At 71.4% G+C, this 57,671-nt stretch carries 49 protein-coding genes and 1 tRNA gene (2 of these 50 cut by a window edge); 30 read left to right on the top strand and 20 right to left on the bottom strand.

All coding sequences use genetic code 11. The features are described from left to right. The 4 genes from PT931_RS16230 to PT931_RS16215 form a co-directional block, all read left to right on the top strand. A protein-coding gene (locus tag PT931_RS16230) for a PKD domain-containing protein (protein WP_456246573.1) crosses the window boundary here: on the top strand, positions 1 to 492 show its final stretch. It extends 2,151 nt beyond the left edge of the window; only the last 492 of its 2,643 coding nucleotides appear in the window; its start codon lies off the left edge, out of view; its stop codon occupies positions 490 to 492. Positions 493 to 654: 162 nt separating this feature from the next. Continuing rightward, entirely contained in the window at positions 655 to 3,285 is a 2,631-nt protein-coding gene (locus tag PT931_RS16225) for a right-handed parallel beta-helix repeat-containing protein (RefSeq protein WP_456246572.1), read from the top strand. A gap of 253 nt (positions 3,286 to 3,538) precedes the next feature. Further along, on the top strand, positions 3,539 to 6,190 hold the full coding sequence (locus PT931_RS16220; RefSeq protein WP_456246571.1) for a right-handed parallel beta-helix repeat-containing protein: 2,652 nt from the start codon (positions 3,539 to 3,541) through the stop codon (positions 6,188 to 6,190). Between the two features lie 221 nt (positions 6,191 to 6,411). Beyond that, entirely contained in the window at positions 6,412 to 9,015 is a 2,604-nt protein-coding gene (locus PT931_RS16215) for a right-handed parallel beta-helix repeat-containing protein (RefSeq protein ID WP_456246570.1), read from the top strand. Positions 9,016 to 9,052: 37 nt separating this feature from the next. On the opposite strand, the gene PT931_RS16210 is transcribed toward PT931_RS16215, so the two are convergent. Continuing rightward, positions 9,053 to 9,703, bottom strand: a complete 651-nt coding sequence (locus tag PT931_RS16210) for a hypothetical protein (protein ID WP_456246569.1) — start codon at positions 9,701 to 9,703, stop codon at positions 9,053 to 9,055. Between the two features lie 90 nt (positions 9,704 to 9,793). Between PT931_RS16210 and metG the strand changes: the two genes are divergently transcribed. From metG to PT931_RS16180, 6 genes are all read left to right on the top strand, one after another. Continuing rightward, positions 9,794 to 11,560 carry a methionine--tRNA ligase gene (gene metG, locus PT931_RS16205; protein WP_456246568.1) on the top strand — a complete coding sequence of 589 codons (1,767 nt, stop codon included), beginning with the start codon at positions 9,794 to 9,796 and terminating at the stop codon, positions 11,558 to 11,560. Between the two features lie 161 nt (positions 11,561 to 11,721). Further along, the gene (locus tag PT931_RS16200) at positions 11,722 to 12,882 is read left to right on the top strand and encodes a hypothetical protein (protein WP_456246567.1); all 1,161 of its coding nucleotides are present in this window, start codon (positions 11,722 to 11,724) and stop codon (positions 12,880 to 12,882) included. Between the two features lie 2 nt (positions 12,883 to 12,884). Next, the gene (locus PT931_RS16195) at positions 12,885 to 13,745 is read left to right on the top strand and encodes a TatD family hydrolase (RefSeq protein WP_456246566.1); all 861 of its coding nucleotides are present in this window, start codon (positions 12,885 to 12,887) and stop codon (positions 13,743 to 13,745) included. Beyond that, positions 13,739 to 14,596: a 16S rRNA (adenine(1518)-N(6)/adenine(1519)-N(6))-dimethyltransferase RsmA gene (rsmA, locus tag PT931_RS16190; RefSeq protein WP_456246565.1), complete on the top strand. Its 858-nt coding sequence runs from the start codon at positions 13,739 to 13,741 to the stop codon at positions 14,594 to 14,596. Before PT931_RS16195 ends, rsmA begins: the two co-directional genes overlap by 7 nt. After that, positions 14,593 to 15,534 (top strand): 4-(cytidine 5'-diphospho)-2-C-methyl-D-erythritol kinase, encoded by a 942-nt coding sequence (locus PT931_RS16185; RefSeq protein ID WP_456246564.1) that lies wholly within the window; start codon positions 14,593 to 14,595, stop codon positions 15,532 to 15,534. Before rsmA ends, PT931_RS16185 begins: the two co-directional genes overlap by 4 nt. Before the next feature lie 76 nt (positions 15,535 to 15,610). Further along, positions 15,611 to 17,434: an ABC-F family ATP-binding cassette domain-containing protein gene (locus tag PT931_RS16180; protein ID WP_456246563.1), complete on the top strand. Its 1,824-nt coding sequence runs from the start codon at positions 15,611 to 15,613 to the stop codon at positions 17,432 to 17,434. 366 nt (positions 17,435 to 17,800) lie between these two features. Here the strand turns inward: PT931_RS16180 and PT931_RS16175 are convergent, their stop codons facing one another. From PT931_RS16175 to PT931_RS16165, 3 genes are read right to left on the bottom strand one after another with little or no spacing between them, the layout of a single operon-like run. Continuing rightward, positions 17,801 to 18,259 (bottom strand): DUF4383 domain-containing protein, encoded by a 459-nt coding sequence (locus tag PT931_RS16175; protein ID WP_456246562.1) that lies wholly within the window; start codon positions 18,257 to 18,259, stop codon positions 17,801 to 17,803. 45 nt (positions 18,260 to 18,304) lie between these two features. Beyond that, positions 18,305 to 18,904, bottom strand: a complete 600-nt coding sequence (locus PT931_RS16170) for a TetR/AcrR family transcriptional regulator (protein ID WP_363725790.1) — start codon at positions 18,902 to 18,904, stop codon at positions 18,305 to 18,307. A 52-nt stretch (positions 18,905 to 18,956) separates the two neighbouring features. Next, positions 18,957 to 19,907, bottom strand: coding sequence for an acyl-CoA desaturase (locus tag PT931_RS16165; protein ID WP_456246561.1), 951 nt, complete (start codon positions 19,905 to 19,907; stop codon positions 18,957 to 18,959). 115 nt (positions 19,908 to 20,022) lie between these two features. Between PT931_RS16165 and PT931_RS16160 the strand changes: the two genes are divergently transcribed. The 11 genes from PT931_RS16160 to PT931_RS16110 all read left to right on the top strand — a co-directional run bounded on the left by PT931_RS16160 (position 20,023) and on the right by PT931_RS16110 (position 30,533). Continuing rightward, positions 20,023 to 20,709, top strand: coding sequence for a resolvase (locus PT931_RS16160; protein ID WP_456246560.1), 687 nt, complete (start codon positions 20,023 to 20,025; stop codon positions 20,707 to 20,709). Positions 20,710 to 20,716: 7 nt separating this feature from the next. Beyond that, positions 20,717 to 20,788 (top strand) — tRNA-Gln (locus tag PT931_RS16155). 41 nt (positions 20,789 to 20,829) lie between these two features. After that, positions 20,830 to 22,263 (top strand): bifunctional UDP-N-acetylglucosamine diphosphorylase/glucosamine-1-phosphate N-acetyltransferase GlmU, encoded by a 1,434-nt coding sequence (glmU, locus tag PT931_RS16150; RefSeq protein WP_456246559.1) that lies wholly within the window; start codon positions 20,830 to 20,832, stop codon positions 22,261 to 22,263. Positions 22,264 to 22,482: 219 nt separating this feature from the next. Continuing rightward, positions 22,483 to 23,466, top strand: coding sequence for a ribose-phosphate diphosphokinase (locus PT931_RS16145; protein ID WP_456246558.1), 984 nt, complete (start codon positions 22,483 to 22,485; stop codon positions 23,464 to 23,466). 388 nt (positions 23,467 to 23,854) lie between these two features. After that, positions 23,855 to 24,442 carry a 50S ribosomal protein L25/general stress protein Ctc gene (locus PT931_RS16140; RefSeq protein ID WP_456246557.1) on the top strand — a complete coding sequence of 196 codons (588 nt, stop codon included), beginning with the start codon at positions 23,855 to 23,857 and terminating at the stop codon, positions 24,440 to 24,442. 66 nt (positions 24,443 to 24,508) lie between these two features. Continuing rightward, entirely contained in the window at positions 24,509 to 25,096 is a 588-nt protein-coding gene (gene pth / locus PT931_RS16135) for an aminoacyl-tRNA hydrolase (RefSeq protein WP_456246556.1), read from the top strand. A gap of 51 nt (positions 25,097 to 25,147) precedes the next feature. After that, on the top strand, positions 25,148 to 26,590 hold the full coding sequence (locus PT931_RS16130; protein ID WP_456246555.1) for a sugar transferase: 1,443 nt from the start codon (positions 25,148 to 25,150) through the stop codon (positions 26,588 to 26,590). Further along, on the top strand, positions 26,590 to 27,372 hold the full coding sequence (locus PT931_RS16125; RefSeq protein ID WP_456246554.1) for a 3'(2'),5'-bisphosphate nucleotidase CysQ: 783 nt from the start codon (positions 26,590 to 26,592) through the stop codon (positions 27,370 to 27,372). The genes PT931_RS16130 and PT931_RS16125 overlap by 1 nt, the downstream gene beginning before the upstream one ends. Positions 27,373 to 27,389: 17 nt before the next feature. Beyond that, positions 27,390 to 28,313, top strand: a complete 924-nt coding sequence (gene cysD / locus PT931_RS16120) for a sulfate adenylyltransferase subunit CysD (RefSeq protein WP_456246553.1) — start codon at positions 27,390 to 27,392, stop codon at positions 28,311 to 28,313. Between the two features lies 1 nt (position 28,314). Continuing rightward, entirely contained in the window at positions 28,315 to 29,559 is a 1,245-nt protein-coding gene (cysN, locus tag PT931_RS16115; RefSeq protein ID WP_456246552.1) for a sulfate adenylyltransferase subunit CysN, read from the top strand. A 113-nt stretch (positions 29,560 to 29,672) separates the two neighbouring features. Then, positions 29,673 to 30,533, top strand: a complete 861-nt coding sequence (locus tag PT931_RS16110) for an SCO6745 family protein (RefSeq protein WP_456246551.1) — start codon at positions 29,673 to 29,675, stop codon at positions 30,531 to 30,533. A gap of 15 nt (positions 30,534 to 30,548) precedes the next feature. Here PT931_RS16110 and PT931_RS16105 read toward each other — a convergent pair whose 3' ends face one another. Next, entirely contained in the window at positions 30,549 to 31,460 is a 912-nt protein-coding gene (locus PT931_RS16105) for a glycosyltransferase family 2 protein (protein WP_456246550.1), read from the bottom strand. A 2-nt stretch (positions 31,461 to 31,462) separates the two neighbouring features. Continuing rightward, positions 31,463 to 32,365, bottom strand: a complete 903-nt coding sequence (locus PT931_RS16100) for a sulfotransferase (RefSeq protein WP_456246549.1) — start codon at positions 32,363 to 32,365, stop codon at positions 31,463 to 31,465. An 81-nt stretch (positions 32,366 to 32,446) separates the two neighbouring features. Here PT931_RS16100 and PT931_RS16095 point away from each other — a divergent pair, with 81 nt between their 5' ends. Beyond that, positions 32,447 to 33,310, top strand: a complete 864-nt coding sequence (locus PT931_RS16095; RefSeq protein WP_456246548.1) for a WecB/TagA/CpsF family glycosyltransferase — start codon at positions 32,447 to 32,449, stop codon at positions 33,308 to 33,310. 1 nt (position 33,311) lies between these two features. After that, positions 33,312 to 34,028, top strand: a complete 717-nt coding sequence (locus tag PT931_RS16090) for a class I SAM-dependent methyltransferase (RefSeq protein ID WP_363725640.1) — start codon at positions 33,312 to 33,314, stop codon at positions 34,026 to 34,028. A 49-nt stretch (positions 34,029 to 34,077) separates the two neighbouring features. On the opposite strand, the gene PT931_RS16085 is transcribed toward PT931_RS16090, so the two are convergent. From PT931_RS16085 to PT931_RS16075, 3 genes are read right to left on the bottom strand one after another with little or no spacing between them, the layout of a single operon-like run. Beyond that, complete coding sequence (locus tag PT931_RS16085) at positions 34,078 to 34,914, bottom strand: helix-turn-helix domain-containing protein (protein WP_456246547.1); 837 nt, start codon at positions 34,912 to 34,914, stop codon at positions 34,078 to 34,080. After that, a complete protein-coding gene (locus PT931_RS16080; RefSeq protein ID WP_456246546.1) occupies positions 34,914 to 35,447 on the bottom strand; it encodes a DUF6879 family protein in 534 nt (177 codons plus the stop codon). The genes PT931_RS16085 and PT931_RS16080 overlap by 1 nt, the downstream gene beginning before the upstream one ends. Beyond that, the gene (locus PT931_RS16075) at positions 35,428 to 35,775 is read right to left on the bottom strand and encodes a hypothetical protein (RefSeq protein ID WP_456246545.1); all 348 of its coding nucleotides are present in this window, start codon (positions 35,773 to 35,775) and stop codon (positions 35,428 to 35,430) included. The genes PT931_RS16080 and PT931_RS16075 overlap by 20 nt, the downstream gene beginning before the upstream one ends. 237 nt (positions 35,776 to 36,012) lie before the next feature. Between PT931_RS16075 and PT931_RS16070 the strand changes: the two genes are divergently transcribed. After that, entirely contained in the window at positions 36,013 to 36,231 is a 219-nt protein-coding gene (locus tag PT931_RS16070) for a DUF397 domain-containing protein (protein WP_456246544.1), read from the top strand. Positions 36,232 to 36,680: 449 nt separating this feature from the next. On the opposite strand, the gene PT931_RS16065 is transcribed toward PT931_RS16070, so the two are convergent. Genes PT931_RS16065 through PT931_RS16040 form a run of 6 tightly spaced genes read right to left on the bottom strand, consistent with a single transcriptional unit; the run spans position 36,681 to position 44,220 of the window. After that, positions 36,681 to 37,847 (bottom strand): glycoside hydrolase family 26 protein, encoded by a 1,167-nt coding sequence (locus PT931_RS16065; RefSeq protein ID WP_456246543.1) that lies wholly within the window; start codon positions 37,845 to 37,847, stop codon positions 36,681 to 36,683. Positions 37,848 to 37,849: 2 nt separating this feature from the next. Beyond that, positions 37,850 to 39,322, bottom strand: a complete 1,473-nt coding sequence (locus tag PT931_RS16060) for a lipopolysaccharide biosynthesis protein (protein WP_456246542.1) — start codon at positions 39,320 to 39,322, stop codon at positions 37,850 to 37,852. After that, positions 39,319 to 40,188, bottom strand: a complete 870-nt coding sequence (locus tag PT931_RS16055; RefSeq protein ID WP_363725646.1) for a sulfotransferase — start codon at positions 40,186 to 40,188, stop codon at positions 39,319 to 39,321. Before PT931_RS16055 ends, PT931_RS16060 begins: the two co-directional genes overlap by 4 nt. Positions 40,189 to 40,197: 9 nt before the next feature. Further along, complete coding sequence (locus tag PT931_RS16050; RefSeq protein WP_456246541.1) at positions 40,198 to 41,397, bottom strand: hypothetical protein; 1,200 nt, start codon at positions 41,395 to 41,397, stop codon at positions 40,198 to 40,200. After that, on the bottom strand, positions 41,384 to 42,865 hold the full coding sequence (locus PT931_RS16045; protein ID WP_456246540.1) for an O-antigen ligase family protein: 1,482 nt from the start codon (positions 42,863 to 42,865) through the stop codon (positions 41,384 to 41,386). The genes PT931_RS16050 and PT931_RS16045 overlap by 14 nt, the downstream gene beginning before the upstream one ends. Continuing rightward, complete coding sequence (locus PT931_RS16040; RefSeq protein ID WP_456246539.1) at positions 42,862 to 44,220, bottom strand: Wzz/FepE/Etk N-terminal domain-containing protein; 1,359 nt, start codon at positions 44,218 to 44,220, stop codon at positions 42,862 to 42,864. Before PT931_RS16040 ends, PT931_RS16045 begins: the two co-directional genes overlap by 4 nt. A 211-nt stretch (positions 44,221 to 44,431) precedes the next feature. Between PT931_RS16040 and PT931_RS16035 the strand changes: the two genes are divergently transcribed. From PT931_RS16035 to PT931_RS16020, 4 genes are all read left to right on the top strand, one after another. Then, the gene (locus tag PT931_RS16035; RefSeq protein ID WP_456246538.1) at positions 44,432 to 46,312 is read left to right on the top strand and encodes a CBM96 family carbohydrate-binding protein; all 1,881 of its coding nucleotides are present in this window, start codon (positions 44,432 to 44,434) and stop codon (positions 46,310 to 46,312) included. A 119-nt stretch (positions 46,313 to 46,431) separates the two neighbouring features. Then, complete coding sequence (locus tag PT931_RS16030) at positions 46,432 to 46,947, top strand: DM13 domain-containing protein (protein ID WP_456246537.1); 516 nt, start codon at positions 46,432 to 46,434, stop codon at positions 46,945 to 46,947. A 94-nt stretch (positions 46,948 to 47,041) separates the two neighbouring features. Beyond that, positions 47,042 to 48,562, top strand: coding sequence for an adenylyl-sulfate kinase (cysC, locus tag PT931_RS16025; protein ID WP_456246536.1), 1,521 nt, complete (start codon positions 47,042 to 47,044; stop codon positions 48,560 to 48,562). A gap of 13 nt (positions 48,563 to 48,575) precedes the next feature. Next, the gene (locus PT931_RS16020) at positions 48,576 to 48,728 is read left to right on the top strand and encodes a hypothetical protein (protein ID WP_456246535.1); all 153 of its coding nucleotides are present in this window, start codon (positions 48,576 to 48,578) and stop codon (positions 48,726 to 48,728) included. Between the two features lie 58 nt (positions 48,729 to 48,786). Here PT931_RS16020 and PT931_RS16015 read toward each other — a convergent pair whose 3' ends face one another. The 5 genes from PT931_RS16015 to PT931_RS15995 all read right to left on the bottom strand — a co-directional run bounded on the left by PT931_RS16015 (position 48,787) and on the right by PT931_RS15995 (position 55,195). Beyond that, on the bottom strand, positions 48,787 to 49,290 hold the full coding sequence (locus PT931_RS16015; protein ID WP_456246534.1) for a GNAT family N-acetyltransferase: 504 nt from the start codon (positions 49,288 to 49,290) through the stop codon (positions 48,787 to 48,789). Beyond that, positions 49,280 to 49,891: a hypothetical protein gene (locus PT931_RS16010; RefSeq protein WP_456246533.1), complete on the bottom strand. Its 612-nt coding sequence runs from the start codon at positions 49,889 to 49,891 to the stop codon at positions 49,280 to 49,282. The genes PT931_RS16015 and PT931_RS16010 overlap by 11 nt, the downstream gene beginning before the upstream one ends. After that, positions 49,884 to 50,459, bottom strand: a complete 576-nt coding sequence (locus PT931_RS16005; protein WP_456246532.1) for a TetR/AcrR family transcriptional regulator — start codon at positions 50,457 to 50,459, stop codon at positions 49,884 to 49,886. The genes PT931_RS16010 and PT931_RS16005 overlap by 8 nt, the downstream gene beginning before the upstream one ends. Before the next feature lie 24 nt (positions 50,460 to 50,483). After that, positions 50,484 to 53,156: a phosphoenolpyruvate carboxylase gene (gene ppc, locus PT931_RS16000; RefSeq protein WP_456246531.1), complete on the bottom strand. Its 2,673-nt coding sequence runs from the start codon at positions 53,154 to 53,156 to the stop codon at positions 50,484 to 50,486. 149 nt (positions 53,157 to 53,305) lie between these two features. Beyond that, a complete protein-coding gene (locus PT931_RS15995) occupies positions 53,306 to 55,195 on the bottom strand; it encodes a hypothetical protein (protein WP_456246530.1) in 1,890 nt (629 codons plus the stop codon). A gap of 187 nt (positions 55,196 to 55,382) precedes the next feature. Here PT931_RS15995 and PT931_RS15990 point away from each other — a divergent pair, with 187 nt between their 5' ends. Then, positions 55,383 to 56,396 carry a S66 peptidase family protein gene (locus tag PT931_RS15990; protein ID WP_456246529.1) on the top strand — a complete coding sequence of 338 codons (1,014 nt, stop codon included), beginning with the start codon at positions 55,383 to 55,385 and terminating at the stop codon, positions 56,394 to 56,396. Between the two features lie 70 nt (positions 56,397 to 56,466). Continuing rightward, on the top strand, positions 56,467 to 57,671 hold the start of the coding sequence (mfd, locus tag PT931_RS15985) for a transcription-repair coupling factor (protein ID WP_456246528.1). Its footprint extends 2,269 nt past the window's final position; only the first 1,205 of its 3,474 coding nucleotides appear in the window; the start codon lies at positions 56,467 to 56,469; its stop codon lies off the right edge, out of view.

Here is a 57,671-nt window from a genome sequence, read left to right as displayed (position 1 = left end):
CCCAACCTGGTCGTGGTCCCCGTCGTCAACGGCAAGGTCGCGTTCCACAACACCAGCCCGGGCACCGTGCACGTGATCGCCGACATCGTCGGGTACCACAGCAGCGGGGTCGGCGCCGTCTTCCGCCCGCGCGGCCCGTACCGGATGCTCGACACCCGCAGCGGGACCGGCACCTGGCCGAGCGGAGCCGGACCGGTCGCGCCCGGCGGCTGGATCGACCTGAACCTCAGCTCGCTGACCTACGAGGGCGCCACGGCGGCCATCCTCAACGTCACGGTCACCGAGCCGACCCGCGACGGCTTCCTCACGGTGTACGGGGACTTCGGCCAGCCCCGACCGAACGCCTCCAACCTGAACTGGCGCGCCGGCCAGACGGTCCCGAACCTGGTGGTCGTCCAGCTGAACCCGGTGAACGGCACCGCCCGGTTCCACAACACGGGCGCGGGGACGGTACACGTCGTGGCCGATCTGGTCGGGTTCTACGGCAACTGAGCCACCCCTCCGGGGAGGTCCCGCCGGGCCTCCCCGGAGCCTTTTCCGGACAAGTCCCCCGAACGGCGCGTTACCTGCTCGGGGCCCTGCGGGTGCCCCCACGGCCCGGAAGTTCCTCTGTAGGGTGACCGTCTCGACCCCCACCTCTCAGGGATGCTTCACGTGCGTAGAACCCTTTCCGTAGCCACTGTCCTGGTCGCGCTCACCGCGGGGGTGGGCGTCACAGGTGGCTCCGCGAGCGCCGCGGTCACCGACCTGTTCGTGAACAACACGGTCGCCTGCTCCGACGCCGGTACCGGCAGCCAGGCCCAGCCCTACTGCACCCTGGCGGCCGCCGCCGGCGCCGTGACCGCGGGCCAGACGGTCCGGGTGACCGGCACCTACGCCGAGCACGTCACGATCGCGAAGTCCGGCACCGCCGGCAACCCGATCACCTTCCGCGGTGGTCCCCAGGACGACTCGTTCTGGCTCCTCACCGGCCCGGGTGTCGGGATCAAGATCGACGGTCAGCACGACGTCTCGATCCTCAACGTCCAGATCATGGGAGCTCTGCAGACGGCGGCGATCCACGTCGCCCACTCGACCGGCGTGACCGTCGACCAGGTGAAGTTGCGGAACGAGGGACCGCAGGCGGTGCCGGGAGTCCGACTGGAAGCCGTCACCGGGTCCGCGGTCAAGAGGGCCGCGGTCACCGGGAACATGTCGAACGCGATCAGCCTGGACGCCGCGACGAGCGGGGTCACCGTCACGAGCGCGCACATCTACGCCGTGACGACCGCGCCGCGTCCGGGCGGCATCCAGATCCTGGGCTCGAACAACACGGTCGTGCGCAGCGTGCTCATCGACACCGCCGGAACGGGGATCACCCTCGGCGCCGGAGCCGACGGCAACGTCGTGGCCGGCAACAACCTCATCACCGTCGGCGGCCGGGGCATCGACAACGCCGGGGCCACGGGCACGGCGATCACCAACAACACGACGGACTTCAGCTGCGCGACCGGCATCCGGGTGTCCGGCGCGTCCAACGGCGTCTCGGTGCAGAACAACGTCATCGACGGCCTCGGCACGAGGGACTGCGACCCCGCCTTCACCGACAAGGTCGGCATCGGGGTGTACGACGCGGCGTTGTCGGGCACGACCGTGGACTACAACGCGGTGCGCAGCCCGGACAGGCCGCCGTACGCCTGGAAGGCCACGATGGCCTCAGTCGAGGCGTTCCGGGCAGCCTCGGGTCAGGGCGCCCACGACGCGCCGTTCACCAACACCACCAGGTTGGCCGTGCTGACCGACTCGGCCAACTCGGCGGCCCCGGGCTGGCAGGCACGCGACTTCTACGGCCACAGCCCCGAGGACGATCCCGGTGTCCCCAACTCCGGCGCCGGACCGGTCACCTACGCGGACCGGGGCCACAGCGAAACCGTCCGTGGACCGGAGGCCGCGTTCACCATCACCCAGCGGCCGGGCGGCACCATCGTCCTCGACGCCTCCGGGACGAAGCCCGGCTGGGCGCCCATCGCGTCGTACACCTTCAGTTTCCGCGACGGCCCCGACGTCACCCAGACCTCGCCGATCGCCAGCCACACCTACCCGACCGTGGACTACCGCCCGGTCGCGGTGACCGTGACGGACACCAACGGACTCACGAGCCGCGTCCAGAAGGCGTACCTGCCGGGCGACTTCTACGTTCCCGTCAGCCCCGTCCGGGTGCTCGACACCCGGGAGGCGATCGGCACGGCCGGTCGGACCCCGGTGGCCCCGGGGGGCACCCTGACCCTGCCGGTGACCGGTCGCGCAGGGGTGCCCGCGGCCGGGGTGACCTCGGTGACCATGAACGTCACGGTGACCGGGCCGACCGCGAACGGCTTCCTCACCGTGTACCCGAACGGCCAGGACAAGCCCAACGCGTCCAACCTGAACTGGACCCCGGGCCTGACGGTCCCCAACCTGGTCGTCGTGCCGGTCGTCAACGGCAAGGTGGACTTCCACAACACCAGCCCGGGTACGGTGCACGTCGTCGCGGACCTGGTCGGCTACCACACCAAGGACACGGGCGGCAGCTTCGTCCCGCGCGGCCCGGTGCGCGTCCTCGACACCCGGGAGGTCGCAGGCAGGGCTCCGATCGCCCCCGGCGCCACGTTGACCCTGCCCGTGACCGGCCAGCACGGCATACCGCCTACCGGGGTCACCGCCGTCACCATGAACGTGACGGTCACCGGGCCGACGGCCGACGGCTTCCTCACCGTGTACCCGAACGGCCAGGCGAAGCCCAACGCCTCCAATCTGAACTGGACCCCGGGCCTGACGGTCCCCAACCTGGTCGTCGTCCCGGTCGTCAACGGCAAGGTGGACTTCCACAACACCAGCCCGGGCACCGTGCACGTCGTCGCGGACGTCGTCGGCTACCACACCCCCGACGTGGGCACCGTGTTCCGCCCCAACGCGCCGTACCGGGTGCTCGACACCCGGGCCGCCATCGGGGTCCCCAGCACGTACCCGGTGTATTCGGGCAACATGCTCAACCTGGACCTCGGCAACCTGGTCGCGCAGGGGGCGACCTCCGTGGTCCTCAACGTCACCGTGACCGAACCGACCAGCGAGGGCTTCCTCACTGCCTTCGGGGCCTTCCCCGAGGGGCCGCCCAACGCGTCGAACCTGAACTGGCGCCCCGGGCAGACCGTGCCGAACCTGGTGGTCGTCCCGCTGAACCCGGCCAACGGCCTCGCCCTGTTCTACAACAGGTCCGGCGGCAATGTGCACGTGATCGCCGACGTGGTGGGCTACTACGGCACCTGAGCCACGCCCTCGGGGCGGGGGTCCCCGCCCCGGGCGGCGACCCCCTGCGCGGTTGACGCCGATCACCGACGAGCGGCGCCGCCAGGGGGCGGGCTGAGGCGGCTCCTCGGGAGGGGACGCCTCTGGGGCTTGTGTCCGAGTAGGTGGTGATACCCCTGGTCAGGGGCCTGTGCACTGCCCCCACGGGGCGGGAAACCCCCTGTAGGGTGACGGCGCATTCGCCTTGATCCACCACCCCTCAGGGAAGCCTCACGTGCGTAGAACCACCGCTTTCGGCACCATTGTCGTCGCGCTCACCGCGGGGGTGAGCGTCGCAGCCGGTCCGGCCCATGCCGCGACGACCGAACTCTTCGTGAACAACACCGACGGCGCGAACTGCTCGGACGCGGGCGCCGGCAGCGCGGCCCAGCCGTTCTGCACCGTGTCGGCCGCCGCCGCCGTCGTGACCGCGGGTCAGACCGTCCACATCACGGGTACGTACCGCGAGCACGTCACGATCGCCCGCTCGGGTACCCCCGGCAATCCGATCACGTTCCACGGCACCGGCGTCCTGCCCGGCGCCGGGGCCTTCACCCTCAACGGCCCGGACGCCGGGATCACCATCGACGGGCAGCACGATGTGTCCATCAACGGGGCGCAGGTCAACGGCGACGTGACCGGCCCCGGGATCGCGGTGACCGCCTCGACCCGGATCGCCCTCGAACGCGTGGCCGTCTCCCCGAACGGGAAGACCGCGGTGCCCGGCGTGCGCCTCGTGGGTGTGACCGACTCAACCCTCCTCAGGGTCAGCGCCGGCGGGAGCGTGTCGCCCGCGATCGGCCTCGACGCCACGACGAGCCGGGTCACGGTGACCAGCTCCTCGGTGTCGGCGGGGACGGGCCACCGCGGTGGCATCGAGGTCCTCGGCCAGCGGAACTCCGTGCTCCGCACCGTTGTCCGGGGGGCGGCCGCTGCCGGGATCACGGTCGGTCCGGGGGCGACGGACACCGTCGTGGCCAGCAACTCCGTCTTCAACAACCGGGGCTTCGGCATCGTGAACGACGGAGCCACCGGGACGGCGATCGCCAACAATTCGGTGGTCGACAACTGCTGGACCGGCATCCGGGTGTCCGGCGCCTCCGCCGGTGTCTCGGTGCAGAACAACGACATCCGGGACAACGGGTACCCCAGCCTCCCGTGTGTGGCGGGGGCCTCCGACCGGTTCGGCATCGGGGTGCACGACGCCGCGGTGTCCGGCACGACGGTGGACTACAACACGGTGCCGCCCCGGGCGGGCGTCGCGCCGTACGCCTGGGGGACTTTCACGGGCGAGCTCGCGGAGTTCCGTACCGTCTCGGGCCAGGGCGCCCACGACCTGGCCCAGGGTGGCACCCTGGCGAACATCGACTCGGCCAACTCGGCCGCGCCGGGCTGGCAGGCCACCGACCGCTACGGCCGGCGCGCCGTGGACAGCCCCGACCGCGCGAACACCGGGGCGGGTCCGGTGCCGTTCGCGGACCGGGGCCCCATCGAATCGGTGCTCGGGCCCACCGCGAAGGTGGGGCTCACCCAGCGGCCGGGTTGCCAGGTCACCGCTGACGCCTCCGTGTCCACGCCGGGCTGGGGGGCGATCGTGTCGTACACCTTCACCTTCGGCGACGGTGCGACCGTCACCCAGGCCAGCCCGGTCGCGACCCACACCTACCCGGTGTGCGGCACCTACTTCGTCAAGGTCGTCGCGACGGACGCCAACGACATGACCAACGAAACCGGCCAGTACTTCCGGCCCGCCGACGCCTACGTCCCCGTGGGTCCGGTCCGGATCCTCGACACCCGGGAGGCGATCGGCAGCCCCGGCCGCACCCCGGTCGCGCCGGGTGGCACGTTGACGCTGCCGGTCACCGGACACAGTGGAGTTCCGGCCGTCGGCGTGACCTCGGTGACCATGAACGTCACCGCCACCGAGCCGACGAGTGACGGCTTCCTCACCGTCTACCCCAGCGGCCAGCCGAAGCCCACCTCGTCCAACCTGAACTGGACCCGGGGCCTGACCGTGCCGAACCTGGTCGTGATGCAGGTCGTCGACGGAAAGATCAACTTCCACAACTCGGGTCCGGGTACCGTGCACCTCGTCGCCGACCTGGTCGGCTACCACACCACGGGCACGGGCAGCTCCTTCGTGCCGCTGGGGCCGGTGCGGGCCCTCGACACCCGGGAGGCGATCGGCACCCCCGGCCGCACCCCGGTCGCGCCGGGCGGCACGCTGACCCTGCCGGTGGCCGGTCGCACCGGGGTACCCGCCACCGGGGTCACCGCCGTCACCATGAACGTCACGGTCACCGAGCCGACCAGCGCGGGCTTCCTCACGGTGTACCCGAACGGGCGTGCCCTGCCCAACGCGTCCAACCTGAACTGGACGGCGGGCCAGACGGTACCCAACCTGGTGGTCGTGCCCGTGATCGACGGCAAGGTCAACCTCCGCAACTCGGGCCCCGGCACCGTGCACGTCATCGCGGACGTCGTCGGCTACCACACCACCGACCAGGGCACCCTGTTCCAGCCCCGGACGCCGTACCGGGCGCTCGACACCCGGAACGGGACCGGCATGCCCAACGGCGCCAGCTACCCGGTGAGCGGTGGTTCGGCGGTCTCCCTGCGGCTCTCGGAACTGGTCGCCGAGGGCGCCACCTCGGTGGTTCTCAACGTCACTGTGACCGAACCGACCAGTGAGGGCTTCCTCACGGTGTACGGCGACTTCGGGCAGCCGCTGCCGAACGCCTCGAACCTCAACTGGCGCCGGGGCCAGACGGTACCCAACCTGGTGGTCGTCCCACTCAACACGGCGAACGGCATCGCCCTGCTCCACCACACGGGCGCGGGCTCCGTGCACGTCGTGGCCGACGTGGTCGGGTTCTACCGCAACTGACCCGGTCAGGGTGCCGCCCCCGAGGGGCGGCGGCACCCTGCCGACCACCCTCCGAGTGCCTCCGCTCACGGGTCGGGCGGTCGGCGTAATCGTCGAAATGCGGTGTTGATCTGGGCGTTTTGCCAGGTCGTGGGGTTGGTCGGCCCCGACGGGAGGCGATTTCTTCTGTAAGGTGACTGGCGCATTCGACTCCTCCCACCACTCCTCCAGGGAAGCCCCACGTGCGTAGACCCCTACTCCTCGGCACCCTGGTCGTCACGCTCACCGCGGGGGTGAGCGCGACGGCCATCCCCGCCAGCGCCGCGACGACCGACCTCTTCGTGAACAACGGCGTCGCCTGCTCCGACACCGGCCCCGGCAGCCAGGCCGTGCCCTTCTGCACCCTGGCCGCCGCAGCGGCCGCGGTGACCCCGGGCGGGACGGTCCGCGCCACCGGCATCTACAACGAGCGGCTCACCGTCGTCTCCTCCGGCACGGCGGGCAACCCGGTCACGTTCCGGGGCACGAACCCGGACGTCACCGACTTCTTCCTGACCGGCGCCAAAGCCGGCATCACCATCTCCGGTCAGCACGACGTCTCGATCGCCAACGTCCAGGTCACGGCCGGCGTGGGTGGACCCGCGGTGACGGTCGAGAACGCCAGCCGGGTGACCCTCGACAAGGTCGCCGTGCGGCGGAACGAAGTGGCTCCCGTTCCCGGGATCAGCCTGACCGGCGTGACGGACTCCACGCTCACGAAGGTCTCCGTCGCGGGCGCTCTGGTTCCCGCGGTCAGCCTCGACGCGGCGACCAGCGGCGTCGTGGTGACCGGCGCGCGACTGACGCGGTTCAACAACTACCGCCATGGCGGCATCGTCGTCCTCGGGTCCCGCAACTCCGTCCTGTACAGCCTGTTCTCCGCCGCCCGGGCCGACGCGATCACGATCGGGGCGGGTGCCACGGACAACGTCGTGGCCCGCAACACCGTGTCCGAGACCATGCGACGCGGCATCGTCAACGCGGGCGCGACCGGCACCGCGATCACCAACAACACCCTGGGCGGCGGCTACGAGACCAACATCCGGGTCGACGGCGCGTCCACCGGGGTGTCCGTGCAGAACAACGTCGTCCGCAACACGGCCTGCACGGGGGCGGGCTGCGACTGGCCGCCGGCCGACAAGGCGGCGATCGGGGTGTACGGCGACGCGGTGTCCGGCACCACCGTCGACTACAACACGGTGCAGCCCTCGGCCAACGGCCCGCACTACGTCTGGGGCACCACCCCGTACTCCTCGGTGGCCGCGTTCCGTGCCGCCTCCGGCCAGGGCGCCCACGACCGGGACGCGTCCGAGCCCTCCCCGAACTACGACTCCGCCAACTCCGCCGCGCCCGGCTGGCAGTCCACCGACGCCGGCGGTCGTTCACCGGTGGACAACCCCGACGTCCCCAACACCGGCGCCGGCCCGGTCAGCTACGCGGACCGGGGAGTGTTGGAGATCTCGCTCGGGCCCACCGCCGCCCTCGCCCTGACCAGCCGGCCCGACGCCGGGGTCGTCGCGGACGCCTCGGGGACGAGGCCCGGCTGGGTGCCGATCGTGTCGTACACCTTCGACTTCGGCGACGGGACCACCGTCACCCAGGCCAACCCGGTCGCGTCCCACACCTACGCCACCCGGGACCGCCGCGACATCCGGGTGACCGCGACGGACAACCAGGGGCAGACGAACTCCCTCACCAGGAGCTACGAGCCCGGCGGGTACTACGTCCCGCTGGGCCCCGTCCGGGTGCTCGACACCCGGGAGACGGCCGGCCGGATCCCGGTGGCCCCGGGCGGCACCCTGACGCTGCAGATCGCCGGCAGAGCCGGGGTGCCCGCCACCGGCGTCACCTCGGTGACGATGAACGTCACGGCCACCGAGCCCACCCGCGAGGGCTTCCTCACGGTCTACCCGAGTGGCCGGACCCTGCCGAACGCGTCGAACCTGAACTGGACCCCGGGCCTGACCGTGCCGAACCTGGTCGTGGCGCCGGTCGCCGACGGCAAGGTGGACTTCCACAACACCAGCGCGGGTACGGTGCACGTCGTCGCTGACCTGGTCGGCTACCACACCACGGGCGCGGGCAGCGCCTACGTCGTGGCCGCCGCGACCCGGGTCCTGGACACCCGGGACTCGGCCGGCCGGACCCCGGTGGCCCCGGGTGGCACTCTGACCCTGCCGGTGACGGACCGCAACGGCGTACCCGCCACCGGGGTCACCGCCGTCACGATGAACGTCACGGTCACCGAGCCGACGAACCACGGCTTCCTCACGGTGTACCCGAACGGCCAGCCGAAGCCGAACGCCTCCAACCTGAACTGGACCCCCGGCCTGACGGTTCCGAACATGGTCGTGGTCCCGGTGGTCAACGGCAAGGTGGACTTCCACAACACCGGCCCGGGTACGGTGCACGTCGTCGCGGACCTGGTCGGCTACCACACCACGGGTACGGGCGACGTCCTCCACCCGGCCGGGCCGTTCCGGGCGCTGGACACCCGCGACGCCGGTCGCGGCGCGATCGGCCCGACCAACTGGATCCCCCTGGACCTGCGCCACCTGCTCGCGGAGGGGGTCACCTCGGTGGTGCTCAACGTCACCGTGACGGAGGGGCGGGCCGACGGCTTCCTCACGGTCAGTGGCGAGAGCCCGTCGCGGGACACGTCGAACCTGAACTGGCGTCCGGGGCAGACCGTGGCGAACCTCGTGGTGGTCCCGCTCCGCGCGGACGGCGGGTACGTGGTGTTCTACAACAGCAGCCCGGGCACGGTGCACGTGGTCGCCGACGTGGTCGGGACCTACAGCCACTGAGAGTCGGGAGGGCGCCGGGACCCGGTGCCCTCCGCTCTCACCAGGTCAGGGCCAGGTTCCCCACGAGGAGCAGCAGGGGCGCGCCCAGGCTCAGCAGCAGCACCGTGACCCGGGCCCGGCCGTGCAGCCGCAGCGCGCCCGTGGCCCACGCGATCCCGACCCCGCACAGCAGCAGCAGTCCCAGCCCGATCGACCAGCGCAGGTGCAGCCCGGCCGCGTCGCCGACATAGGCGAACCGGGACGTGCCGGAGACCATCCGGGCGGTGAGCTTGTCGCCGGTGCGGTGCTCGGCGTCGGCGGTACCGGCGAGCGCGGCCTTCTCGACGCTGAACGCGGACGCGGCGAACCGGCCCTCGCACCGGGCGGCGAGGCCGTTGCCGGCGCACTCGGTGACGGTGAGGGTGCCGCGGTCGCCGTGCCCGAGGGCGAGCCAGAACGGTTCGGCGCTGACCCAGGCGAAGAAGGCCGCGCATAGGGCGAAGACCACGAGCAGGGGCAGGCCGAGGGCGGGGCGGCGGCCGTCCTTGGGGGGCTTGATCCGGGCGCGCCGGGCGGGCTCGACGGCGTTGCTGGTGTCGGGCCAGAAGGCGTGGTCGACCTCCGGCGGCTCGGGTGCGGACTCGGGACGCATCCGCTGGGCGGGCGGTGCCAGGGCTTCCGCGTCGTCACCTGCGGTTATTCCGGTCATAGACATATTTGACCATTGTCTACGCTTTTGACGGGTGGGAACGGGGCGGCGTGTCGAAATTGGTTCCGGGCGACCAACTACGCTGGGCACATGAGTCACGTTCTCGCCGCGGTCGCCTGGCCCTACGCCAACGGCCCGCGCCACATCGGTCACGTATCGGGCTTCGGCATCCCGTCCGACGTTTTCAGCCGGTACATGCGGATGGCGGGCCACGACGTGCTCATGGTCTCCGGCACCGACGAGCACGGCACGCCGATCCAGGTGCAGGCCGACGAGGAGGGGCTGACGCCGCGCGAGGCGGTGGACAAGTACAACAGGGTGATCGTCGAGGACCTGCACGCCCTCGGCCTGTCCTACGACCTGTTCACCCGGACCACGACCGGCAACCACTACGCGGTGGTGCAGGAGCTGTTCAACGCGCTCGACGCGAACGGGTACATCGTCGCGCAGAAGGCGATGGCCGCGATCTCGCCGTCGACCGGGCGGGGCCTGCCGGACCGGTACGTCGAGGGCACCTGCCCGATCTGCGGCTACGGCAGCGCGCGCGGCGACCAGTGTGACAACTGCGGCAACCAGCTCGACCCGATCGACCTGATCAACCCGAAGTCGAAGATCAACGGCGAGGTCCCGGAGTTCCGCGAGACCGAGCACTACTTCCTGGACCTGTCCGCGTTCGCCGACGCGCTGGGGGAGTGGCTGGACACCCGCGAGGGCTGGCGGCCGAACGTGCTGAAGTTCTCGAAGAACCTGGTCGAGGACCTGCGGCCCCGGGCGATCACCCGGGACCTGGAGTGGGGCGTGCCGATCCCGCGCGAGGGCTGGGACTCGAAGCGGTTCTACGTCTGGTTCGACGCGGTGATCGGGTACCTGTCGGCGTCGATCGAGTGGGCCCGGCGCTCGGGTGACCCGGAGGCGTGGCGACGGTGGTGGCAGGGCGCCGACAAGCGTGCCTACTACTTCATGGGCAAGGACAACATCGTCTTCCACTCGCTGATCTGGCCGGCGATCCTGCTCGGCTACGACGGCAAGGGCGCCAAGGGTGGCAAGCCCGGTGAGCTGGGCGAACTCGGCCTGCCCACCGAGGTGGTGTCGAGCGAGTTCCTCACGATGGAGGGCCGCAAGTTCTCCTCGTCCCGCAAGATCGTGATCTACGTGCGCGACTTCCTGGAGCGCTACGACGCCGACGCGCTGCGGTACTTCATCGCGGTCGCCGGCCCCGAGACCAACGACACGGACTTCACCTGGACGGAGTTCCTCCGCCGCAACAACGACGAGCTGGTCGCGGGCTGGGGCAACCTGGTCAACCGGTCGGTGTCGATGGCGGCGAAGAACTTCGGCGCGGTGCCGGCCCCGGGTGAGCTGACCGACGACGACCGGGCCGTGCTGGAGATCGCCCGCGAGGGCTTCGGCAAGGTCGGCGCGCTGATCGGGCAGCACAAGCAGAAGGCCGCGATCGGCGAGGCGATGCGGGTGGTGGCCGAGGCGAACCGCTACCTCTCCGACCAGGCCCCGTGGAAGCTCAAAGAGGACAAGCCCCGGATGGGTACGGTGCTCTACGTCGCCCTCCAGGTGATCAGCGACTGCAAGACCCTGCTCGCCCCGTTCCTGCCGCACTCCTCCCAGCAGGTGCACGAGCTGCTCGGCGGGACGGGCGTGTTCGCGCCGATGCCCGAGATCCGGGAGGTCGCAGACCTCGACGGCGGGCCGACGTACCCGGTGCTGACCGGGGACTACGTGTTCCCCGCGTGGGAGTCGGTTCCGCTGGTGGCCGGGGTGGAGCTGTCCGCGCCGACGCCGATCTTCAAGAAGCTGGACCCGTCCATCGTGGACGAGGAGCTGGCCCGGCTCGAGAGCTGAGCCACGGAGATCAACAGAAACGAGCCCGATCCGGGGGTACCGGGTCGGGCTCGTTTTTTCGTGTGTCGACGCGCCGTGTGTCGCGGATAACGTACGGCGATCGAGAATTGTTTGCCTTCTGTTAACGCGCCGGTTGAGGGGTAAGCCCTAAGTTGGCGGGTATGACCCTGGTAGGTGAAGCTGCGCAGCGGACGGTGACGTTCGCGGGAAAGCAGTACCCTGCCGAGGAACTCGCCAGAGGAGCCGCATACGAGCTCTACCTGGACGGTCCCGAACCCGGCGCGCTGCCCAACCCCCGCCCGGGGGCCCGGCACCCGTTCCGGATGTTCGTGCACTCCTCGGAGGTACCGGGCGCCGAACCCTTCGACGCCCCACTGACCGTTCCGTTGTCCAGGACTATGAGCTGGGAGAGTGTCCAACGCCTCTCCCAGACCCCGGGTGGGGACCTGCGCGCCGTGCGCGAGTCCGCGACCATCAAGTCGGGTACCCGCATGATCAAGCCGTTGAGTGCCACCCAGGTCGGCGCGTACCTGCGCCGGGGCGCGCTCCCGCACGGCTGCTGCTACCGCGAGCACGACATCGCGCACCTGCGCACCCCGGCCGACCTGCGGTTCCTGGGAATCGACGACGAGGACGCCGCCTACGCCCTGCGCTGGCGCGCCATCGGACCCGAGGACTACGAGATCGCGGACCTGCCGGGCGTGATGGCCCTCCCGCCGCACGAACGGGTCGGCCCGCCGCTGCTCGGTACGGGCTTCGCGCCCAGCAACAAGCACCTGGTGCCCGAGTTCGTGACCGCGGACCTGGCGGAGCTGCCGCTGCCCGCGTTCAGCGAACTGATCGCCTACCTGCCCGACGGCACCGAGGTGACCCTGTTCCACTTCGTGCCCGAGCAGAAGGCCTGGTCCCGGATGGCCGGGCCGCAGTGGCGCCGACTGCTCACCCCGATCGACGCGGACCAGGAGATGATCCCGGTACCCGACACGTTCGCCCGGCTCGTCGGGAGCTACCAGGGCGAGGTGAAGGAGGCCGTGGCCGACCCGCCCGGGGAGTTCCGGCTGCTCGCCAAGAACCGGGCCGCGCGGTACCCGGTCGAGTCGCTGGCCCGCCGGGACGTGCGCGGCCGGTGGCGCGGCATCGACGTACTCATCGTCGGGGCCGACAAGGACTGGCTCCGCGTCCGCCTGATCCGTCCAGATTCCGACTCGATCGTCCGGATCGGCGCCCGGTCCACGGAGCGCTGCGTCTACGAGGCGTGGGCCCAGGGCAGTGAGCTGTCCGACGTCCGCGAGCACCAGACTCCGTACCGCCTATCCTGGTAGGGATGTCTCGATCCCACGCCCCAGAGCGCCCGCCAGCCCCGGAGCCGTTGCCGGTCCCGGTCCTGGACTCCCACACCCACCTCGACATCGTCGTCGACCGGCGGGGTGAGGCCGACGCGACCCTGGACCCCGACGGCCGGGTCCAAGCCGAGATCGACGCCGCCGTCGCCGTCGGCGTGCCCCGGCTCGTCCAGGTCGGTGTCGACGTGGCGTCCTCCCGGTGGGGCGCGCGGCTCGCCGACGCGTCCCCGCACGTCCTGGCCACGGTCGCCCTGCACCCGAACGAGGCCCCCCGCCTGGCGGACCTCGACGAGGCGCTCCGCGAGATCGAGACCCTGGCCGCCCTGCCCCGGGTGCGCGGGCTCGGCGAGACCGGCCTCGACTACTTCCGGACCGGCGAGGAGGGCGTCGAGGCGCAGACCGCGAGCTTCCGGGCGCACATCGCATTCGCCAAGCGGTTCGGCAAGGCGCTCGTCATCCACGACCGCGAGGCCCACTCCGACGTGCTCAAGGTGCTCAAGGAGGAGGGCGCGCCCGACACCGTCGTGCTGCACTGCTTCTCCGGGGACGGCGAGTTCGCCCGCGAATGCGCCGACCAGGGCTTCTACCTGAGCTTCGCCGGCAACGTGACCTTCAAGTCCGCCGCGCACCTCCGGGACGCCGCGCTCGCCGCGCCGCTCGACCAGATCCTGGTGGAGACGGACGCGCCGTTCCTGACCCCGATGCCGTACCGGGGCCGCCCCAACGCCTCGTACCTGATCCCGCACATCGTGCGCTTCCTCGCCGACCTGCGCGGGGTGTCCGTCGAGGACATGTGCGCCGCGCTGGGCGCGAACGGCGAGCGGGTGTTCGGTCAGTGGTAGACCAGCTGCTCGGCGCGGCGGACATCCGCCGGCTCGCCGCCGAACTCGGGGTCACCCCGACCAAGGTCCTCGGCCAGAACTTCGTGCACGACGGCAACACGGTCCGCAAGATCGTGGCGTCCGCCGGGCTCACCCCCGACGACGTCGTGGTCGAGGTCGGCCCCGGCCTGGGGTCCCTGACCCTGGCCCTGCTGCCCAACGCCGCCGCCGTGCACGCCGTCGAACTGGACCCGAAGCTGGCCGCCGCGCTGCCGGGCACCGTTCTCGAGAAGGCCCCCGACCAGGCCGGCAAGCTCACCGTGATCACCGCCGACGCGCTGCGGGTGAAGGCCTCGGACTTCCCCTCGCCGCCGACCGCGCTGGTCGCGAACCTGCCGTACAACGTGGCCGTGCCCGTCGTGCTGACCCTGCTCGCCGAGCTGCCGAGCCTCGCCAAGGGCCTCGTGATGGTGCAGGCCGAGGTGGCCGACCGGATGATCGCCGGTCCCGGTTCCAAGATCTACGGCGTTCCGAGCCTCAAACTCGCCTGGTACGCGAGCTCGCACTGGGCCGGCCCCATCTCGCGCGCCGTGTTCTGGCCCGTGCCCAACGTCGACTCCGGGCTCGTCGCGTTCACCCGCCGGGAGCCGCCGCAGACCGACGTACCCCGCGCGGCCGTGTTCGCCGCCGTGGACGCCGCGTTCGGCCAGCGCCGGAAGATGCTGCGCTCCTCGCTCGCCGACTGGGCCGGCGGCGCCGCGCGGGCCACCGAACTGCTGGAGGCCGCCGGGGTCGACCCGACCGCGCGCGCCGAGACCCTCAACATCCAGCAGTTCTGTGCCATCGCGGCGGCGAAGGTGGCGGCGGAGTGAGTCTCGCGTACGAGGAGAAGCCCGACTTCGTGGCCTCCGGTTCCGTCCGGGTCCGGGTCCCAGCCAAGATCAACATGCATCTCGGGGTGGGTCCGCTGCGCGACGACGGCTACCACGATCTCACCACCGTCTACCAGGCCATCAGCCTCTACGACGACGTGCACGCCCACCGCTCCGACACCCTCGCGCTCACCATCGACGGCGAGGGCGCCGGCACCCTGCCCCTGGACGACGACAACCTCGCCGTCCGGGCCGTCCGGGCGCTCGCCGCGCACACCGGGCTGCCCGCGCACGCCCGGCTGCACATCACCAAGAGCATCCCCGTCGCCGGCGGCCTCGCCGGGGGCAGCGCCGACTGCGCCGCCACCCTCGTCGCCTGCGACGCGCTCTGGGGCACCGGCCTGTCCCGCGACGAACTCGCCAGCATCGCCGCCACCCTCGGCTCCGACATCCCGTTCCTCGTCCTCGGGGGCACGGCACTCGGCACCGGGCGCGGCGAACAGGTCAACCCGGTGCTCGCCGCCGGCACCTGGCACTGGGTCGTCGGCGTCGCCGCCGGCGGCCTGTCCACCCCCGCCGTGTACCGCGAGATCGACCGACTCCGCGAACTCGGCACCGCCCCCGACCCCGCCGGCAGCGCCGACCTGTTGCTCGCCGCGCTCCGCCAACCCGACCCGGAGGTCCTCGCCGCCGTGCTAGTCAATGATCTACAGGCGGCCGCCGTCTCGCTACGGCCCCAACTCCGCGCCACCCTGCGCGCCGGCCTCGACGAGGGCGCGCTCGCGGCCCTCGTCTCCGGCTCCGGCCCGACGTGCCTGTACCTGGCGCGCGACGCCGAGCACGCCAACGCCCTCGCGGCGAGCCTCACCAGCCGTGGGGTGTGCCGCACCGTGCGCACCGCCCACGGGCCGGTCGCCGGGGCGCGGGTGACCTCATGATGGGCGAAGCTTGCGAGCCCATCCCGAGACTCAGTGGCCCCTCGGCACGAGGCTCCGAGCGAAGCGAGGAGTCGTAGTGGCGAACATCGTCAACCTCGACAAGGTCTCCAAGCACTACGCCGCCGGCCCCATCTTCGACGGCGTCTCCCTCGGCGTCGACGAGACCGACCGGATCGGCGTCGTCGGCCTCAACGGGGCCGGCAAGTCCACCCTGCTCAAGCTGATCCTCGGCACCGTCGAACCGGACGACGGCCGGGTCACCCGCCGCCGCGACACCCGGGTCACGGCCCTGCCCCAGCAGATCACCTTCGCCGAGGGCGTGACCGTACAGGACGTCGTGCTCGGTACGGGCTGGCTCGACGAGGGGTTCGCCACCGAGCACGAGTGGGCGTCCGACGCCGGGATCCGGGGCATCCTCGCCGGCCTCGGCATGCCCGGCCTGGGCCTGGACGCCGAGCTGCGGACCATGTCCGGCGGCGAGCGGCGCCGGGTGGCCCTCGCCGCGCTGCTGATCCGCACCACGGACCTGCTGATCCTGGACGAGCCGACGAACCACCTGGACGTCGCCGGCATCGCCTGGCTCGCCGAGTTCCTCAACAACCGCCGGGGCGCGCTGCTGGTCGTCACGCACGACCGGTGGTTCCTCGACGCGGTCTGCAGCCGGACCTGGGAGGTCGCCGACGCCACGGTCCGCGCCTACGAGGGCGGGTACGCCGCCTGGACCCTCGCCCGGATCGAACGCCAGCGCGTCGAGTCGACCCTGGAGGCCCGCCGGCAGAACCTGCTCCGCAAGGAGATCGCGTGGCTGCGGCGCGGCCCGCCGGCCCGGACGTCCAAGCCCAAGTTCCGGATCGACGCCGCCAACGCGCTGATCGCGGACGTGCCGCCGGTCCGCGAGACCGTGTCGCTGCAGAAGATGTCCACGGCGCGCCTCGGCAAGGAGGTCTACGGCCTCAAGGACACGACGGTGACCCTGGGGGACCGTACCCTCCTGAAGCACGTCGACTGGAATGTCGGCCCGGGGGACCGGATCGGCCTGGTCGGCGTCAACGGCGCGGGCAAGACCACCCTGCTGCGGCTCCTCGCCGGCGTCTCGAAGCCCACCTCGGGCGAGGTGAAGATCGGCAAGACGGTGAAGACGGCGTTCCTGTCCCAGGAGCTCGCCGAACTCCCCGGTCACCTGCGGGTCATCGAGGCCGTCGAGGAGGTCGCCAAGCGGATCGTGCTCGGCGACAAGGAACTGTCCGCCGGCCAGGTCGCCGAGCAGTTCGGCTTCACCGACCGCCGGCTGTGGACCCCGGTCAAGGACCTGTCCGGTGGCGAGCGCCGCCGGCTCCAGCTCCTGCGCCTGCTCGCCGCCGAGCCGAACGTGCTCCTGCTCGACGAGCCGACGAACGACCTGGACACCGACACGCTCGCGTCGCTGGAGGACCTGCTGGACTCCTGGCCGGGGACGATCGTGGTCGCCAGCCACGACCGGTACCTGATGGAGCGGGTCTGCGACCAGGTCTACGCCCTGATGGGCGACGGCAAGGTCACCCACCTGCCCGGCGGCATCGACGAGTTCCTCGTCCGGGTCAGCTCCGGGGTCGACGTGGGCGGCCGGTTGTCGGCGGTGTCCGCGGACATGCCGACCAGCGCCGGGGGTGGCGGTTCCGCCGGCCTGTCGGGCGGGCTGTCGGCCGGTGAGGCGCGGGCCGGCAAGAAGGAACTCTCCCGGCTCGAACGGGCGATCACGAAGCTCGACCAGCGCGAGGAGAAGCTGCACGCGCAGCTCGCCGAGCACGCCACCGACTACGCGAAGATCACGGAGTTGCAGGCGGAGCTGAACGCGGTGATCGCGGAGAAGGAATCCACCGAGGAGCAGTGGCTGGCGCTCGCGGAGCAGCTGGGCGGGTAGCCGGACCGGCCCGGCGATCCGTCGGGCCGCCGGCCCGCCTGGAGGCCGCGAACCGGTCCGCATGGGGGCCGCGCCGGTCCAGGCAGGGCCAGAGGCCGCAGCCCGGCCCGTGCGGAGGTCGCAGCCCGGCCGGCCCGGAGGCCGCAGCCCGGCCCGTGCGGAGGTCGCAGCCCGGCCGGCCCGGAGGTCGCAGCCCGGCCCGTGCGGAGGTCGCAGCCCGGCCGGCCCGGAGGTCGCAGCCCGGCCCGCCCGGAGGGCGCAATCCGGCCGGCCCGGAGGCCGCGCGGCGCCGGGCACTCCCGGCAGGTGACGGACAGCGAAAGGCCCCCGGGGAGTCCACTCCCCGGGGGCCTTCCCACAACTCACCTAGTGCGAGTGCCGGAAGCTCTCCTCCGCGTCGGCCTCAGCGGGCGTACCCACGTAGCCGTACACGGCGGCGCCCATCAGCAGCATGCCCGCGCTGTACACGACGATCACGTTGGACATCGAGAAGCCCAGCACGTTGAGGTCGGTCCGCAGGAACGCCAGCATCGCGGTGCCGATCAGCAGGTGGATGGACGACAGCCACCAGTTGACCTTGACGTCGATGTTCCGGCCGACCACCGCGGCGAGCAGGCCGACCGCGCCGAGCACGATCGCCAGCACCGAGAACGCCGGGTTCGCCTTCATGCCGAGCACCAGCTTCGTACCCGTCTGGGCGAAGAAGTCGAGGTCCGTGGTCATCGCGAGGCCGATGATGCCGAACACCAGGAAGTACACGCTGACCAGAGCCGTGATGACCCTGTACACCGGGCGCAGGTGGTGGTTGACCGGAAAGTGTGACATCGTGCCCCTCTTCGTCTGAACGCTCCACCGGCATTCTCGCCTACGCTACCGGCGAGCGCCGCCCAGGGTCGGCTTGGCCTCGAGGTTGCTCAGCCCGTTCCACGCGAGATTGACCAGGTGAGCGGCCACCGCCTCCTTGCGCGGCTTGCGGACCTCCAGCCACCAGCGCCCGGCGAGGGAGACCATGCCGACCAGTGCCTGCGAGTACAACTCGGCGAGTTTGGGGTCGTAGCCCCGGCTCTTGAACTCGGCCGCCAGCACGTGCTCGACCTGGTGCGCCACGTCGTTGAGCACGCTGGAGAAGTTGCCGCTGTTCGAGCCGACCGGCGACTCGCGGACCAGGACCCGGAAGCCGTTGGTGTCCGACTCGATGTAGTCGAGCAGCGCGAGGGCCGCCTGTTCGAGCAGCTCGCGGGGGTGCCCGCCGGTGAGGGCGTTGGTCACCCGGTTCAGCAGGGCGAGGACCTCGCGGTCGACGACGACCGCGTAGAGGCCCTCCTTGCCGCCGAAGTGCTCGTACACGACCGGCTTGCTGACCTTGGCCCGCGCCGCGACCTCCTCCACCGAGGTCCCGTCGAAGCCCTTCTCCGCGAACAGCTGCCGGCCGATCGCGATCAGCTGCTCACGACGCTGCGCCGAGGACATCCTCACCCGGCGCGGCGTCGTCGCCTTCGCATCCCCGCTGTCGACCACCTGGCTATTTAACACGCTTGGCGTCGAGGCGGTCGGCCTTGGGCCACTTCACGTTGGAGATCCAGCCCAGCTTCTCGAACACCCAGATCACCCGGGCCGACGTGTCGAGCTGGCCGCGGTCGACGCCGTGCCGCGCGCAGGTCGGGTCCGCGTGGTGCAGGTTGTGCCAGCTCTCGCCCATCGACAGGATCGCCATCGGCCAGAAGTTGGTCGCCCGGTCACCCTCGCGCATCTCGAACGGCCGGTTGCCGACCACGTGGCACACGGAGTTGATCGCCCACGTCGTGTGGTGCAGCAGGCCCACCCGGACCAGGCCGCCCCAGAAGAACGCGGTCAGCGCGCCCCACCACGACCAGGTGATCAGGCCGCCGATGACGCCCGGCAGCAGCAGCGAGGTGAAGATCAGCGGCACGAACAGCGCGTCCACCCGGCGGATGTCCTTGTCGGCGACCAGGTCGGGGGCGAAGCGCTCCCGGTTCGACAGCTCGCGGTGGAACAGCCAGCCGATGTGCGCGTGGAACATGCCCTTGGTCAGGCCCTTGAACGTCGAGCCGTACCGCCACGGGGAGTGCGGGTCGCCCTCGAGGTCCGAGTACTGGTGGTGCCGGCGGTGGTCCGCCACCCACTGGGTCGGGGAGCCCTGGATCGCCATCGAGCCGGCGACGGCGAGGGTGACCCGGAGCCAGCGCTTGGCCTTGTAGCCGCCGTGCGTGAAGTACCGGTGGAAGCCGACGGTGATGCCCCAGCCCGCGATGTGGTACATCACGATCGTGATCACCACGTCGGTCCAGGTCAGGCCCCAGCCCCAGGCGAACGGGATCGCGGTGAGCAGCGCCAGGAACGGGATCACGACGAAGGCCCACAGGCCGATGATCACTCCGGTGCCCTGGGAGCCCTCAGTCAGCGGTTTGGGGCCGCCCTGCAGCTGGTCCTGGGCGGTCGTCGACTGGGTCATGTGCCTCGCTCCACGTTCGGGGGGTCGCTACCTACGCAACCGTAACCTACGGTCCCGTAGTTTCCCACCGCTCGACCGTGCCGACTTGCCCCACCGCGGGGGTATGTTTCCGTACATGCGTGCGAAGCCGGAGAGTCGGGAGCGGGCCCGTGAGTTGCGCATGGCGGGCGCGACCCTGTCGGAGATAGTCCGGGAGCTCGGCGTCGCGAAGTCCTCGGTGTCGACCTGGGTGCGCGACGTTCCTACTGAGGCCGTTGGGGTCCGCCTTGGTGGCGAGGTGCTCGACCGGATGAAGGTGATGAGTGAGGCGCGTTGGGCCAGGCACGAAGAGCGGCGCTCGGCGGCGCGCGAAGAGGCCATGGCGAGGGGCGCGGTGGCCGCAACGGATCCGATGATCGCGGCCGCGGCAATCGCCTACTGGTGCGAGGGCTCGAAGTCCAAGCCCTGGCGGCGCTCCGAGCGGCTGACCTTCATCAACAGCGACCCAGGGCTGATCGCCTTGTTCCTGGGGTTTCTTCGTGGGAGTGGGGTCGCCGAAGACCAGATCAGCTACCGGCTGTCGATCCACGAGACGGCGGACGTGCCAGCGGCCACCCGGTGGTGGGCTGAGCGGGTCGGCGTCGTTCCAGAGCGGTTCGCCAACGCGACTCTCAAGCGGCACGTGCCGACAACTCGCCACAATACTGACGACCACTACCACGGCTGCCTGATCGTCGACGTCCGCCGAAGCCGCCAGTTGTACTGGTTCGTGGAGGGGGCGGTCCGGGCGGTCATAGCGGGTGTCGGGCATTCGGTAAGGTAGGTCGGGATGGGGTATGGGGTAACGGCAGCCCGCAGGCCTTTGGTGCCTCGCAGTCCAGGTTCGAATCCTGGTACCCCAGCAAACCGGGCGCCCCAACCGTGACGAAATAGGGGAGTGCGCGTGCGCAGGACTGTCATCGTTCTCGCTGCTGGTCAGGGCAAGCGGATGCGCTCGGCGCTCCCGAAGGTGATGCACCCCCTCCTCGGCAGGCCACTGGTCGGCCACGTGCTGGCCGCCGCCGCCCCGCTCGACCCCGAGCACACGGTCGTCGTGGTCGGCGTCGGCTCGGAGCTGGTCACCGACTACCTCGCCACGGCGCTCCCCGGCGCGGTCACCGCGCTCCAGGAGACGCAGGGCGGCACCGGGCACGCGGCCCGGGTCGGCTTCGAGGCGGTCAAGGACGTCGAGGGCACGGTCGTGGTGCTGTTCGGGGACAACCCGCTGCTGCGCCCGGAGACGATCGAGAAGCTGGTCGCCGTGCACGAGGCGGGCGGCGACGCGGCCACGGTGCTGACGGCGTCCCAGGAGGACCCGACCGGGCTGGGCCGGATCCTGCGGGACGCCGACGGCCGGGTGACCGGGATCGTGGAGGAGCGCGACGCGACCGCCGAGCAGCGCGCCATCCGGGAGATCAACAGCGGGATCATGGTGTTCGAGGCGGCGGCGCTGCGCGACACCCTGGGCGTGCTGACGGCGCACAACGACCAGGGCGAGGAGTACCTGACGGACGTCGTCGGGCTGCTCGTGGCCGCGGGGCGGACCGTGGGGGCGTATGTCGCGCCGGACGTGACCGAGACCTACGGCTGCAACGACCGCGCCCAGCTCGCCGACCTGCGGTACCTGCTGCGGGACCGGGTCAACCGGGAGCACATGCGCAACGGCGTGACCATGATCGACCCGGCGACCGCGTGGATCGACGTGACGGTGACCCTGGAGCCGGACGTGACGCTGGAGCCCGGGGTCATCCTGCGCGGCGGGACGTCGGTGGCGGCCGGCGCGCTGGTCGGCCCGGACACGACGCTGGTGGACTGCGAGGTGGGCGCGGGCGCGACGGTGATCCGGGCGCACGCGTTGGGCGCGGTGATCGGGGCCGGCGCCCAGGTGGGGCCGTACGCGTACCTGCGGCCGGAGACCGTGCTGCACGAGCGCGCGAAGGTGGGCACATTCGTGGAGACCAAGAAGACCACGGTGGGTACGGGGGCGAAGATCCCGCACCTGACGTACGCGGGGGACGCCACCATCGGCGCGAACGCCAACATCGGCGCGGCGACGATCTTCGTGAACTACGACGGGGTCAACAAGCACCACACCACGGTCGGCGAGGCGGCGTTCGTGGGCTGCGACACGAACCTGATCGCCCCGGTGACGGTGGGCCCGGGCGCGTACGTGGCGGCGGGCAGCGTGATCTACAAGGACGTGCCGGCGGGTTCGCTGGGCGTCACGCGGGGCCAGCAGCGCAACATCGACGGCTGGGTGCAGCGGCGGCGCGCGGGGACGAAGTCGGCGGCAGCGGCGGCGGCGGCGGCGAAGGCGAGCGCCGAAGAAGAGGGCTGACCTGCTGGTGGTCGCCCACCTGGGTAACTTAACGAACGGCCCCGATAGCACCTGGCGCAGCTGAATAATCGATGGCGTGAAGTTTGCCACGAGGTTCGGGTCGGCTTGGGATGGACGCCCGCGAGCGGCGATACTGGGCGTGAGTCCTAGCCGCACGTGGTGTCGCCACCACCGTGTCACCAACGCTGTGTCACTAACGAGCAGACAGGGTCGTACCCGATGGGCAGTATCGTCGCGGAGAACCGAAAAACACTGATGCTCTTCTCCGGCCGGGCGTACCCCGCGCTGGCCGAGGAGATCGGGTCGGAGTTGGGGATCAAGCCGACCCCGACCGACGCCTACGATTTCGCCAACGGCGAGACCTTCGTCCGGTACCAGGAGTCGGTGCGCGGTTCGGATGCCTTCGTCGTGCAGTCGATGACGACGCCGATCAACCAGTGGGTCATGGAGACCCTGATCATGGTGGACGCGTTGAAGCGCGGTTCGGCGAAGCGGGTGACCGTGGTCCTCCCGTTCTACCCGTACGGCCGGCAGGACAAGAAGCACCGGGGCCGCGAGCCCATCTCGGCGCGCCTGGTCGCGGACCTGCTCAAGACGGCCGGCGCGGACCGGATCCTGACGGTCGACCTGCACGCCTCGCAGATCCAGGGCTTCTTCGACGGCCCGGTCGACCACCTGTACGCGATGGACACCCTCGCCGACTACCTGCTGGAGAAGTACGCGGGCAGGCCCCTGGCGGTCGTGTCCCCGGACGCGGGCCGGGTGAAGGTCGCGGAGCGGTGGGCGAACAAGTTCGGCGGGGTGCCGCTGGCGTTCGTGCACAAGACGCGCGACCCGATGAAGCCCAACCAGGTGGTGGCCAACCGGGTGGTCGGGGACATCGAGGGCCGGGTCTGTCTGATCATCGATGACATGATCGACTCGGGCGGCACGATCTGTAAGGCCGCCGACGTGCTGTTCGACAGCGGCGCGACGGACGTGGTGGTGGCGGCGACGCACGCGATCCTGTCGGACCCGGCGACGGAGCGGTTCAAGAACAGCCGGATCAGCGAGGTCGTGGTGACGAACACGCTGCCGATCCCGGCGGAGAAGCAGCTGGACAAGATCACGGTGCTGTCGATCGCGCCGATGGTGGCGCGGGCGATGCGCGAGGTCTTCGACGACGGTTCGGTGACCACCCTCTTCGGCGGTCTGTCCGGCTGAGCGAACTCGTGGCGGGCGGGACGTCGGGCGACCGACACCCGCCCGCCTTTCGCATTCCAGTACCCCAAAGCAAGATCTTTTGATGGTTACGAGTGGGGCGGTGACCTGTGCGCGAAGGCTGGAGCCCGGAGGGGCGCCGCCCGCGAACGCCGAGCCCGGACACTAGGTCCGGGGTTCCGTGTGTGGTAGGGCACCCGATTTAGTGTCGACGGGGGTGCTCCGGTAGGCTGGTGCGGTTGCCACGGCGAGGGTGCCCCTTCTGATGGGGGCTCCGTCATCGACGCGGTGCTCTGGGCGAGGACGTCCGTGCATCACGCCGCCGCGCCGGGCACCGCACACCGATGACATGTTCGCACAAAAGACCAAGCCCTTCCGGAGGAGTTCTCCCGTGTCCGAGGTCCGTATCAGCGCAGAGCCCCGCACCGAGTTCGGCAAGGGTGGCGCGCGTCGCACCCGTCGGGCCGGCAAGATTCCTGCCGTGCTCTACGGCCACGGTGAGGCCCCCAAGCACATCGCCCTCCCGGCGCTGGAGTTCAGCAACGCGATCCGTCGCGGTGGCATCAACCAGCTCTTCACCCTCGAGTCGACCGCCGGTGAGAAGATCCTGGCGCTCCCGAAGGCGCTCCAGCGCGACCCGATCCGCGACACGATCGACCACGTCGACATGCTGATCGTCAAGCAGGGCGAGAAGGTCACCGTCGAGGTCCCGATCCACTTCGTCGGCGAGGCCGACAAGGCCGGCATGGTCATGCACGCGCTGAACACGCTGTCGCTGAGCGCCGACGCCACCAAGCTGCCGGACAGCGTCGAGGTCTCCCTCGACGGTCTCGCGGTCGGTGACCACCTCACCGCCGGTCAGATCACGCTGCCGGAGGGCTCCGAGCTGATCACCGAGCCCGAGACCCTCATCGTCAACGTGGTCGCCACCCCGAGCGCCGCTGACGTCGAGGAGACCGAGGCTCCCGCCGAGGCGTAGGTCGTCTGAACGTTCCGGCCCGGCTGATCACTCAGCCGGGCCGTTTTCTCATCTGGGAGTACCGCTGTGTCTGACGAGACGTTCCTGGTGGTCGGCCTGGGCAACCCGGGCAAGCAGTACGCGGGGAACCGGCACAATGTCGGTTTCATGGTCGCCGACCTGCTGGCGGGCCGGGTGGGCGCGAAGTTCGGCCGGCACGCGCGTGCCCCGAAGTCGGAGGTCGCCGAGGGCCGGGTGCGGCCGGGCGGGCCGAAGCTGGTGCTGGTGAAGCCGCTGACGTTCATGAACCTGTCGGGTCCGCCGGTGGCGGCGCTGGCCGGGTTCTACAAGATCCCGCCGGAGCGGATCATCGCGGTGCACGACGAGTTGGACGTGCCGTTCACGTCGCTGCGGATCAAGATCGGCGGCGGGGAGGGCGGGCACAACGGGCTGCGCTCGATGACCCAGTCGTTGGGTACGAAGGACTATGTCCGGGTGCGGTTCGGCATCGGTCGCCCGCCGGGCCGACAGGACGCGGCCGATTTCGTGCTGAGTGACTTCTCCACTGTGGAGAAGAAAGAACTCGACTATTTCGTGGACCGTACCGCCGACATCGTCGAGGCCGTCGCCGACAATGGCGTCGAGTGGGCGCAGAATAGTTACCACGCGGCGTGACCGTTTTACCCCTAATTCGTTACCACGGTAGGTGACACTGGGGGGAAGGCAATGGCGGTTGTTGAGCTGGATATCGCGACGGACCGTCGTGTCGCCGCGCCGTCGAGAGCGTGGGAGTCGCGTTATCTGCGCTACCTGCTGACGACCGACGTGCTCGTGGGGCTGCTCGCGGGTGGCGTGGCGTTCTGCCTGCGCTTCGGTGAGCGGATCACGGAGTACAACCTCTGGTATTTCGCGCTTTCACTCGCCTTTCCCGTCGCCTGGGTCGCCGCGCTCACCCTGAACCGGGCCTACGAGAAACGCTATCTGTACGTCGGCACCGACGAGTACCAACGCGTATTCCGTTCCGGTCTCGGACTCACGGCCGGACTGGCCCTGATGGCGTACGCGTTGGAGATTCCGCTCGCCCGGAGTTATGTCCTCATGGTGCTGCCGTTGGCGACCGTCGCGGGAATTGTGAGCCGGTTCCTGGTCCGCAAGGGACTGCACATGTTGCGCGAACGCGGCCGGTGTCTGCGCCGGGTCGTGGTGGTCGGCCACAGTGTCGCGGTGGCCCAGTTGGCGGTGCAGCTGCGCCGGGAGGCGTACCACGGGCTGACCGTCGTCGGCGCGTGTGTGCCGTCGAGCCGGGACGCGCTGCTGGCCGAGGTGCCGGTGTGCGGCACGTTCGACGACGTGGCGGGCGCGGTCGAGGCGGCGGGGGCCGACACCGTGGTGGTGCTGTCCTGCCCGGAGATCGACGGCATCGCGATGCGCCGGCTGGCCTGGGAGCTCGAACGCGGCGACGTGGACCTGATCGTGGCCAGCGCGCTGCTGGACGTGGCCGGCGACCGGACCACGATCCGCCCCGTGGACGGGCTGCCGATGCTGCACGTGGAGCACCCGAACCTGGCCGGTACCCGGCGGTTCGCCAAGGAGCTGTTCGACCGGGTCGGCGCGTTCGCGATCCTCGTTCTCATCGCTCCGTTGTGGATCGTGGTCGGGTTCGCGATCTGGTGGGGCGAGCCGGGCGCGCCGATGCTGTTCCGTCAGCTCCGGGTGGGCAAGCACGGCCGGCTGTTCGGGGTGTGGAAGTTCCGCAGCATGTACGTCGACGCCGAGGCGCGCAAGGCCGCCCTGGAGAGCGAGACCGGCGGCGTGCTGTTCAAGATGCGCGACGACCCGCGGGTGACCCCGGTGGGGAAGTTCATCCGCCGGTTCTCGATCGACGAACTGCCCCAGCTGCTCAACGTGCTCGCCGGGGACATGTCGCTCGTCGGGCCGCGCCCGCCGCTGCCGGCGGAGGTGGCGGCCTACCCGGACGACATGCGCCGCCGGCTCGTGGTCAAGCCCGGCCTGACCGGGTTGTGGCAGGTCAGCGGACGTTCGGACCTCCCCTGGGAGGAAGCGGTCCGACTTGACCTGAGGTACGTGGAGAATTGGTCTCTGTCATTGGATCTGGTGATTCTGCTGCGTACACTGACTGCGGTGTGTCGCGCCTCGGGAGCGTACTGATGATCACTCCGGCTGGAGATGCCGCGTTCGCCCGCTGGTTGGCCAGGGCCGCCGGTGACGCTCTGCTCGCCCTGCGGGACGAGTTGGGCTTCCACGACGCCCTGATGCTGAAGAACGCGGGCGACAAGATCTCGCACGAGCTGCTGATGGGCGCCCTGGAACGGTGGCGGCCCGGCGACGCGGTGCTGTCCGAGGAGGGCGCCGACAGTGCGGCCCGGCTCGGGGCGGACCGGGTGTGGATCATCGACCCGCTCGACGGCACCCGGGAGTTCTCCGAGGAGGGCCGCACCGACTGGGCCGTGCACGTCGCGCTGTGGCGCCGCGCCATGGCCCGTCCGGGGCCGGGGGAGCTGGTCGCGGGCGCGGTCGGGATGCCGGCCCGGGGCATCATCCTCGGTACGGACACGCCGCCGGCCTACCCGCCGCTGCGCGGCGAGGGCCCGGCCGGGGCGCTGCGGATCGCGTGCAGCCGGTCCCGCCCGCCGGCCTTCCTGACGGCCCTCGCCGAGGAGCTGGGGGCCGAACTGGTCCCGATGGGCTCGGCCGGCGTGAAGGTGTCCGCCGTGGTCACGGGCGAGGTGGACGCGTACGTGCACGCCGGCGGCCAGTACGAGTGGGACTCGGCCGCCCCGGTCGCTGTGGCCCGGGCCACGGGCCTGCATACTTCCCGGATCGACGGTTCTGTGCTGGACTACAACCAGCCTGACCCTAAATTGCCTGACCTGCTGGTCTGTCGTAAGGATCTTGCACAGACGCTGCTCGGCTCACTTTCGTCCCTTTAATCTATCGGAGCACCTAAATGACCGAATTCCCTACCGCGCCAGTGGGTTATACGGTCACGCACCTCGACGCCCTGGAAGCAGAGGCGATCTTCGTGTTCCGCGAGGTCGTGGCCGAGTCCGAGCGTCCCGTGCTGCTGTTCTCGGGCGGTAAGGACTCCATCGTCCTGCTCCGGCTCGCCGAGAAGGCGTTCGCCCCCGGGCGGATCCCGTTCCCGCTGCTGCACGTCGACACCGGGCACAACTTCGCCGAGGTGCTCGACTTCCGCGACCAGCGGGTCGAGGAACTGGGCAGCCAGCTCCTCGTCGCCAGCGTGCAGGAGGCCATCGACACCGGGCTCGTCGTCGAGCCGCCGTCGGGGATGCGCAACCCGATCCAGACCCCGGTGCTGCTCGACGCGGTGGAGAAGTACCGCTTCGACGCGCTGTTCGGGGGCGCCCGCCGCGACGAGGAGAAGGCCCGGGCCAAGGAACGGGTGTTCAGCTTCCGCGACGAGTTCGGCCAGTGGGACCCGAAGAACCAGCGCCCCGAACTGTGGTCGCTGTACAACGCGCGGGTCCAGCAGGGCGAGTCGATCCGGGTGTTCCCGCTGTCCAACTGGACCGAGCTGGACGTCTGGCACTACATCGACCGCGAGAACATCGCCCTGCCCTCGATCTACTTCGCGCACGAACGCGAGGTCGTCGACCGCGACGGCATGCTGTACGCGGTGCACGACGTCCTCCCGGTGCGCGCCGGCGAGAAGCCGTTCAAGGAGCAGGTCCGCTACCGCACGGTCGGCGACGCGTCCTGCACGGCGGCCGTGAAGTCCGACGCCGACACCGTGGCCAAGGTGATCGACGAGGTCGCCTCCACTCGGATCACCGAGCGCGGCGCGACCCGGGGCGACGACCGGGTCAGCGAGGCAGCCATGGAGGACCGCAAGCGCGAGGGATATTTCTAAGATGGACATTCTGCGATTCGCCACAGCCGGGTCCGTGGACGACGGCAAGTCCACGCTGATCGGCCGGCTGCTGTACGACTCGAAGTCCATCTTCGAGGACCAGTTGGCGGCCGTCGAGGCCACCAGCGCGGCCCGGGGCGACGACTACACCGACCTGGCGCTGCTCACCGACGGCCTGCGGGCCGAGCGGGAGCAGGGCATCACGATCGATGTGGCGTACCGGTACTTCGCCACGCCCAAGCGGAAGTTCATCATCGCCGACACCCCGGGGCACATCCAGTACACCCGGAACATGGTGACCGGGGCGTCCACCGCCGACCTGGCGCTGATCCTCGTCGACGCCCGCAAGGGGCTGGTCGAGCAGTCGCGGCGGCACGCGTTCCTGTGCTCCCTGCTGCGCGTCCCGCACATGGTGCTGTGCGTCAACAAGATGGACCTGGTCGACTGGTCCGAGGAGGTCTTCGAGCAGATCCGGGCCGAGTTCCGGGCGTTCGCGACCAAGCTCGAGGTGCCCGACCTGTCGGTGATCCCGATCTCCGCGCTCAAGGGCGACAACATCGTCACCAGATCCACGAACATGCCGTGGTACGACGGCCCCGCGCTCCTGCACCACCTGGAGAACCTGCACATCGCGTCCGACCGCAACCTGGTCGACACCCGGTTCCCGGTGCAGTACGTGATCCGGCCGCAGTCCAACTCCGCCCGCGACTACCGGGGCTACGCCGGCCAGGTCGCGTCCGGGGTGCTCAAGCCCGGCGACGAGATCACGGTGCTGCCCTCCGGGTTCACCTCGAAGATCGCGGCCATCGAGACCGCCGACGGGCCGGTCGCCGAGGCGTACCCGCCGATGTCCGTGACCGTCCGGTTGGAGGACGAGATCGACATCTCCCGCGGGGACCTGATCTGCCGGCCCAACAACCAGCCGCAGGTCTCCCAGGACGTCGAGGCCATGATCTGCTGGATGGACGAGACGGCACCACTGGTCCGGGGCAAGAAGTACGCGATCAAGCACACCACGCGGACCGCCCGGGCGATCGTCAAGGACCTGCACTACCGGCTCGACATCAACACCCTGCACCGGGACGAGACGGCCCCGTCGCTCGGGCTGAACGAGATCGGCCGGATCAGGCTGCGGACCACCGTGCCGCTGCTGTGCGACGAGTACCGGCGCAACCGGGTGACCGGCGGGTTCATCGTGATCGACGAGTCGACGAACCGCACGGTGGGCGCGGGCATCATCGTCTGACCCGTTTCACCGGCGCGGCGTCCACCTCTACGGGTCGGCGCCGCGTCCGCGTCTACCCGTGACTTTTGTGGGACGGCATCGCTTCCGGGCGGGTGGCGGGCGATGATGGGCGGATGATTGCCCGCCGGTTGTGGACCCTGTTCGAGCCGTTGCACGCGGTGACCTACTTCGCCCCGGAGTGCCGGGCCGCCTTCGAGGAGGCCGGCCTGCGCGGCTTCTGGCGCGGGTACTTCGGCGGGCGGGCCGCGCCGCTCGGACCCGTCGGGGCCGCCCCGGTGACGGCGTTGTTCTTCGGGTTCGCGCCGCGGATGGTGGAGCGGGCGCTGCCGGCGGTGTGGGAGCTGGCGGGGCCCGAGGAGGCGTTGCGGGCCCGGGCGGCGGGGGCACGGGCCGCCCTGGCCCGGTTGTTCGGGTCCGTGGGCACCGGTCCCGGCGATCTGGCCGATCCGGCGGGGGTCTCCCGCGCGGTTGCCGAGGCCGCCGGGTTGCTCCGGCGGGCCGCCGAGGCCGTGGACACCTCCGGGCGGCCGTTGGCCGCCGCGAACGCCGCCTTGGCATGGCCGACGGATCGAATTGACGTGGTGTGGCACGCCGCGACCGTTCTCCGGGAGCACCGGGGGGACGGGCACGTGGCCGCGCTGGTGGTCGCCGGGCTCGACGGGTGCGAGAGCCTCGCCTGGCGGGCGGCGCTCGACAACGACCGGACCGTGTTGCAGCCGGCGCGGGGCTGGAGCGACGAGGAGTGGGGCCGGGCCGAGGAGCGGCTGCGCGAGAAGGGCTGGGTGGACGCGGACGGGAAGCCGACCGAGTTCGGGGAGGCGGCGTTCGCGCAGGTGGAGGCCCGGACGGATGTGATCGCGGAGGACGTCTGGCGGGGGGTGGACGTCGCGCGGTTGGTGGAGGTGTTGGAGCCGTTGGCGCGGGCGGCGGCGGACGCGTTGCCGTTTCCCAACCCGATCGGGCTGACTAAGTAGGGGTGTGAAGGTTTTTTAGATGCCGTGGCCGCGTTTGTGGAGGGCCGAGACGACCCGCTCGACGGTGACGATCCGCGCGTTGGCCGCCAGGGCGATGGCCGCCCGGGGCTCGCGCCAGCGCTGCCGGAGCGCCGCCCGGGCCCACCGGACGGACTGCTTGCGATCACCCTTGGCGGCGTACCAGCACGCCAGCTGGCCGTAGACCCGGGCCGCGCCCGTCCGGCAGGTCCCGATCTCCGGGTGCCGGTGCAGCATCCACCGCAACGACGAGATCTTCGTGTCGTACTGCCGCGCGAACAGCGACCCCACCCCCCACGCGACCCGGACCAACGGCTGGTCCACGTGCACGATCGGATGCCGGGCCGCGGCGCGCAACAGCAGGTCCCAGTCCTCGTTCTGGCTGCCCGGCGCGTCCTCGGCGACCATGCCCAGCCCGCCGGTCAGCGCGCTCCGCCGGATCACGAACGTCGAGGAGTGCAGCATCGACATCCGGGAACCGAGCAGGTCCGCGTGGCTGACCTCGGTGCGGCCGGCGAGCCGCTGGTTGACCTGCCCGTTGTAGGACACCTCGATCGAGCAGGTGCCGAACTCCGCCAGCGGCTTGCGCCACAACGCCATCGACTGGGTGACCACCTTGCCCGGCAGCCACTCGTCGTCGTCGTCGCAGAACGCCACCAGGTCCGTGTCCAGCGCCATGATGCCGGTGTTGCGGGCCCCGGCCAGCCCGGGGGTGCGGTTGTTGGACAGCACCATCACGGGCCGGGGGCCGCCCTGGGCCACCATGAAGTCGGGCTCGGCCCGGTCGTAGACGACGATGACCCGCATCTCGCCCGGGTACTCCTGGGCCAGCACCGACGCGATGGCCGCCCGGAGCTGCTCGGGACGATTGTGGGTGGGGATGACGACACCGATGGACGGCCAGTACATGTCTAACTCCGGAGGTAGCCGTAGCGGCTGAGCAGGGGCCCGGTGAGCGCCCGCACGATGTTCCGCTGTCGGGGGGGAAGCGAGGTCCGCCAGTCCTCGTCGCGGCGGAGCGGCACCGGGCCCACCGTGAACCGCATCGGGTTCCCGGCCGCGCTGTGGCAGGTGGTCAACTGCGCGGAGTCGGCGTGCAGGAACTCCATCGGCCCCGGGTCCACGCCCACGAACCGGGCCAGCGAACGGGTCACGGCCACCGGGTCGCGCATGAAATTCTCGTACCGGACCCGGCGGGTGGGGACGCCGCGCCTTCTCAGGACGCCGAACGCCGCGTTGTGCGCGTTCCACAGCATCGCCGAGCGGGCCGGCGTGTACCGGGTCATCGCGTCGCCGTCCGCCTCGGGCCGCGCGACCTCCTTCGTCCAGGAGTAGGCGACGCCCCGGGAGTCGCGGACCACGTGCAGAACACGGAGATCCACCTCGGGGGAGTACCGCAGGCAGTACGCGAGCGCCGCGTGCTTCGAGGAGTCGATCACCACCTCGGAGCCGCTGACCTCGGCGGCCGCCTGATACACCCGGCGGTAGTGCCAGACGTAGTCCTCGACCGCCCCGCCGCCGCGCACCGCCAGCCGCGGGATGTACCGGGTGCGCTCCACCGCGTCCCGCAGCTCCAGCAGCCGGGGCACGTCCAGCCGGTGCCAGCCGCCGAACGCCCGGTCGCCGACCTCCTGCCAGAACTCGCACCGGGAGAACCGGTTCCCGCAGGCGCACCGCTCGTCGTCGCGCACGTCCCGGTCCCACAGGTGCACGACCTCGCCCAGGGCGCAGACACCCGGGAGCTGCCCGAGTACCCGCTCCAGGAGGGTCGTGCCACTACGGCCGAGTGCGCCGATGAAAATTACGCGAACCACTCATACCCTCCTGTACCAGCCCGATCGTTATAACGAGCGAGCAATACGGAGAGAACGGGGTTCGGGGCTTTGGCAGCAAAAGTGACAGTCGGCGAGATCGCCTTCGACGCGCTCACGGAGGAGGAGGTGGTCAGCCACGTCAGGGCGGCGCTGGACCGGGGGGAGGGTGGGCGGATCATCACGCCGAACGTGGACATCGCGCTGCGCGCCGGGGCCATGCCCGGGCCGGGCCGGGCCGCTGGAGCCGCCGGGGCGCGGCCCGTGCCGACTCCTGGTGCCGACGGGGCCACCGCCCATGACGGCGCTGCCGGCGGCCGGCCCGTGCACGACCCCTTCCCCGGCGACGCCGTCACCGTCCGACGGTTCCTCGCCGACGCCAGCCTCGTCGTCGCCGACGGCATGCCCCTCCTCTGGGCGTCCCGCCTCGCCCGCACCCCCCTGCCCGAACGCGTCGCCGGCTCCAGCTTGATCTGGACCCTGTCCCGCGCCGCCGGCCTCGACGGCCGCTCCGTGTTCCTGATCGGCGGCCGCCCCGGCACCGCCGCCGGCCCCGCCCTGGAGGCCGGCTGTCCCGGACTCCGGATCGCCGGCCACGTCAGCCCGCCGTTCGGCTTCGAACGCACCTCCTTCTACGACGAGCTCTGTGCCAGGGTGAAGGAGACGAAACCCGACATCGTGTACGTCGGCCTCGGCTTCCCCAAACAGGAGCACGTCATCGACCGGCTCCGGCCCGAACTGCCCGCCGCCTGGTTCGTCGGCTGCGGCGCCTCCGTGCAGTTCGTGGCCGGCGAGCTGCACCGCGCGCCACTCTGGATGCAACGTTCCGGTCTGGAGTGGATCCACCGGCTGCTCAGCGAACCCCGGCGGCTCGCCGGCCGGTACCTCATCCACGATCTGCCCTTTGCTTTTCGCCTTCTGAGCTCCGCTGTGAGGAAACGTGCCTGAGATGCAGACCTTCGACCGACCCACCGACGCCTGCGCCGCGCTCCAGACGCGGGTGGACGAGCTGCTCGGCGAGCACCTCGGGTCCCGCGCCCTGGAGGCCGGCGCGGGCAAACGCACCCGCCTGTCCCTGCCCCCGGACACCTACGTCGTCGGCGTCGACACCGACCCCGACGCCCTGGCCTGGAACACCCGCCTCGACGAGCGCGTGCTGTGCGACCTGATGGAGTACACCCCGCCGTTCGGCACCTTCGACCTGATCACCTGCTGGTACGTGCTGGAGCACGTCGACCGGCCCGAGCTGCTCATCGAACGGTTCGCGAACTGGCTGCGCCCCGGCGGCCTCATGGTGCTCGCCGTGCCGCACCTGGCGAGCCCCAAGTCGTTGGTGACCAAGTGGACGCCGCACAGCTTCCACATCTGGTTCCGGCGCAAGGTGGCCGGATCCGCCAACGCCGGCAAGCCCGGCTTCGGCCCGTACCCGACGACGCTGCGGCGGTCGATCGCGCCCCGGAACCTGGCGCGGCGGGCGGCCGACCTGGGGCTGAGCGTGGCCTTCGAGGGGTACTTCGAGGACAACAAGCAGCGCAAGTTGCGGCAGAAGTTGCGGGTGACCGGGGCGGGGTGGCGCGCGGCTCGGGGGCTGACCCGCGTGGCCAGCCTGGGCCAGCTCGACGCCCTGCGCACCGAGTACCTGGTGGTCCTCCAGAAGGAGGTCTGACCACGCCTTTGGCCAACTGGGCGAGGCGGCGACTGCCATGCCCAGTTGGTCAGCGGGCCAGTTCGGAAATCGCGCGGTTGATCAGCCGGTGTGCCTCTTCGCCGTAGACGGCCTGGCTGCACAGTCCCTGGAAGGCCTTCGCGTACAGCGCGACTTCGCGAGGTGGCGTGATGGACAGCTCTGCGGAGATGGACTCGACGTTCACCAGCCGGTCATCGAACATGATGAACTGATTGGTGGGCACGAGATATGTGGAACGTGACGGGATGATCCCCAGACTTATCCGGGGTAGGGATGTCAACGTTCTGAGCCTGTCCAACTGACCGGCCATGACGTCCCCGTCGCCGACCATCGTGTGGAGTGCCTGTTCGGCGAGGATGAAGTGAAACCGGTGATCGCCCCGGTAGAGGATCTGTTGGCGTTCCATGCGTGCGGCTACGCCGGCTTCAAGGTCATCGGGAACCTGATAGAACGCGATCACCCGGGCCATGACAGCTGTGGCGTACTCAGCCGTGTGCAGGATCCCCGGCACCAGCGCGGGTTCGTACCAGCGGAAGAGCTTCGTCTGCGCCTCGAGGCTGATGGAGGCTTCCTGGCGCCTCTTCGTGCCGGTGTTGAGCATGCGGCGCCACTCGACATACATCGCCTCGATGGTGCGGACAGCAGCCGTCAAATCAGCGACGTGATCCTGAGCCTGGCAATGGTGGCACCATGAGCGGATGTCGTCCTCGGACGGCGTCTGTTTGCCGTACTCAATCTTGGAAACCTTGGAGCTGTGCCAACCGGCAAGCCCGGCAAGCTGACTGCCGGTCAGCCCAGCGTCTTTCCTGAGGTCGCGGAGTCGGTGCCCCAGAGCCTCACGTGCTTGATGAACTGCGCTCGACATTATCGCGCGGCGAACTCGCTGGTCACGTAGTCGCGATGGGGTATGGCTCTCTTCCACACAGCGTCCTGTGCCTGCTGGCATTGCCGGACGACTGCCGGATCGGTGACCTCCGTGCCACCCAGAAACTTGCCGCCATCCTCGAACACGGTGCTGAACACACGGCTGTCATCGAACAACCAGTAGTCATCTTCGGGCAGATCGATGCCGGTAGTCAGATGCCGTGGCAGCCACCGGATGTCTTCGCCCGCGTCGATGTTCAGAGGTGCGACGGCAAGGCCCCACCGGGTGTAGTCGCCGTGCGGCACGGTCACCACGCGAACCCGCGTCATCCGTTTCCCGGCGGCTGTGAACTCCCGCACCAGGCGGAGCCATGGCTCGTGCCAGGCGAAGTCGTCAGGCCTGCCCGTCAGAAACAGTTCGAACGGTCCGGCCTCGGTGGGGTCATGGTAGGTGTCACGCAGTTCGAGATGGAACGCTGTCCTCGCGAACGTGCGGAACAGGTTCTCGAATCTCTCACCCTGTAGCAGCTCCACCGGCCTCACCCTCTCGTGCCTTCCCGACCTCGACGCAGGTCTCGTGACCGGGGATGTCCATCTGGCCCAGAGCGTCAACGTCAACGACCGGCTCACCAGACAAGATATATGTGCCCTTCCCGGTGTCCTCCAGGGTTACCCCGAGCGCTGTGCCCTGTTCGAGAAAGCCCAGCAGCTTCGCTGGAATTTCCACACTGGTCCGCCTCTCGGGAACCTTCCAACCCTGCACGACATAGGTGTCGCGGTCCGTGGAGAACAGGGTGGGCGAGCCACCCCCTTGGGTCTCCTTGCCGAGGAACCTTAGCTGCATGATCGTTCTCCTATCCAACGATTGCTCCTAATTGCTCGGTCGCTTTCAATGCTCTGACAGGTGCAGGTTTCTGGTCAAGGTGTGCGACACGAGCAAAACCAAGCAAACTCGTGGCCCCTCGAACCGTCCGTGTCGTTGACTTTTCGTAGGGCGCTCCCCGTGATGCCAACCAGCCGCATGTCCCCGATCCGAGTGCGTCAGGTGTTCAGGAGCTTTGCGGGGAGCTGCCCACCCACCTCGAACACAGGAGGAGAGATGACCGACCTCTACGACGTCGACCTCGACGGATTGCCGCGGATGCGGTGCGGCGGCAACGTCGGGGATTCGACCACCGGCGAGAGCTGCGTGGTGCTGACCGAGATTCCGGGAAGCCCCGGATCTTTCGAGTTGACCGACTCGAAGCGGCCGGAGCTGACCGGGCTGCGGTTCAGCAAGGACGAGCTCGTCAACATGTTCACCAGGATCCCGCTGTAGCTGACCGGCACAAAGCCCCCTGTCTGCGGCAAGTGGGCAGGGGGCTACTCGTAGATTCCTGTGAGGTCCGCGTGGCTGGATTGTGGGTCTGCTTCGTTTGGGCAGGTCGGGATGTCGAGGTTCGGGACGCTCAACGGCGCGACCCGAACGTGAGCGTGCCTCCGTTGCTGACCAGGGCGTGGCTGGAGAAGCCGCAGGCGATGCGGGCCGAAACGCATCAGAGCCCTGAGGATGCGGCGGGCTGGCTGCGGGAGCAGGTTCGGGTTCACGAGCCCCAACTGCCACCTGGATTCCAGTTTCTTCACACATATGACGAGCAGGCGGCAGCTGCGTTGAGGACGCTGCGTGGTGGAGGCGATGTGTGCTGGTATGGCTGGCTTCGGGACAGGTCGACGCTCGTAGTGTTGGCTGTGGTCAAGGCGTAGAGCCTGCGTCAACGAACCACCGGACTAGCGCGACGGTGACGGCGACGGGGAGCGGCGGGCGCGGGCCGGCAGCCCACCCGGGGACGGCCGCCCGGTCGAGGACGGTCGGGCGCCGGAGTCGGACGGCTCATCAGAGGCCGAGGCGGAGGGCTCATCCGACGGGAACGGGTACGCCGAACCGCCCGGCGTGGGCGTGGGCCGGTGCCGGCGGTGGAAGTGGTCCTGGGTGGCCATCGCCCTGAAGGCCGCCAACGAGGCCGGATCGAAGGCGTACTGGTGCGCCGGGTCGTTGCCCTCCGGGTCCGAGTTGAAGTAGCTCACCGCCTTGATCCGGGGCGTGTCCTGGAACAGCCGCGTGGCGTCCCGCATCCACGACGCGCGCTCCTCGGGGGAGAACTTCCGGGAGACGCCGTACTCCCCGATGATCACGGGTTTGGGGCGGGCGGTCGCCCAGGTGAGGAAGGGGCGGGCCACCTCGGCGAGCGGCTTGAGGGTCGTGGAGGTGTAGGCGTCCACGCAGGTCCAGTCGACCGATTCGTCGCCGGGGTAGTAGGAGCCGGCGTCGCCGCGTTGGAAGCCCTCGGCGGTGGGGCACCACACCCAGGACACGTTCGTGGCTCCGGCGGCGGCGAACAGGGTGCGGACGTGTTTCCAGGCGGCGATGTAGTCCTCGGCGGACCAGATCTGGGCGGCCAGGTTGGGGCGGTCCATCTCCCAGCGGTACCGGAGGAGGATCGGTCGTTTGAGCTTTTTGACCCGCTCGGCCTGGGCCGTGATCTCGGTGTCGAGGCGGCCGGAGGTGACCATGCGGGTGTCGGCGCCCGCCCAGGAGATCATCAGGGTCGCGCCGGCCCGGACGAAGGCCTTGTCTGCCGGGTCGACCAGGTCGTCCGTCCACTTGTGGTAGACGTGCACGATGTCGAGGGGGCGGCCGAGGTCCTTCTCCAGGCCCGAGATGGCGTCGGTGCGGCCCTGGTCGGTGTAGTCGGCGGGGCGGACCCACGCGCCGACCAGCGCGCCGCGGTCGGGGAGTTTGACCGGGCCGGAGGGTTGGAGCGCGGCGGGCACCAGGTCCAACGGGCGTTCCTCGGGCGGCGACGAGGAGCAGGCCGTGAGCAGGGTGGCGATCACGCTTCCGAGGAGCAGTCGGGCCACGGCTCCCCGGCGGGGCCGGCTGGCGGGTCTGGGCATGTTCACACCTTCCGGCGCGGGAAGCGGAGCAACCCGCGGAGCCGCGCTAGGGAGCTGGTCGGGAGGGCCAGGGGACGGCGGAACCGCCAGCAGCCGAGGCCGTAGAGGGCACCACCCGTGCCGACGGCGACGGCGAGGCCCGCGACGCCCCGGCCGAGCAGGGCGACCGTGCCCAGCGGGACGGCGCCGAAGCAGGTCGCCGACAGGGTGGCCGCGATCAGGGTGCCGCGGCCGAACGGGTGCAGGCCGAGTCCCCAGCCGAGTTGGGCGAGGGGTACGAGGTTGTTGGTCAGGACCGCCCCGGCGAGCCCGCAGGCCGCGCCCACGGCTCCGAGGCGCGGGATGAGCAGCAGGTCCAGGCCGATGTTGACGCCGAGGGCGGCGAGGACGTTGAACAGGTTCCAGCTGGTCCGGCCGGCCATGGCGAGGACCGAGTCGACCATGCCGCAGCCGGAGCCGACCATCATGGCGCCGGCGAGGATGACGACGACGCTGCCGGCGGCGCGGTACTCGGGGCCGAACAGGTGCAGGTAGAGCGGGGCGAACACGGCCGCGAGCAGGTAGATCGGCCAGGACAGCAGGATGACCCAGCCGGTGGCGGACTGGTACAGGGCCCGGGTGGCGGGGCGGTCCCCGGCGGCGAGCAGCGCGGCGAGCTGCGGCTGGACGCTGTACGCGAGGGCCTGGTTGGCGAGCTGGCCGACGATGACGAACCGGCCGGCGACGGCGTAGAAGGCGGCCTGGGTGAAGCTGACCAGCGCGGCGAGCAGGATCACGTCGACGCGTTGCAGGGCCTGCTGGGCGACGCTGGCCAGGGCGCGCGGCGCGGTGAACCGCCAGAACGGGCCCGCGATCTCGCCCGGTCCCGACGGGGGGAGGGTCGGCAGCGCCCGCCAGGCGAGGAGGACCATCGGCAGGTACGCCCACGCCCACGCCACCGTGAACGCGCCCGGCGACCCGTCGGCGAGCCACAGGGCGGCCCCGAGCGCCCCGAGCTGCAGCGTGGGCCGCAGGAGTTTGTCGTAGAGCACGGTGGGGCGGGGTTTGCGGAAGCCCCGGGTCGCGGCCAGCAGGCTGTCGGTGAGCGCGGCCAGCGGGAGGAACAGGGCGAGCGCCCCGAGCTGGCCGGTGGCCCACAGGCCGACCGCCAGGGCCAGGGAGACGATCGCCACCGGACTCAGGGCGACGCGCAGCATCCGGCGGAGCAGGTGCGGGCTGTCCCGTAGGCGCGCCGGCCAGTACACCAGGCCGGTGGGGGTGCCGAGCTTGGCCACGGTGACGGCGACCGTGAAGGCGGCCGTGGACGCGAAGAACAGCCCGGCGTCGGCCGGGGCCAGGCCGCGTGCGACGAGCCAGGTGACGCCGAAGCCGGCGAGGCCCGCGTACGCCGCGCCGGCCAGGTTGAGGACGCCGCCCCGGGCCACGCGACCGAGGTCGGCGCGGTCCCGGGCGGTGGGTCGGGAGAGGACGGTCATCGGCGCCAGGACGGGACCCAGCCGAGCCACCGGGCGAGGCGCTCGTCGTGGGGCGCGAAGTACGCGTCGAGGGCGTCGCGCACCGACTGCGGCATCGAGGACCGGGGCCGCGCGTTGTGCTGCTCGAACGGCGGGTCGCCGAGCCAGGGCAGGCCGAGGTAGCCGAGCAGGTCGGCGAACACGGGCTGCGGGTCGGTGAAGAAGTCGTGGCTGTCGACGACGTGGATCCGGTCCCGGCCGAAGATCTCGGCGAGCCGCTCCAGGTACTCCACGTACCGGCCCCGGGCCAGGTAGCCGTGGTGCTGGTGCGAGAACGAGTAGTACGTCGGGTCGGTGCGCAGCCGCTCGGCCTCCCCGGACAGCCGCGACGGCTCCAGGTCCACGGCCTCGGTGAACTCCTCGATGTGCTCGAAGCCCCGGGCCAGTTCGTGCGCGTGCTGGGAGTAGGCGCGCTCGACCGGGTCGCGGACGAGGACGACGAGCTTCACGTCGGGCAGGTCGCGGGCGATCCGCTCGGCGGCGTGCGGGTGGTACATGTAGTACGGGCTGGACTCGAACGTCTGGACGGGTACCCGGACCCGGGTCTCGACGCGCTTGGCGCTGACCCGGAGCGGGAAGTGGCCCCGGTACCAGGAGAAGCCCTGGTGGTAGGACGTGTCGAAGTAGTGCACGCCCTTGTGCAGCACCGCCTTCAGGATGGCCGGGTGCCCGGCGAGCGCCCGGTACAGAGACGTGGTGCCGCACCGTTGTCCCCCGCAGAGCAGGAACGACGGCAACAGTCGGGCGTTCGCGGTCGCCCTGCCGAGCGACCGGGAACCGAAGTGCACCAACTGTTTGACTTTTTCTGGGACCTTGTGTGAATCCACGACCCTCTCCTATAGGTGAGAAACCCGGCGGACCAGCGCCGGCAGTAGCCAGGTGCCCAGTACCCCGAGTCGGGCACCGGCCTCCGCCTGGCGGTCGGTCAGGTACCGGGTGGCGAGGTCCACGAGGTAGAGCAGCACCGTGATCCGGGCGGCGGCCGCGCCCACCCCGAACGGGGCGAGCAGCGCGGGCGCGTTGTCGATGACCTGGTCGACGGCGGTGGCCGGTTCCCGGCCGGCGGTGACGATGGCGGCCTGCAACGCGTAGTGCGCGCCGTCGAAGCCGACGGGCACCCCGGTGCAGAACCGTTCCCAGTCCCAGACGAGCAGGGTGTCGGACAGGGCGGCCATGTTCCACGGGGTCCAGTCGCCGTGCCAGGCGCCGAAGGACAGTTGGGCGCTGCCGGCGCGTTTGAGGAGTTCGGCGGCGGCGCGTTCGAGTACCCGGCCGTCGTCGGAGGTCTTGACCGCGCCGAGGCGGGTGGTGAGCCGGCCCCGGTACTCGCTCTGCGACAGCCGGCACCGGGTCACCCCGAACGCCTCGGCGAGCTCCCGCATGGCCACGTTGAGCCGGTCGCGGATCGCCGCCCGGGGCCGCCAGATCGGCAGCGCGGACTGGACGAGCACCTCGTGTCCGCGCCAGACGCCGCTGTGCAGCACGGTGGGGGTGGAGATCCGTTGCAGTCCGGCGCAGGCCAGGGACTCCAGCGCGTTGGTCTCGGCGCGCACCAGGCGGCGGGTCAGCTCGTTGACGCCGAGCTTGACGAACCCGACGGTGGTGCCGCCGGGCGCGAGCAGCTGGAGCACCGGTTTGCGGTTGGCCCGCGCGGGTCCGATGTGCACGCTGACCCGGACCTGCTGGCCGAGCGCCTCGCACAGGTGGTCGTCGATCCCGCCGGTGCCGGACACGGTGACCCGGTCACGGAGCAGCAGCCCGGACGCCCCGGTGCGCAGCGCGGCGACGACGGCGTCCCGCTTGAACCGGGCGAGCCGGGAGGTGGGTTCGGCGTACCTGCGCACGGCGGCGGCGGCGAGCCGGCGGTCGTCGGCGGGTACCAGGAGCCGGGGCCGGCGGGCGTCGGGCACCACCAGGTACTCGATCCCCGCCCCCTCACTCGCCGGGTACAGCAGGCGGAGCACCTCGGCGAGGTACGTCGCGCGCAGCGAGGAGTCCGAGGCGGTCAGGGCCGCGGGCGCGTTATTCGTGGGCATCGCTATTCCTCCACAGCAGCGCGTAGGCCAGCAGCTGGAACGCCAGTGGGGTGACCAGCGCGTTGTACCAGAACATCGCCGAGAAGCCGACGACGAGACAGGCCGAGCAGACGAGCCCGATCGCGGTACGGTCCCGGCGGAAGCGCCAGATGCCGTAGCCGAAGAAGCCGAAGTAGGCGAGGGTGCCGATGATCCCGTGCGCGTACAGGGTCTGCCAGAGCTGACCGTTGCCGCCGAGGGTGAAGTTGCCGCACCGTTCGCAGTCCGAGGAGCTGCCGACCGCGATCGAGTTCCGCCCGCCCGAGGTGTTGCGGGTCGAGCCGAAGCCGATCAGGGGCGACTCGGGCAGGCCGCGGAGGGCCTCCATCGTCACGTACATCCGGACGTCGTTGGATTTGCCGTGCTCGACCCGCGCGTTGACCAGGTCGCCGAGGGGGCTGACGGCGAGCAGCACCCCGACGACGGCGGTGGTGGCCCCGAGCCCGAACAGCGGCCACAGCCGGCCCTGCACGGCCAGGCGGGTGGCCAGGTAGACGGCCATCACGGCGAGCCCGATCCACAGGCCCCGGTTCAGGGAGTAGACGACCGGCAGCACCGACACGACGAGGAGTACGGCGGCCAGCCAGCGGCGCTTCGTGGCGAACGCCCAGATCACGAAGAAGCCGACCAGCAGGCAGAAGTTGTTGCCCCACGTGTTGGTGTAGCCCCAGGGGGCGGCCGGGCGGGGGATGTCCATCCCGCCGAACACGTCCATCACCTGGGCGGCGGCCGGGTGCACCAGGGAGCGGATGAAGCCCATGCTGCGCAGCCGCTGGGGGAGCAGCATCTCCACCGGGGAGCTGAACTCCCAGTGTCCGGCGAACACCCCGAGCACCCCGCCGCCGACGGTGACGACGAACAGCCAGCCGAGCAGGGCGACGAGCTTCTTCTGCGGGAGTACCGGGCGGGGCAGGTTGCCCACGTACAGCAGCAGGACGGTGAGGGCGGCGTACTCGATCACCCGGAAGCCGACCCCGGGCAGCCGGCCGACGAAGGTGCCCGGCAGGGTGCCCTGCGGCTGGTAGCCGAGCGCGATCGTGCTGCCCAGGACCGCGAGCAGGAAGAGCAACCACAGACCGAAGCCGGGGGGTACCTGGATCGGCCGGTTCCGCAGCAGCCACCAGCCCATCGGCAGCGCCATCAGCGGGAAGATCAGGACGCCGAGGCCGAGCGCCCACCACAGCGGGTAGAGGGCGAGGATGCCGACGACCGGCCAGGCGGGGGGTAACGGCAGCCAGCGGGGGGAGCGGGGGCGGGACAGGAGCGGCCCGCCGCCCGGGGCCCACGCGCCGGTCGGAGTCGGCCCGCCGGTCGGAGTCGGCCCGTCGCTCGTGCCGGTCGTTGTCGCGCCGGTCGGGGCCGAGCCGGCGGGGTGGCCGGGGGCTGGTCGGGTTCCTGGGGGCGGGGCGCCCTCGCGGAGGTCGGTCACGTCAACTGCGGCTGCGGCTCGGCCTGTTCCGGCTGCGCGGGCCGGGCGGCCAGGGCCCGCAGTCGGGGGGTCACCACCCCGCCGAGCAGCACGGTGTCCACCCGGCGCAGCTGGACGGCCGCGTCGAGGACCTGGGCGTGCGTACATCGGCGCAGCTCGACGGCCATGATCGCGGCGTCGCACAGGCTGGCGAGGCTCTGGGCGTCGGCGCTGGCGGCCGTGGACGGGGCCTCGATGATCACGTACTCGGCGCGGGCCCGGAGCTTGTCCAGCGTCCGGCGCACCGACTCGGCCTGCAACTGCCCGGTGGCGTCCTGCGCGTGCTGGGTGAGCAGCGAGACGTTGTTGCCGGCGTGCGCGAACGCCCCGGCCAGGTTCGCCGCGACCAGGGTGGCCGCCGAGCCGGGGGCCGCGCCGGTCACCACGATCAGCCGGTGGTCCCCGCACGCGATCTCGTTGCGCAGCCGGGCGAAGGCGCGCCCGCAGTCGCTGCCCGGGTCGTACTTGTCGTCGATCGCGGTCAGCTCGGCGAGCAGCGGCACGTCGGCGCGCCGGGGCAGGTCGATCCCGCGCCGGACCCGGCGGTCGAAGCGCTCCCGGCCGAGGGCGATCCCGATCCCGGCGAAGAGGCCGGCGAGCGCCCCGCTGCCGAGGTTGAGCGGCACGCTGGGCTTCACGGCGTGCCGGGGCAGGTCCGCGTCGCTGATGATCTTGCCGCCGTTGACGGTGGTGGTGGCGAGCTGGTTCAGCCGGGAGGTGAGCGTGTTGAGCTGGTTGGACAGGTTGGACCGCCGGCTGTCCACCTCGGGCCGGTCGCCGCCCGACGGCAGGGCGCCCAGGTCCGCGTTCACCTGCTTGATCTTGCGGTCCAGGGTGCCGGTCTGCCCGGTCAGGTCGGCCTTGGCGCTCTCGTTCCGGTTCGCCAGGTACGCCTCCGCGAACGCGTGCGCCCCGGCCTGCGCGGCGCGCGGCGAGTGCTCCGAGTACGTGATGACCAGCACCGACGTGTTCGGCGGCACCTGGACCGACACCCGGTGGGCGAGCTGCGGCGCGGTCTTCGCGCTGCGCATCAGCTTCCCGGCGTCGGTGGCCACCGCCGTGGACTTGACCAGCTGGGCCTCGGTGTCCAGGTTGATGTCGCCCTTGGTCCGGCCGCCGGTCACGTTGGTGTCGGTGACGCCGGTGGGTTGGACGAGGACGGACGCCGAGGACTCGTACAGCTTGTGCTGGGTCAGGGTGTACGCCGTGGCCCCGGCGAAACCGAGGGCCGCGGCCAGCACGGCCACCCACCAGCTCCGGCGGAGCGCGCTGAGGTAGTCGGAGAGGTCGTACGTGGCCGGCCGAGACACGTCCATGGGGATGCGGGGACCTTTCGCATCGTTACAATCGAGGACAAATTAGGAAAAACGTACTATAGGACAAATCCGGCCTCCCTCCGATGTGCGGCAATGCGCACAGGCCGACTAAACGGCCAACGACCGGCGGGGGGTCGAGGGTGCGCGGCGAGTTGTGGAGTTTTAGCCCACCCGTGTCGTGAAACACTGTAAATATGCATATATGAGAAGCGTGGACCGTCGAGTCGCCCTCGTCACCACAGTGCTCTGCCTCGGGGGCGGTTTAGCGGCCTGCACCAGCTCGCCCCTCACCGCCGACGTCCTGGTCCGGGTGGCCGCCGACGCGTACCTGCGCAACGGCCGCACCCCCGCCGTCGCCCGCGACCCCGAACTGGCCACCGGCCGGGCCGGCTCCGAGGCGATGGTGTCCTACCTGCGGTTCGAGGTGACCGACCTGCCGCGCGGCAAGGGCAAGCTGCGCAGCACCCTCACCCTGACCCCGCTGCCCGGCGCGAAGCCCGGACTCGTCGAGCTCGTCTCCGTACCCGACACCGGCTGGAGCGAACGCACCCTCGCCACCCGCGCGCCCCAGGTCGGCCGGGTGCTCGGCACCAGCTCGGTCACCGCGTCCGCCTCCGAGCTGACCTTCGACGTGAGCCGGGTCGTCCAGTCGGCCGGCAAGTACGCCTTCGCGCTGACCAGCCCCGACAAGCTGCAGCGGTTCCGCAGCTCCGAGGCGCCGATCGGCGCGCCGACGCTGCGGCTGACCCGGGAGGAGCCGCGCGCGGGCCGGTGGCAGGATCCGGCGTCCCCGCCGCCCCCGGAGGATCCGGGGACGACCCCGCCGCCCCCGGGGGACCCGTCGGCCAGCCCCGACCCGACGCCGAGCCAGCCGACCGGGACGGCCGACCCCGTGCCGCCGCCTCCGGTACCGACCCCGCCGGTCCCCACGCCGCCGAGCGGCACGGCCGATCCGGTCCCGCCGCCCCCGAACCCGACTCCGCCGCTCCCGTCCCCGCCGCTGCCGACCCCGGGTGCCACGCCGTCGGACCCCGGGACGCCCAGCCCGAGCGCGGTCCCCACCCTGCCGACCCCGACGGTGCCCGTCCCGACCCCGCCGGTCCCGAGCGCGAGCCCGTCGGCGTCCCCGTCCCCGTCGGAGGAGCCCGAGGAGCCGCCGGCCCCCGAATGCGCGGTCGGCCCGAAGCTCGTCCCCACCTGCGGCATGCTCACCGGCGTGGCCCCGGCCGCGCACACGAACCAGCCCCGCGACGAGGCGATGCGCGAGTTCGAGGCGACGGCGGGCCGGAAGCAGCAGATCTTCCACCACTACCACCGGGGCGAGGAGCTGTTCCCGACCCCGTGGGAGGTGGCGCTGGCCCGCGAGCCCGGCAAGGAACGGCTGCTCTTCCTGAACTGGAAGCCGCTGATGAGCTGGGACCGGGTGGCCGCCGGGGACTACGACCGGGTGATCGACCGGCTCGCCGCGCACATCACCTCGGTCTACAAGGACCCGTTCTACCTGACGGTGCACCACGAGCCGGAGAACGACGTCGACGCGCGGCAGGGCTCGGGCATGACCGCCCGGGACTACGCGGCGATGTTCAAGCACGTCGTGGAGCGGCTGCGCGCCAAGGGCGTCACGAACGCGGTGACCGTCATGTGTTACATGTCCTATGTGCCGTGGAACATCCAGCCGTGGTTCACGGAGCTGTACCCGGGCGACGACGTGATCGACTGGGTGAGCTGGGACGTCTACGCGTACAGCGAGGGCGGCTTCGGCTACGGCGACTTCGTGGAGATGGTCAACCGGACCGCCACCGGCAAGGCGTGGCCGGGCATCTACTCCTGGGCGGCGCGCACGTTCCCGGACAAGCCGCTGATGGTGGCCGAGTGGGGCGTGTGGCAGTCGGGCGGGAACCCGGGGCACAAGCCGTGGTTCTTCCAGACGACCTCCGACCAGATGGCGCTGTTCCCCCGGGTGAAGGCCCTGGTGTACTTCGACTCGCCGAACGCCGAGGGCCGGGACTCCCGGATCGACGCGACCCCGCAGGCGGCGGCGGCGTTCCGGGACCTGATGAGCAACCGGGTGTTCGACGTCCGGCTCAGGTGAGGCGTCCGCCCGGGCGCCGCGGCTCGGGAGGTGCGTTCCCGAAAGTGCGCCGGGCGGCCCGGCGCACCGGTAACCGCTCCGTAAGGTGCGGACCGGTCCGGAAGGGGCAGGCTGGGGGCATGCGTAGGAAACTTGTCCTCGGAGGTCTGGTGCTCGCGGTCGCGGTCGCCTTCGGACTGTTCTGGTTCCAGCCGTGGAAGCTCGTGGTCGACCGGACGGTTCAGGAGGCGCTGCCCGCCGCGGTGGTTCCGTCGACCGCCCCGACAACCGCTCCGTCGACCGCCCCGGCAGCCGCCCCGGTCGACACCGTGCTCCGCCGGGGCGCGTTCGTCAGCCACGAGCACGCGACGTCCGGTGCTGCCGAACTGGTCCGGCTCGCCGATGGCCGGCACGTGCTCACGCTGCGCGACCTGGACACGAGCAACGGCCCTGACCTGCGGGTCTGGATCACCGACCGCCCCGCGACGGTGACGGAGCTCAATGACTCGCGCTATGTCGAGCTGGGCCGCCTCAAGGGCAACAAGGGCAGTCAGGTGTACGACATCCCGGCCGGCACCGACCTGGATCTCTACAAGAGCGTGACGATCTGGTGTAAAAGGTTCAGTGCCTCGTTCGGGGCGGCCGATCTGACGTAACAGTGACAGCCCTGGGTGGCGACTCGACCTCTTCTTGACAGGCTGGGAGACTGTCAGGGCCGCAGGCCCCAGGGGCCGAGGGAGGGGGCTGTCAATGAACGGCTGGGTTCTGCCAGACGAGGTACTACGGGGCGCACCGACGTATACGCCCCGACCACGGGAGCTCGCCGATCTGGAACTACTGCTCAGCGGGGCGTACGCCCCGCTGACGGGTTTTCTGAGCCGTGCCGACCTGGTGGGGGTGACCCGGCGTGGCCGCCTCGCCGACGGCACCCCGTGGTCGGCGCCGGTCACGCTGGAGGTGCCGGTCGAGCTCACGGGGAAGCTGGACCTGACCAACCCGATGCGCCGGGTCCTGGTGCTCACCGACACCGAGGCCGCCCCCGCGGCGGCCCTGGACGTCACCGAGTCCTGGGAGGCCCGCGCCGGTTCGGTGTTCATCTCGGGTCAGCTGCGCCGGCTCGGGGAGGGGCCGCGCGGCGCGTTCAAGAAGCTCCGGCTCGGCCCGTCCGAGGTCCGCGAGCTGTTGCCGGCCGGGCGGGTGCTCGGCGTGATCGCCGACCGGCCGCTGCACCGCCCGCAGCTCGCCCAGCTCGCGCACGCCGCCCGTACCATCGCGGGCCACGTCCTGATCATCGTGCCGGTCGGCGGCCCCGGCCCGGACGGCCTGCCGCCCGAGGCGCTGGTCCGCTCCGTGCTCGCGGCCCGCGACCGGCTGCCGGCGGCCACCATCGTCGCCGTGCCGCTCAGCCGGACCGGGGACGACGTCCGCGACGCGCTGCTGCACAGCCGGGTCGCCGCGGCCTACGGGGTGACGCACCTGCTGTCGGGTGCGGCCACCATCACGGCCGGCGGCCTCCGGGTGGTCCTGCCCCGCGAGCTCGCCTACGACGCCCGGGACGGCCAGTGGCGCTCCCGGGACGACGTGCCCCCGCACACCCGCCGCCTCGCGCTCACCAACCGCGAGATCGCCGACCTCCAGGACCGGGGCGTGACCCTGCCCGAGTGGCACACGCCGCCGGCGGTGGCCCGCGAGCTGCGCCGGTCCCGGCCGCCCCGCAAGGAACGCGGCCTGGTCGTGCTGTTCACCGGCCTGTCCGGCGCGGGCAAGTCCACGATCGCCCGGGGCGTGCACGAGGCCCTGCTGGAGGGCGGTGACCGCAACGCGAGCCTGCTCGACGGGGACGTGGTGCGCCGGCTGCTGTCGTCCGGGCTGGGCTTCTCGCGGGCCGACCGGGACCTGAACATCTCCCGGATCGGGTTCGTGGCGTCCGAGATCGCCAAGCACGGCGGGCTGGCCCTGTGCTGCCCGATCGCGCCGTACGCGCACGGGCGGTCGGAGGCGCGCCGGCTCGCGCACGAGGCCGGGGCCGGGTTCATCCTGGTGCACATCGCCACCCCGCTGGAGGTGTGCGAGCACCGCGACCGCAAGGGGCTGTACGCGAAGGCCCGCGCCGGCGAGATCACCAACCTGACGGGCGTGCACGACCCGTACGAGGTGCCCACGGACGCGGAGCTGACCCTGGACACGGCCGGCACGGTGGACGAGGCGGTGGCGACGGTCCTGGAGTACCTGACGGCGGAGGGCTGGCTGGAGCCGACCTCGCACCGCTGATCGGGGCGGCGACGTGTGGGACCCCTCCACCGAGGACGACGAGCCACCCCGGAGCCCGAAGTGGCTCGCGCTGGTGTGGCTCGTCGTCGCGATCGGCCTCGCGGGCGCGTGCTGCTACGGCGTGCGGGTGCTCGCCGAGCTGTTCACCCTGCCCACCCCGAAGTAGCCGCCCCGCTCCGCGCTGTCGCGCCAGCCCCGGCGGCCCCAAGGCGGCCCCGGCGCGGTCACCCTCCCGGGTGCCGCATCCCCGTCACGCCCAGCGGGCCGACCCGCCACTCGCCCGTCACCGCGAACCCGAAGTGCCGGTACAGGGGCACGTTCGCGGGGTCGGCGGTCGTCAGCCACACGTCCCCGAACTCGGCGAGGATCCGGTCGAGCAGGAGCCGGCCGGCCCCGGTGCCGCGCGCCCCCGGCAGTACCCCGATGAATTCCAGGGTCCACGCGCCCGCCGGCTTGTGCCGCTCGGCGGCGCGCAGGTAGGTCAGGGTCCGCCGGACGGCGCCGGGCCCGCACCGGGTGGCGACCCGGGCGGTCCACGCGAGCTGGGCGGCCTGCCCGGGCCGGTGCCCGGGCGGGGTGAGCAGCGCGGCGGCCGAGGGCGCGGAACGGCCGACGGTCCCGGGTAGCCGCGCGGTGGCGGCGAACCACGGCAGTTGGCGGTCCCCGCAGAGCCAGACCATGCCCGGCTCCCGGACGAACGCGCCGGCCAGCACGGTCTCAGGCGACAAGGGGTGCCTCCGGGACCAGGTGGCAGACCAGGAGCTTGAGGAAGAAGAACGCGGCGAACCAGGCGAGTACCGCGGGCACGGGGAACGCGAGCAGGTTGACCAGCACCGCGACCATGTACGCGGACATCGCCACCGGGCGCCGGAGGTGCGGGGCGGCCCGTTCGATGAGGACGGCCCCGGTGAGCAGCAGGGCCGCGTTGGCCAGGAACCAGCCGGTGCCGGTGGGCAGCCCGGGGAGCGTGCCCGTGCCGTCCGGCAGCACGACGAAGGCCACGGCCGCCAGGTGCAGGACGTGCGCGGCCACGAAGGTCAGCCGGCCGCGCGGGGAGGGCGTCCGGTGGTACCAGCGCTTGGCCGCGTTCGTCGCGTTGGTGAGCACGCCGCCGACCAGGTCGAGGGCGAGCACCCCGATGACGGTGAGCTGGAGCCAGGACAGCCCGTCGGCGTTCCGCCAGCAGTAGGCGGCGAGGAGGGCCACGCAGCACGCGCCGCCGACGTACTCCACGAGGGATTCCGCCCTTGATTTTCCGGGTCCCATGAACCGGTCGAGCCAGCCGGTGTCCGGGGGGATGTGCCAGTCCACCCTGAGGTCGTCACGCACGACGGCCGCCCGGTGCGGTCCACAGCCCCGCGAGCAGGCTCCAGCCCTGGTCGAGGTCCGTCCCGCCGGCCAGCGCCCACCCGTCCACGGCGCCCAGCGCCCCGGCGGTGACCCCGAGCAGCAGCTCCCGGTCGACATCGCCCCGGATCACCCCGAGCGCGATCCCGTTGTCGAGCACGGCGGCCAGCCAGGCGGCCGACTCCTCGCGCGGCGCCCGGGCGAGCGCGTGATCGGCGAGCGCCCGGTCGTCGGGATGCGCCCCGAGATGCTCGACGAGTCGCGCGGAGCCGGCCTTGAGCGCGGCCCAGAATTCACGATCCGTCTCGACGGGTACCCACGGCCCGAGCGCGCCGAGCAGCCGCGCGCGCACCTCGGTGAGCACCTCGTTGAGCAGGTCTTCCTTGCCGTCGAAGTAGTGGTAGGCGGACGCCTTGGAGATCTCCGCGAGCGCGATGATCTGGTTGTAGGACGCCGCCTCTGGCCCGTGCTGGGCGAATTCGGCACGGGCCACCCGGAGGATGTCGGCACGCCGCTCGGCGGTGAGCCGGTGGAACCTGGGAAGAGGCATGTACCGATGGTACACACCACTGGTTCACCCCGTGTTCCGCAGCCCCGCCGCGATGCCGTTGATCGTGGTCAGCAGCGCGCGCTCCAGCAGCGGGTCGGGCTTCTGCCGGTGGCGCTTGAGCAGCGCGACCTGGAGGTGGTGCAGCGGCTCCAGGTACGTGTCGCGGACCATCAGGGTGCGGCGCAAGGTCGGCTGGTTCTCCAGCAGCTCCGACTCCCCGGTGATCGCCAGCACCTCGCGCACCGTGGAGGCGTGCTCGGCGACGATCTGGTCGTAGAACCGGTGCAGGTGCGCGGGCACCAGCTCGGTCACGTACCGCCGGGTGATCGCCAGGTCCGTCTTCGCCAGGGTCATCTCCACATTCGAGAGGTACGTCCGGAAGAAGTCCCAGCGCTCGAACATCTCGGCGAGCTGGTCGCCCAGCCCGGCCGCGCGGGCGGCGGCGAGCCCCGACCCGACCCCGTACCAGCCGGGGACGATCTGCCGGGACTGGGTCCAGCCGAACACCCACGGGATGGCGCGCAGCCCGCCGAGGCCGGCCCCCGCGTCGGGGCGCTTCGCCGGCCGGGAGCCGATGTTCAGCGCGCCGAGCAGTTCGGTGGGGCTGGCGGCCCAGTAGTAGGCGGGCAGCTCGGGGTCGTTGACCAGGCCCTGGTACGCCGTGAACGCCGTGCCGGACACCACGTCCATCGCGGAGTTCCACGACTCCAGGGACGCCGACGGCTGCCGGGGCGAGGTGTGCAGCACGGACGCCTCCAGCACGGCGGCCAGCGACAGCTCCAGGTTCTCCCGGGCCAGGGCGGGCAGCGTGTACTTGTCCGAGATGACCTCGCCCTGCTCCGTCACCTTGATCGCGCCGTCGAGCGTCCCGTACGGCTGCGCCAGGATCGCCTCCCGGGTCGGACCGCCGCCGCGCCCGACCGTGCCGCCCCGGCCGTGGAACAGCCGCAGCCGCACCCCGTGCTTGGCGGCCACGTCGCGCAGCGAGCGCTGGGCCTGGTGGATGGCCCACTGCGAGGTCGTGATGCCGGCCTCCTTGTTCGAGTCCGAGTAGCCGAGCATCACCTCCTGCACGTCCCCGACCAGGGCCCGGTACGGCGCGACGCTGAGCAGCGCGTCCAGGATCTCCCCGCCGGCCGACAGCTCCGCCGGGGTCTCCAGCAGCGGCACGAACCCGATGCCCCTCAGCCCCGCCTCGCGGGCCAGCACCACGGCCGCGAGCACGTCGTCGATGCCCTGGGTCATGGACACGATGTAGGACTCGACGATGTCCGGGCCGAACAGGTCCCGGGCCGCGCGGATCGCCCGGAACACGCCGAGCGTCTTCGTGCCGGCCGCGTCCAGCGGGGTGTCCGGGGTGGACAGCGGGCGGCGGGAGGACAGTTCGCGGATCAGCAGGGCGGTGCGCTGTTCGCGGTCGAGGGCCTGGTAGTCGACCTCGCCGACGTGCGCGTAGAGCTGCGCCAGGACCCCGTGGTGCGCGTCGGCGTGCTCCCGGACGTCGAGGGTCGCCAGCCGCAGCCCGAACGCGGCGACGGTCCGGATCAGGGAGTTCAGCTGGCCGGCGGCCGCGAGGTGCCCGCCGTTGCGGTCCAGCGAGTCCCGGATCAGCTCCAGGTCCGTGACCAGCTGGTCCGCGCCCAGGTAGTCGTGGCCCGGCCGGTGCGCCGCGCCCGCCGCGAGCCGCTCCCGGGTGTTGGCGAGCTTGATCTTGATACACCGGATCTTCAGCCGGTACGGCTCCTCCGCGTTCACCCGGCGGAACCGCTCCGGCAGCTCGGGCAGCCGGTCGAGGTCCGTGGCGACGCTGGCCGCCAGGTCGATGCTCACCGGGCGGAGCCGGCGGGACACGCTCAACTCGTTGAGGAGCGCGTCCATGGCCTTCTCGGCCGCCCGGATGCCGTACTCGTGCTGCAGCAGCAGGACGTCCCGGGTCACCTGCGGGGTCACGTACGGGTTGCCGTCGCGGTCGCCCCCGATCCAGGAGCCGAACGTCAGCGGCCGCGCGGTCGGCGGCAGCTCCACGCCCAGGCCGGACAGGGTGCTGGCCAGGTCGGTGAGCACCTGGGGCGCGGCCTCGGTGTACAGGTCGGCGAGGTAGTACACCGCGTTGCGGGCCTCGTCCGTCGGGTCCGGCCGGGACAGCCGCAGCTCGTCGGTCTGCCAGAGCAGGTCGATCTGCTCGGCGAGCCGCTCGTCGGCGTCGGACGCGAAGCCCTGCGCCTTCTGGGCGGCCTCGGCGTCGAGGATGTCGGCCACGGCGCGCAGCTTGGTGAGGATCGACCGGCGGGCCGCCTCGGTCGGGTGCGCGGTGAACACCGGCCGCACGGCGAGCCGCTCGGCGGCCCGGGCGATCTCGGAGCGGGGCACGTTCTTGGCCGTGATGGCCCGGGCCACCTGGTCCAGCCAGCCGCCCTCGGCCGCCCGGCGGCGGCGCAGCTCCCGGCCCCGGTGGGTCTGCTCGGCCACGTTGGCCAGGTGGAAGTACGTCGCGAAGGCGCGGGTCAGCTGGATGCCGGTGGCGACGTCGAGGGCCTCCAGCCGGGCGGCGGCCGTGTCGGCGTCGGACCGGACCAGCGCCCGGACGTCCTCGACGAGGTCGAGCAGCGCGGGACCCTCCTGGCGGACCAGGGCCTGGCCGAGCAGGGTGCCCAGCCGGCGGACGTCGGCGCGGAGTTCGGCGTCTTCTTCGAGCACGGACGGCTCCTTCGGCACGACCACGCGGGCGCACGGGGGCGCCGCGAGGATCCGGTGGGTGGGGCCCTGACCGCACTGTCCGGGATTGACCTCACCCTATCGGGAGGTACGGGCCCGTTCTCCGTGTCGTGCGTCTCTCCCTGGGTTACTCACCGGTCACCTTTCTTGCCGAGCACGGTCGTCGCGGCGAGCAGGCCGAGGACGCCGACCGCCGCGTAGACGACCAGGCCGGTGACGGCGCGGCCGGGGCCCTTGGCGTCGAAGTACACGACGGAGCGGGCCAGGTCGGTGCCGAGGCCGGGGAGCACCCAGTGGTGCATGCCCCGGAAGAACGTCGGCAGCAGCTCGGGCGCGTAGATGCCGCCCGAACCCGGATTGCCGAGGATCACGAACAACAGGATCGCCACGCCGGTACCGGCCATGCCCAGCCAGCCCGACAGCGCCGAGGCGGCCGTCGCCGCGGCGAACACGACCAGCGCGCCCACGACGCTCAACCCGAGCAGATGGTCGGGCCACAGGTCCAGGATGTGCGTGGTGATCAGCGCGCCGATGAAGCCGGCCAGCGCGGCGAACCCGGCCAGCGCGGCCAGCCGCAGGGTCGCCCGCTCGAAGTTGCGCGGCACGGTGCCGGTGGACAGCGCCAGGACCGTCGCGGCCAGGTAACCGCCGACCACCCAGCCCACGACCAGGTAGAACGGGGCCAGCCCGTGCGGGTCCTCCGTGTCGAGCGGGGCGATGTCGGTGACCGTGACCGGTACGTTCGCCGCGTCCAGCGCCGTGGTCAGCACGCCCGTGACCACCTGGACGGCCGACGCGCTCGCCGCCGTGGCCACGGTCAGCGCCGCCCCGGACGCGGGCGCCGGCTGGTCCGCCTTCGGGGGCTCGGTCGCGTCCGAGGTGAACGTGAGGACCGCGTAGACCCGGCGCTTCTGGAGCGCGGACGTCGCGGCGGCCGCGTCGGAGTACTCGACGGCTTTGAGGGCGTTGCCGTTCTCCCGGAGCTTCGCCAGCACACTCGCCGCCGTGGCGTCACCCTTGACCACGCCGACCGGCACGTCCTTCGGGACCGGGTTGTGCAGCGCGCCCACGTAGGAGCCGATGAACAGGCCGGTGAGCAGCAGCACCCCGGTGAGCAGCAGCAGCGAACGGAAGAACCAGCTCCGCCACCAGCGGTCGTTGACCGGCTCGGGGATGAACCAGAGGGCCTGCCAGATCCGGTGCCGGGGGGCGGCGTGCTTGCCGCGCCTGGCGCCGTTGCGGTGGCTGCCGCCCGGTTCGGCGGGCTTGGGTTTTGCCTCGGCGAGGGCTCCGGCTGCCGCTCCAGCCACGGCTCCGGCCCCTGTTCCGGCGGCGGCCCCGGCCCCGGCTGCGGTGTCGGGCTTCGGGGCGGGGGAGGCGTCGGGAGCGTCGGTGGTGTCCGCTCCGGCGGCGGGGCTGTCGGTCGCGGCGGTCGGGACCTCGGGAGTGGCTTCGGCGTTGTCCCCCGCGTCCGTCGGCTGGGGGCCGGCCTCGGCGGGGAAGCCGGCGGCGGCGGCCATCGCGCCTCCGGCCTCCTGCTCCTCGGCGGCGTCCTCGGCCTTGAGTCCGGTGGCGGTGGGCGGTGCTCCGTCCACCTTCTCGCCGGTCGGCCAGCAGTCGGTGGCGACGGGCGGTAGGGGGGCCTCGGTGGAGTCGGTGCCGGGGACCGTGGCCGGCGGGGTCGGTGCGGGCTCGGCGGTGCCGGGCTCGGCGCCCGCCCCGTCACCGGCAGGGTCGGTTGTGGCTTCGGAGGTGGGCTCGGCGGCCCCGGTACCCGTCGAAGGCTTCTCCGACGGAGTCGGCAGTGGTTCCACACCGTCGTCGGAGCTGCCCCGGCTGGACTCCGAGGCCTCGCCGGGCCCGGGCGCTCCCGTGCTGCCGGGGACCTCGGGAGCGGCCTTGTCGGCCTTCCCGCCAGGCGCGGGGTCGCCCTTCCCGCCGGGTGCGGATCGGCGCGGAGGCGACGGCGGGGTCGACTTCTCGGCGGGACCCGGCTCGCCCTTGGGGCTTTTGTCGCTCATTTCGCCACCTCCACCCCGATAGCCTATGGGCTGACATATCGGTTAAGAGGAATAACACGCAGCTGGCCCTTTTTCATGATCGCGGAGGCGGGCACCGCCGCAGGCCTGGACCGTGCGGGCCGTGACCGTGCGGCAGGGACGCGGAATTCCGTGGCGCCCTCGGGGACGGTGCTGGCAGGCTCGGGGGATGATCACCCCGCCCCGGCTGCGCGCCGGCGACCAGGTCGCTGTCCTCTCCCTCTCCGGCGGGCTCCCCGAGCTGTTCCCGCACCCGTTCGAGCTGGGGCTGCGGCGGCTGCGGGACGTGTTCGGGCTGGTGCCGGTGGAGTACCCGACGACCCGGGTGCTGCGGTCCTCGCACGCCGACCGGGCCCGGGACCTGCACGCGGCCTGGGCGGACCCGGCGATCAAGGGCGTGATCTCGACCATCGGCGGCGAGGACCAGATCAAACTGCTCAAGCACCTCGACCCCGAGTTGCTCAGGACCAACCCCAAACTCTTCCTGGGGTACTCCGACAACGTGAACCTCCTCAACTACCTGTTCACCCTGGGCGTCTCCGGCCTGCACGGCGGCAGCGTGATGGTCGAACTCGGCCGGGGCGGCGCCCTGGACCCGCTGACCGAGGCCTCCTGGCGGGCGGCGCTGTTCGACGGCGGGGAGTTCGAGCTGTCCCCGGCACAGGGGTTCACCGACGTCGGCCGGGACTGGGCCGAGCCCGCGCACCTGGAGACCGAGCCGGACCTGATGCCCGGCGGGGGCTGGACCTGGGACAACGCGGACACCGTCGTCGAGGGCCGGCTGTGGGGCGGCTGCCTGGAGATCCTCGGCTGGAACCTGGGCCTCGGCGCGCACCTCCTCGACGACTACTCCGGGCACGTCCTGTTCCTGGAGACCTCGGAGGAGCGGCCGAGCGCCACCGAGGTGTACCGGACCCTGATGCTGATGGGCGAGCGCGGCTTCCTCGGCCAGTTCGCGGGCGTGCTCGTGGGGCGGCCGAAGGCCGGTGACCTGCACGGGCGGACCCCCGAATATGTGGGCGAGCAGCGGGAGGCGGTCCGCCGGGCGCTCGCCGAGTACGCGCCGGGCGTCCCCGTCGTGCACAACCTCGACATCGGGCACACCGACCCGCAGCTCCTCCTGCCGTACGGCGGCCAGGTCCGGATCGACGGGCCGGCGCGACGCGTCACGGTCCGGTACTGACCGAGCTAGGCTGGGACTCTCCCCGGTTCGTACACGAGTCCGGGATCTTCGCTGTGCCTGGAGTAGATCAATGCAGCTCGCTGGCCTGCTCGCCGCGACCCTCGACGACCCGGTGGTCCGCCTCGCCCGCCAGGGCGGCACGGACCTGGAACTGACCGGCCCGCCGGCGCTGCGGCCGTTCGTGGCGGCGGCAGCCAACGGCACCGTGCTCGCGGTGACCGCCACCACCCGCGAGGCCGAGGAGCTGGCCGCCGCCCTGGGCGACCTGCTCCCCGAGGGCACCGTCGAGACCTTCCCGGCCTGGGAGACCCTGCCGCACGAGCGGCTGTCCCCGCGCTCCGACACGGTCGGCCGCCGGCTCGCCGTGCTGCGCCGCCTGGCCAGGACGAACGACGTCCGGGTGGTCGTCGCCCCGGTGCGCAGCGTGCTCCAGCCCCAGCTGGCGGGCCTGGGTCAGCTGGACCCGGTCGAGCTGGTCGCCGGCCGGCAGTACGACCTCGAGAACACGGTCACCCGGCTGGTCGACATCGCGTACAACAGGGTGGACCTGGTCGAGAAGCGCGGCGAGTTCGCGGTGCGCGGCGGCATCCTGGACATCTTCCCGCCCACCGAACAGCACCCGCTGCGGGTGGAGTTCTGGGGCGACGACGTCGAGGAGATCCGGTACTTCGCGGTCGCCGACCAGCGTTCGCTCGACAAGGCCGAGGCGCTCGTCGCGCCGCCGTGCCGCGAGCTGCTGCTGACCCCGGCGGTGCGGGCCCGCGCGGCCGAGCTGGCCCGGGAGTATCCGGGGCTGGCGGAGATGTGCGCCAAGCTCGCCGAGGGCATCGCGGTGGAGGGCATGGAGTCCCTGGCCCCGGTCCTGGGCGCGGGCCGCCTCGAACTGCTGCTGGACTGCCTGCCCACGGACACCACCATCGTGCTGTGCGACCCGGAGCGGATCCGGGGCCGGGCGGCCGACCTGGTGCGGACCTCGGAGGAGTTCCTCGAGGCCAGCTGGGCCGCGGCCGCGCTCGGCGGCCAGGCCCCGATCGACCTGGGCGCGGCGACGTTCCGCAGCCTCGGCGACGTCCGGCACCACGCCCAGGAGCTGGGCCAACGCTGGTGGTCGCTGAGCCCGTTCGGCATCGTCGAGGACGCGGACCTGGGTGGCCTGGAGTCCACGTCCCAGCCCGCCCCGCTCTACCACGGCGACGGCGCGGCCCTGCTCGGCGACGTCCGGCGCTGGTCGGCCGACGGCTGGCGGGTGGTGCTCGTGTTCGCCGGGCACGGTCC

This window comes from Longispora urticae (genome assembly GCF_053902585.1).
This window is presented reverse-complemented; position numbering and strand designations above follow the sequence as displayed.

Excerpts from the sequence above, each read along its gene's own strand:
- PT931_RS16210 (WP_456246569.1), bottom strand. The coding sequence starts at position 9,703 with ATGACCGGAATAACCGCAGGTGACGACGCGGAAGCCCTGGCACCGCCC.
- metG (WP_456246568.1), top strand. The coding sequence starts at position 9,794 with ATGAGTCACGTTCTCGCCGCGGTCGCCTGGCCCTACGCCAACGGCCCG.
- PT931_RS16200 (WP_456246567.1), top strand. The coding sequence starts at position 11,722 with ATGACCCTGGTAGGTGAAGCTGCGCAGCGGACGGTGACGTTCGCGGGA.
- PT931_RS16195 (WP_456246566.1), top strand. The coding sequence starts at position 12,885 with ATGTCTCGATCCCACGCCCCAGAGCGCCCGCCAGCCCCGGAGCCGTTG.
- PT931_RS16175 (WP_456246562.1), bottom strand. The coding sequence starts at position 18,259 with ATGTCACACTTTCCGGTCAACCACCACCTGCGCCCGGTGTACAGGGTC.
- PT931_RS16170 (WP_363725790.1), bottom strand. The coding sequence starts at position 18,904 with ATGTCCTCGGCGCAGCGTCGTGAGCAGCTGATCGCGATCGGCCGGCAG.
- PT931_RS16165 (WP_456246561.1), bottom strand. The coding sequence starts at position 19,907 with ATGACCCAGTCGACGACCGCCCAGGACCAGCTGCAGGGCGGCCCCAAA.
- PT931_RS16160 (WP_456246560.1), top strand. The coding sequence starts at position 20,023 with ATGCGTGCGAAGCCGGAGAGTCGGGAGCGGGCCCGTGAGTTGCGCATG.
- PT931_RS16145 (WP_456246558.1), top strand. The coding sequence starts at position 22,483 with ATGGGCAGTATCGTCGCGGAGAACCGAAAAACACTGATGCTCTTCTCC.
- PT931_RS16130 (WP_456246555.1), top strand. The coding sequence starts at position 25,148 with ATGGCGGTTGTTGAGCTGGATATCGCGACGGACCGTCGTGTCGCCGCG.
- PT931_RS16125 (WP_456246554.1), top strand. The coding sequence starts at position 26,590 with ATGATCACTCCGGCTGGAGATGCCGCGTTCGCCCGCTGGTTGGCCAGG.
- cysD (WP_456246553.1), top strand. The coding sequence starts at position 27,390 with ATGACCGAATTCCCTACCGCGCCAGTGGGTTATACGGTCACGCACCTC.
- cysN (WP_456246552.1), top strand. The coding sequence starts at position 28,315 with ATGGACATTCTGCGATTCGCCACAGCCGGGTCCGTGGACGACGGCAAG.
- PT931_RS16110 (WP_456246551.1), top strand. The coding sequence starts at position 29,673 with ATGATTGCCCGCCGGTTGTGGACCCTGTTCGAGCCGTTGCACGCGGTG.
- PT931_RS16105 (WP_456246550.1), bottom strand. The coding sequence starts at position 31,460 with ATGTACTGGCCGTCCATCGGTGTCGTCATCCCCACCCACAATCGTCCC.
- PT931_RS16090 (WP_363725640.1), top strand. The coding sequence starts at position 33,312 with ATGCAGACCTTCGACCGACCCACCGACGCCTGCGCCGCGCTCCAGACG.
- PT931_RS16085 (WP_456246547.1), bottom strand. The coding sequence starts at position 34,914 with ATGTCGAGCGCAGTTCATCAAGCACGTGAGGCTCTGGGGCACCGACTC.
- PT931_RS16070 (WP_456246544.1), top strand. The coding sequence starts at position 36,013 with ATGACCGACCTCTACGACGTCGACCTCGACGGATTGCCGCGGATGCGG.
- PT931_RS16065 (WP_456246543.1), bottom strand. The coding sequence starts at position 37,847 with ATGCCCAGACCCGCCAGCCGGCCCCGCCGGGGAGCCGTGGCCCGACTG.
- PT931_RS16060 (WP_456246542.1), bottom strand. The coding sequence starts at position 39,322 with ATGACCGTCCTCTCCCGACCCACCGCCCGGGACCGCGCCGACCTCGGT.
- PT931_RS16050 (WP_456246541.1), bottom strand. The coding sequence starts at position 41,397 with ATGCCCACGAATAACGCGCCCGCGGCCCTGACCGCCTCGGACTCCTCG.
- PT931_RS16040 (WP_456246539.1), bottom strand. The coding sequence starts at position 44,220 with ATGGACGTGTCTCGGCCGGCCACGTACGACCTCTCCGACTACCTCAGC.
- PT931_RS16030 (WP_456246537.1), top strand. The coding sequence starts at position 46,432 with ATGCGTAGGAAACTTGTCCTCGGAGGTCTGGTGCTCGCGGTCGCGGTC.
- cysC (WP_456246536.1), top strand. The coding sequence starts at position 47,042 with ATGAACGGCTGGGTTCTGCCAGACGAGGTACTACGGGGCGCACCGACG.
- PT931_RS16005 (WP_456246532.1), bottom strand. The coding sequence starts at position 50,459 with ATGCCTCTTCCCAGGTTCCACCGGCTCACCGCCGAGCGGCGTGCCGAC.
- PT931_RS15995 (WP_456246530.1), bottom strand. The coding sequence starts at position 55,195 with ATGAGCGACAAAAGCCCCAAGGGCGAGCCGGGTCCCGCCGAGAAGTCG.
- PT931_RS15990 (WP_456246529.1), top strand. The coding sequence starts at position 55,383 with ATGATCACCCCGCCCCGGCTGCGCGCCGGCGACCAGGTCGCTGTCCTC.